The 57,671-nt window shown below is 35.6% G+C and carries 52 protein-coding genes (1 of these 52 running past the window's edge); 36 read left to right on the top strand and 16 right to left on the bottom strand.

Features of this window, described 5'->3' with window-relative positions; translation table 11 throughout:
• Both BCR21_RS14550 and BCR21_RS14545 read left to right on the top strand, forming a co-directional pair.
• Positions 1-374 carry the 3' end of a WxLIP family cell surface protein gene (locus tag BCR21_RS14550; RefSeq protein WP_069647186.1) on the top strand. Its footprint begins 733 nt before the window's first position, so the window shows 374 of its 1,107 coding nt (coding positions 734-1,107); its start codon lies off the left edge, out of view; the stop codon is at positions 372-374.
• 34 nt (positions 375-408) lie between these two features.
• Entirely contained in the window at positions 409-2,757 is a 2,349-nt protein-coding gene (locus BCR21_RS14545; protein ID WP_069647185.1) for a hypothetical protein, read from the top strand.
• Positions 2,758-2,844: 87 nt separating this feature from the next.
• Here BCR21_RS14545 and BCR21_RS14540 read toward each other — a convergent pair whose 3' ends face one another.
• Positions 2,845-3,852, bottom strand: coding sequence for a LacI family DNA-binding transcriptional regulator (locus BCR21_RS14540; protein WP_069647184.1), 1,008 nt, complete (start codon positions 3,850-3,852; stop codon positions 2,845-2,847).
• Between the two features lie 212 nt (positions 3,853-4,064).
• On the opposite strand from BCR21_RS14540, the gene rpe reads away from it, so the two are divergent.
• The 5 genes from rpe (at position 4,065) to BCR21_RS14515 (ending at position 8,544) form a co-directional block, all read left to right on the top strand.
• On the top strand, positions 4,065-4,712 hold the full coding sequence (rpe, locus tag BCR21_RS14535; protein ID WP_069647183.1) for a ribulose-phosphate 3-epimerase: 648 nt from the start codon (positions 4,065-4,067) through the stop codon (positions 4,710-4,712).
• Between the two features lie 55 nt (positions 4,713-4,767).
• Complete coding sequence (gene rpiB / locus BCR21_RS14530) at positions 4,768-5,205, top strand: ribose 5-phosphate isomerase B (RefSeq protein ID WP_069647182.1); 438 nt, start codon at positions 4,768-4,770, stop codon at positions 5,203-5,205.
• Between the two features lie 126 nt (positions 5,206-5,331).
• Positions 5,332-6,258, top strand: a complete 927-nt coding sequence (locus BCR21_RS14525; protein WP_069647181.1) for a sugar phosphate isomerase/epimerase family protein — start codon at positions 5,332-5,334, stop codon at positions 6,256-6,258.
• Positions 6,259-6,310: 52 nt separating this feature from the next.
• The gene (locus BCR21_RS14520) at positions 6,311-7,684 is read left to right on the top strand and encodes a PTS transporter subunit EIIC (protein WP_069647180.1); all 1,374 of its coding nucleotides are present in this window, start codon (positions 6,311-6,313) and stop codon (positions 7,682-7,684) included.
• 122 nt (positions 7,685-7,806) lie between these two features.
• Positions 7,807-8,544, top strand: coding sequence for a DeoR/GlpR family DNA-binding transcription regulator (locus BCR21_RS14515; protein WP_069647179.1), 738 nt, complete (start codon positions 7,807-7,809; stop codon positions 8,542-8,544).
• Positions 8,545-8,634: 90 nt separating this feature from the next.
• Here BCR21_RS14515 and BCR21_RS14510 read toward each other — a convergent pair whose 3' ends face one another.
• Genes BCR21_RS14510 through BCR21_RS14500 form a run of 3 tightly spaced genes read right to left on the bottom strand, consistent with a single transcriptional unit; the run spans position 8,635 to position 10,675 of the window.
• Positions 8,635-9,405: an ABC transporter permease gene (locus BCR21_RS14510; RefSeq protein WP_069647178.1), complete on the bottom strand. Its 771-nt coding sequence runs from the start codon at positions 9,403-9,405 to the stop codon at positions 8,635-8,637.
• The gene (locus BCR21_RS14505) at positions 9,398-10,333 is read right to left on the bottom strand and encodes an ABC transporter ATP-binding protein (protein ID WP_069647177.1); all 936 of its coding nucleotides are present in this window, start codon (positions 10,331-10,333) and stop codon (positions 9,398-9,400) included. The genes BCR21_RS14510 and BCR21_RS14505 overlap by 8 nt, the downstream gene beginning before the upstream one ends.
• Positions 10,334-10,348: 15 nt before the next feature.
• Complete coding sequence (locus tag BCR21_RS14500; RefSeq protein WP_069647176.1) at positions 10,349-10,675, bottom strand: ArsR/SmtB family transcription factor; 327 nt, start codon at positions 10,673-10,675, stop codon at positions 10,349-10,351.
• A 238-nt stretch (positions 10,676-10,913) separates the two neighbouring features.
• On the opposite strand from BCR21_RS14500, the gene truA reads away from it, so the two are divergent.
• Positions 10,914-11,657, top strand: a complete 744-nt coding sequence (truA, locus tag BCR21_RS14495; RefSeq protein ID WP_069647175.1) for a tRNA pseudouridine(38-40) synthase TruA — start codon at positions 10,914-10,916, stop codon at positions 11,655-11,657.
• An 88-nt stretch (positions 11,658-11,745) separates the two neighbouring features.
• Here the strand turns inward: truA and BCR21_RS14490 are convergent, their stop codons facing one another.
• Complete coding sequence (locus tag BCR21_RS14490) at positions 11,746-12,654, bottom strand: ROK family protein (RefSeq protein ID WP_069647174.1); 909 nt, start codon at positions 12,652-12,654, stop codon at positions 11,746-11,748.
• A gap of 44 nt (positions 12,655-12,698) precedes the next feature.
• The gene (locus BCR21_RS14485) at positions 12,699-13,571 is read right to left on the bottom strand and encodes an alpha/beta hydrolase (protein ID WP_069647173.1); all 873 of its coding nucleotides are present in this window, start codon (positions 13,569-13,571) and stop codon (positions 12,699-12,701) included.
• A gap of 246 nt (positions 13,572-13,817) precedes the next feature.
• Here BCR21_RS14485 and BCR21_RS14480 point away from each other — a divergent pair, with 246 nt between their 5' ends.
• Together BCR21_RS14480 and BCR21_RS14475 are read left to right on the top strand one after the other, a co-directional pair.
• Entirely contained in the window at positions 13,818-14,420 is a 603-nt protein-coding gene (locus tag BCR21_RS14480; protein ID WP_069647172.1) for a helix-turn-helix domain-containing protein, read from the top strand.
• 137 nt (positions 14,421-14,557) lie between these two features.
• Positions 14,558-15,235 carry a DUF998 domain-containing protein gene (locus BCR21_RS14475; RefSeq protein ID WP_069647171.1) on the top strand — a complete coding sequence of 226 codons (678 nt, stop codon included), beginning with the start codon at positions 14,558-14,560 and terminating at the stop codon, positions 15,233-15,235.
• A 118-nt stretch (positions 15,236-15,353) separates the two neighbouring features.
• Here the strand turns inward: BCR21_RS14475 and BCR21_RS14470 are convergent, their stop codons facing one another.
• The gene (locus BCR21_RS14470) at positions 15,354-16,220 is read right to left on the bottom strand and encodes a LysR family transcriptional regulator (protein ID WP_069647170.1); all 867 of its coding nucleotides are present in this window, start codon (positions 16,218-16,220) and stop codon (positions 15,354-15,356) included.
• Positions 16,221-16,343: 123 nt separating this feature from the next.
• Here BCR21_RS14470 and BCR21_RS14465 point away from each other — a divergent pair, with 123 nt between their 5' ends.
• Positions 16,344-16,928: a sugar O-acetyltransferase gene (locus BCR21_RS14465; protein WP_139125670.1), complete on the top strand. Its 585-nt coding sequence runs from the start codon at positions 16,344-16,346 to the stop codon at positions 16,926-16,928.
• Positions 16,929-17,311: 383 nt separating this feature from the next.
• Positions 17,312-18,277: an immunoglobulin-like domain-containing protein gene (locus BCR21_RS14460; protein WP_069647169.1), complete on the top strand. Its 966-nt coding sequence runs from the start codon at positions 17,312-17,314 to the stop codon at positions 18,275-18,277.
• Between the two features lie 68 nt (positions 18,278-18,345).
• Here the strand turns inward: BCR21_RS14460 and BCR21_RS14455 are convergent, their stop codons facing one another.
• On the bottom strand, positions 18,346-19,806 hold the full coding sequence (locus BCR21_RS14455; protein ID WP_069647168.1) for a helix-turn-helix domain-containing protein: 1,461 nt from the start codon (positions 19,804-19,806) through the stop codon (positions 18,346-18,348).
• A gap of 696 nt (positions 19,807-20,502) precedes the next feature.
• On the opposite strand from BCR21_RS14455, the gene BCR21_RS14450 reads away from it, so the two are divergent.
• The 6 genes from BCR21_RS14450 to BCR21_RS14425 all read left to right on the top strand — a co-directional run bounded on the left by BCR21_RS14450 (position 20,503) and on the right by BCR21_RS14425 (position 26,385).
• Positions 20,503-21,408, top strand: a complete 906-nt coding sequence (locus BCR21_RS14450) for a phosphatase PAP2 family protein (protein WP_069647167.1) — start codon at positions 20,503-20,505, stop codon at positions 21,406-21,408.
• Positions 21,409-21,619: 211 nt separating this feature from the next.
• Positions 21,620-22,543: a phosphatase PAP2 family protein gene (locus tag BCR21_RS14445; RefSeq protein ID WP_069647166.1), complete on the top strand. Its 924-nt coding sequence runs from the start codon at positions 21,620-21,622 to the stop codon at positions 22,541-22,543.
• A 205-nt stretch (positions 22,544-22,748) separates the two neighbouring features.
• A complete protein-coding gene (locus BCR21_RS14440) occupies positions 22,749-24,062 on the top strand; it encodes an NCS2 family permease (RefSeq protein WP_069647165.1) in 1,314 nt (437 codons plus the stop codon).
• A gap of 142 nt (positions 24,063-24,204) precedes the next feature.
• Complete coding sequence (locus tag BCR21_RS14435) at positions 24,205-24,573, top strand: MarR family winged helix-turn-helix transcriptional regulator (RefSeq protein ID WP_069647164.1); 369 nt, start codon at positions 24,205-24,207, stop codon at positions 24,571-24,573.
• An 87-nt stretch (positions 24,574-24,660) separates the two neighbouring features.
• Positions 24,661-25,764 (top strand): NADH-dependent flavin oxidoreductase, encoded by a 1,104-nt coding sequence (locus tag BCR21_RS14430; RefSeq protein ID WP_069647163.1) that lies wholly within the window; start codon positions 24,661-24,663, stop codon positions 25,762-25,764.
• A 156-nt stretch (positions 25,765-25,920) separates the two neighbouring features.
• Positions 25,921-26,385 carry a GNAT family N-acetyltransferase gene (locus tag BCR21_RS14425; RefSeq protein ID WP_084013334.1) on the top strand — a complete coding sequence of 155 codons (465 nt, stop codon included), beginning with the start codon at positions 25,921-25,923 and terminating at the stop codon, positions 26,383-26,385.
• A gap of 95 nt (positions 26,386-26,480) precedes the next feature.
• Here the strand turns inward: BCR21_RS14425 and BCR21_RS14420 are convergent, their stop codons facing one another.
• Both BCR21_RS14420 and BCR21_RS14415 read right to left on the bottom strand, forming a co-directional pair.
• Positions 26,481-27,506, bottom strand: coding sequence for a YdcF family protein (locus BCR21_RS14420; protein WP_069647162.1), 1,026 nt, complete (start codon positions 27,504-27,506; stop codon positions 26,481-26,483).
• A gap of 103 nt (positions 27,507-27,609) precedes the next feature.
• Positions 27,610-28,206, bottom strand: coding sequence for a lipoprotein BA_5634 family protein (locus BCR21_RS14415; RefSeq protein WP_069647161.1), 597 nt, complete (start codon positions 28,204-28,206; stop codon positions 27,610-27,612).
• Between the two features lie 206 nt (positions 28,207-28,412).
• On the opposite strand from BCR21_RS14415, the gene BCR21_RS14410 reads away from it, so the two are divergent.
• Positions 28,413-29,603 carry an AbrB/MazE/SpoVT family DNA-binding domain-containing protein gene (locus tag BCR21_RS14410; RefSeq protein ID WP_069647160.1) on the top strand — a complete coding sequence of 397 codons (1,191 nt, stop codon included), beginning with the start codon at positions 28,413-28,415 and terminating at the stop codon, positions 29,601-29,603.
• 71 nt (positions 29,604-29,674) lie between these two features.
• On the opposite strand, the gene BCR21_RS14405 is transcribed toward BCR21_RS14410, so the two are convergent.
• Positions 29,675-30,532: a sce7725 family protein gene (locus BCR21_RS14405; protein ID WP_069647159.1), complete on the bottom strand. Its 858-nt coding sequence runs from the start codon at positions 30,530-30,532 to the stop codon at positions 29,675-29,677.
• Positions 30,532-31,203 carry a hypothetical protein gene (locus tag BCR21_RS14400; protein WP_069647158.1) on the bottom strand — a complete coding sequence of 224 codons (672 nt, stop codon included), beginning with the start codon at positions 31,201-31,203 and terminating at the stop codon, positions 30,532-30,534. The genes BCR21_RS14405 and BCR21_RS14400 overlap by 1 nt, the downstream gene beginning before the upstream one ends.
• Positions 31,204-31,568: 365 nt before the next feature.
• Between BCR21_RS14400 and BCR21_RS14395 the strand changes: the two genes are divergently transcribed.
• From BCR21_RS14395 to BCR21_RS14370, 6 genes are all read left to right on the top strand, one after another.
• Positions 31,569-36,041 carry a bacterial Ig-like domain-containing protein gene (locus BCR21_RS14395; protein WP_069647157.1) on the top strand — a complete coding sequence of 1,491 codons (4,473 nt, stop codon included), beginning with the start codon at positions 31,569-31,571 and terminating at the stop codon, positions 36,039-36,041.
• Between the two features lie 102 nt (positions 36,042-36,143).
• Positions 36,144-36,749: a bacterial Ig-like domain-containing protein gene (locus BCR21_RS14390; RefSeq protein WP_069647156.1), complete on the top strand. Its 606-nt coding sequence runs from the start codon at positions 36,144-36,146 to the stop codon at positions 36,747-36,749.
• Positions 36,750-38,201 carry a helix-turn-helix domain-containing protein gene (locus BCR21_RS14385; protein WP_069647155.1) on the top strand — a complete coding sequence of 484 codons (1,452 nt, stop codon included), beginning with the start codon at positions 36,750-36,752 and terminating at the stop codon, positions 38,199-38,201.
• A 206-nt stretch (positions 38,202-38,407) separates the two neighbouring features.
• Positions 38,408-39,997 carry a DUF4178 domain-containing protein gene (locus BCR21_RS14380; protein WP_069647154.1) on the top strand — a complete coding sequence of 530 codons (1,590 nt, stop codon included), beginning with the start codon at positions 38,408-38,410 and terminating at the stop codon, positions 39,995-39,997.
• Positions 39,987-40,361 carry an adenosylmethionine decarboxylase gene (gene speD, locus BCR21_RS14375; RefSeq protein ID WP_167351794.1) on the top strand — a complete coding sequence of 125 codons (375 nt, stop codon included), beginning with the start codon at positions 39,987-39,989 and terminating at the stop codon, positions 40,359-40,361. The genes BCR21_RS14380 and speD overlap by 11 nt, the downstream gene beginning before the upstream one ends.
• A gap of 62 nt (positions 40,362-40,423) precedes the next feature.
• Complete coding sequence (locus BCR21_RS14370) at positions 40,424-41,962, top strand: polyamine aminopropyltransferase (RefSeq protein WP_069647411.1); 1,539 nt, start codon at positions 40,424-40,426, stop codon at positions 41,960-41,962.
• 295 nt (positions 41,963-42,257) lie between these two features.
• On the opposite strand, the gene BCR21_RS14365 is transcribed toward BCR21_RS14370, so the two are convergent.
• The gene (locus tag BCR21_RS14365; protein WP_069647153.1) at positions 42,258-42,845 is read right to left on the bottom strand and encodes a helix-hairpin-helix domain-containing protein; all 588 of its coding nucleotides are present in this window, start codon (positions 42,843-42,845) and stop codon (positions 42,258-42,260) included.
• Between the two features lie 341 nt (positions 42,846-43,186).
• On the opposite strand from BCR21_RS14365, the gene BCR21_RS14360 reads away from it, so the two are divergent.
• The 3 genes from BCR21_RS14360 (at position 43,187) to BCR21_RS14350 (ending at position 45,304) form a co-directional block, all read left to right on the top strand.
• The gene (locus BCR21_RS14360; protein WP_069647152.1) at positions 43,187-43,846 is read left to right on the top strand and encodes a hypothetical protein; all 660 of its coding nucleotides are present in this window, start codon (positions 43,187-43,189) and stop codon (positions 43,844-43,846) included.
• 97 nt (positions 43,847-43,943) lie between these two features.
• A complete protein-coding gene (locus BCR21_RS14355; RefSeq protein ID WP_069647151.1) occupies positions 43,944-44,696 on the top strand; it encodes a tyrosine-protein phosphatase in 753 nt (250 codons plus the stop codon).
• A gap of 53 nt (positions 44,697-44,749) precedes the next feature.
• Positions 44,750-45,304 carry an FUSC family protein gene (locus BCR21_RS14350; RefSeq protein ID WP_276204497.1) on the top strand — a complete coding sequence of 185 codons (555 nt, stop codon included), beginning with the start codon at positions 44,750-44,752 and terminating at the stop codon, positions 45,302-45,304.
• A gap of 69 nt (positions 45,305-45,373) precedes the next feature.
• On the opposite strand, the gene BCR21_RS14345 is transcribed toward BCR21_RS14350, so the two are convergent.
• On the bottom strand, positions 45,374-46,000 hold the full coding sequence (locus BCR21_RS14345; RefSeq protein WP_069647149.1) for a DJ-1/PfpI family protein: 627 nt from the start codon (positions 45,998-46,000) through the stop codon (positions 45,374-45,376).
• An 81-nt stretch (positions 46,001-46,081) separates the two neighbouring features.
• Positions 46,082-47,011 carry a helix-turn-helix transcriptional regulator gene (locus BCR21_RS14340; RefSeq protein ID WP_069647148.1) on the bottom strand — a complete coding sequence of 310 codons (930 nt, stop codon included), beginning with the start codon at positions 47,009-47,011 and terminating at the stop codon, positions 46,082-46,084.
• A 405-nt stretch (positions 47,012-47,416) separates the two neighbouring features.
• Between BCR21_RS14340 and BCR21_RS14335 the strand changes: the two genes are divergently transcribed.
• The 5 genes from BCR21_RS14335 (at position 47,417) to BCR21_RS14315 (ending at position 52,565) form a co-directional block, all read left to right on the top strand.
• A complete protein-coding gene (locus BCR21_RS14335; RefSeq protein ID WP_069647147.1) occupies positions 47,417-48,964 on the top strand; it encodes an ABC-F family ATP-binding cassette domain-containing protein in 1,548 nt (515 codons plus the stop codon).
• 11 nt (positions 48,965-48,975) lie between these two features.
• Positions 48,976-49,356 carry an FAD-dependent oxidoreductase gene (locus tag BCR21_RS14330; protein ID WP_069647146.1) on the top strand — a complete coding sequence of 127 codons (381 nt, stop codon included), beginning with the start codon at positions 48,976-48,978 and terminating at the stop codon, positions 49,354-49,356.
• Positions 49,357-49,415: 59 nt separating this feature from the next.
• Positions 49,416-50,243 (top strand): GNAT family N-acetyltransferase, encoded by an 828-nt coding sequence (locus BCR21_RS14325; RefSeq protein ID WP_069647145.1) that lies wholly within the window; start codon positions 49,416-49,418, stop codon positions 50,241-50,243.
• A gap of 203 nt (positions 50,244-50,446) precedes the next feature.
• Complete coding sequence (locus tag BCR21_RS14320) at positions 50,447-51,265, top strand: helix-turn-helix domain-containing protein (RefSeq protein WP_069647144.1); 819 nt, start codon at positions 50,447-50,449, stop codon at positions 51,263-51,265.
• 187 nt (positions 51,266-51,452) lie between these two features.
• A complete protein-coding gene (locus BCR21_RS14315) occupies positions 51,453-52,565 on the top strand; it encodes an acyltransferase family protein (RefSeq protein WP_084013331.1) in 1,113 nt (370 codons plus the stop codon).
• 68 nt (positions 52,566-52,633) lie between these two features.
• Here BCR21_RS14315 and fabI read toward each other — a convergent pair whose 3' ends face one another.
• Positions 52,634-53,386, bottom strand: coding sequence for an enoyl-ACP reductase FabI (fabI, locus tag BCR21_RS14310; RefSeq protein WP_069647143.1), 753 nt, complete (start codon positions 53,384-53,386; stop codon positions 52,634-52,636).
• Positions 53,387-53,688: 302 nt separating this feature from the next.
• On the opposite strand from fabI, the gene fabF reads away from it, so the two are divergent.
• From fabF to BCR21_RS14295, 3 genes are all read left to right on the top strand, one after another.
• Entirely contained in the window at positions 53,689-54,927 is a 1,239-nt protein-coding gene (gene fabF / locus BCR21_RS14305; RefSeq protein WP_069647142.1) for a beta-ketoacyl-ACP synthase II, read from the top strand.
• A gap of 2 nt (positions 54,928-54,929) precedes the next feature.
• Entirely contained in the window at positions 54,930-55,364 is a 435-nt protein-coding gene (gene fabZ, locus BCR21_RS14300; protein WP_069647141.1) for a 3-hydroxyacyl-ACP dehydratase FabZ, read from the top strand.
• A gap of 765 nt (positions 55,365-56,129) precedes the next feature.
• Positions 56,130-57,236 carry a tyrosine-type recombinase/integrase gene (locus BCR21_RS14295; protein WP_069647140.1) on the top strand — a complete coding sequence of 369 codons (1,107 nt, stop codon included), beginning with the start codon at positions 56,130-56,132 and terminating at the stop codon, positions 57,234-57,236.
• Positions 57,237-57,671: the final 435 nt, after the last annotated feature.

The raw sequence follows: 57,671 nt of genomic DNA, 5'->3' as shown, positions 1-57,671 counted from the left end.
ATTCAAACTTCTACTTCCCGATCATGATGGATAATCAACCGTTAAAAGCAGGCAAGTATACCCTACGCCTGAGCGCAAAGGATAAAACAGAAGCGTGGAAATTTGAACAAGATTTTGACATATCACCAGAAGATACGAAAAAGCTTAACAAAGAAGCGGTAGATTTAGTCGAAGAGCCGACGGACTGGCTGAAAATCGGGCTGATGATCGGCGGAGGTGTTCTGGCACTCCTTGTGGTAGTAGCATTCTTTATCTATCGTCATAAGAAGAAAAAGAAAGAAGCCGAACGTCAAAAAAGATTGCGTAAAAAGAAACAAAAACAAAAAAGGGATCGTCTAGCCAATGAAAAGAAAACTAAAAAAAGACCCCAATGATTTGGAGATAAAGCAAAGAGGAGGTGAGAGGAAAATGAAAAAGAAAAGAATCTTTTTGTTAAGTGGACTTACATTACTCATGGGACTAGCTGTTTATTCTGCTGTATTTACGAGTAAAATCGCAGCGGAGGAAAAAATACAAGGCCCTGCTACTGTGCAGCCGAAAAGTACGTCAACCCCTACTACGATGAGTGGACCAAGTCTGTTTGCGATGAATAGTATTTTGGGAAATAGTAAGTTCAACCAATTGAGCGAAACTGATACCATTCCCGAGGGATATTATTTTTCTGCGAGACCCAATAGAAAGACTAAATATTATAGAGTGAATAAAAAGACTAAAGCAAAATTAGAAGAGTTTAAACACCAGAAGGCAACATGGACTGGTGCTGATCCTAATTATTTTTATCTTCAAAACGGAGAAGGAGCTTATTTTGCTAATGTTGGTGAATATCAGGGGAAAACAGTGGACCTTATGATGAGCCTAGAAGATAATTTTACTTGTATGGTTGGCTACAGTCATCTTGGTGTACAAATGGCATATAATTTTGGCTCACTTCAGTCTATAAAAAATATTAGGACGAATATTAAAGCTATTACAACGGTTACCTATTCTTATTTTGATAATGCAACAGGGGAACCGCTTGTTATCAAAGGCTTGTTTAGTAAATATATTGGTGGTGTTAATAATAAAGCTATTTATGATGTTAGTCAGGGAGATGGCTTGTTTGTTACTGATAAAGCATTAATAAACTATGATACGGCGCTAGAAACCGCAACGAAAACATATATCACAGAGGGAACAACTGCAGATGGGCAAAAAGATCCTAATCGTTATGTGACTGACACATTTACCGCTAGTACGTATAAAATATTTACTAATGGAAACTACCGAGAGGAATATTCTTCAGGGCTGATCTATGCTACCGATCCAGTGGCGAGAATCAAAACGCCGCCTCATTCACTAACTGGTTCACTTGAAGAAGATGGTTCTAAGCATAAAACGTCATTTTCAGTTACGATCAACCAAGAAATTCCTGATCGAATGCCTAACTTTAGTAAATATGGAAGTTTTGAGTATATAATACCAGAAAATGACTTTTACAAAGTAACATCCTTTAGTGCAGCCAATGCTTTAGATGGAAGTGATATAAGTAGTAATTTTACTTTATCAGGTAATAAGCTACAGATAAAACCAAGCTTCATGAGTCCAGATGCATTTTATGGGAAAAATTATGAAATCACGTTGAACTATAGCCTAGATACAACAAAGGATTACTTTAGCTTCTATAAAGATGGGTATTTGGACATACCAGTTGAGCCAATTACCCAAACAACGGATTTGGATGGGAGTCAATTGTCAAATACGGTAACCTCAAGAATCAAATGGGATTATGAACTAGGCATTGAAGCGAATGATGTGGAGTATAGTCAGGGAGAAATCAAAAGACTGAACAAAGATCCTGAGGCGTTTAAAGAAAAAATTCTGAAAGATTCCGAAGCCAAAGGAACGAACTTGAATTTAAACACGGATATTCCTGTGACAATAAAAGAAGACCCTGTTGTCGACTCTAAAGTAGGGACTTATCCGATAACATTAACTACAAACGACGGTGATATTACATTTACGAAAAAGATCAATGTAAAAGTTAAGGCTGTACCTCCTGTAGTCACTATTCCAGAAGCGGGTACTAGAGTTGTTAGCAGTAAAGGAATGCCTTATTCCTTTAGCGGAACCGTGTCAGATGAAGACAGTGAAGACATGTCACTTTTTGTCACTGTTGATGATGGATCACCAACGACAATCTGGGAGAAACAGGTAAATACAGAGCTTAATCAACCAATCGATTTTACCTACGAAATTCCAGGTGCCCAATTGCTGGATCTAGGAGACCATAGCGTGAAAGTTTACGCGAAAGATACAGAAGGCAATCAATCTGAAGTGGCTCAATTTACCTTAGACGTCCGTGGTTATTTAGCATTTAAAGATATGCCACCGGCCACGTTAGATTTTGACCAAGCGAAGATTGGTTCAAAAGGTTCTTATTCTAAGCTGAATAAGGTTGTAGACTTTAGTGTAGAAGACTATCGCGGAAGTAATACAAGTTGGAAATTAGTTGGCTCACTTACCTCAGAATTAAAAGATAATTCCACAAACGCAACAATCAAAGATGGAATTATTTATCGTGATGATAAAGGAAATGAAACACCTTTTACCACAGATGCGACTGTGAATCTAAGTACAGGTAAAGCAACTGCAAGCAAAGTCCTTTTCCCAATCAAATGGGGGACAGATGATAAAGGAATCTTTATCAAAACACCGCCAGATGTGAAAAAAGGAACGTATACAGGCGGCATTGAAATGAGTTTAGTCGATGCGCCGTAAAGCAACTAAAAAAAGTTCTTAACGACCTGAACAAAAAGTTGAAGACAGAAAATCTTAGTACAGATTTTCCGTCTTCAACTTTTTTGATTAGGGTGTACTCGATTCTCTTAAAACGAGTGAGACAGGCACAACGATTTGTCTACCTAGCTCCCCTTTATTATTGATCAACTCTAGCAATGTTTCCACTGCATGATTGGCGATTAAATCCGTATTTTGTTTCACCGATGACAGGGTAGGAGTGGTGTATTTCCCCGATGGAGTATCATCAAAGCCAATCAATTTTATTTTTTGTGGTACCGCAATATGATTTTTTTTCAAGCGAAGCATTAATTCTAAAGCAATTAAATCATTGATTGAAAAAATACCATCTGTCTCCGGATTTTTTTTGAGAAAATTCAGGAGATCATGCTCAAAATCTTCACTTTCAATATCAATAGAAAGTAAATGCTGTTTTGGATTGAAGGAGATACTATTTTTCTTTAAAGCATCTTTAAATCCTTTCAACCGTTCTTTGGCACTGGTCGATTTTTGATTATGCATCGCAATAACAGGATGTTGACAGCCTTCGCGAATCAATTCTTCTGCACTTTCAAACGCTCCTTGATAATGATTGGAGGAGATAAAAACAGTGTCTTCCTTCTTTTTCGGCTCCCGATCGATACAGATATAAGGGATTTTCTTTTCAGCACTAGATGAATCAAATTGAAACGCCTCAGCTCCTGAGATTACGATCAACCCATCGACGCCTTTTCCTTCTAAAATACGTAAATAAGCCAGCTCTTTTTCTGAACTTCTAGAAGTATTGCAGATGATGGTTGAATAGCCCTTAGCAAATAAAATTTCTTCTAATTGTTGCACCACATCAGAAAAGAAATAGTTACTGATATCCGGCACCAATATGCCAATTGTGAATGATTTATTCATTCGTAAGTTTTTAGCACTGTAATTCATTTTGTAGCCTGTTTCTTCAATGACCTTCAGCACTTTTTTTCTTGTTTCTTCAGAAAAGCGCCCATTATCATTGATGACTCTAGAAACAGTTGCCACGGAAACACCAGCTATTTCAGCGATGTCTTTGATCGAATAGTTTTTCATAGATAGTTTCCTCTTGAGTAATCGTTCTCTTTTTTCTTTGATATTTACTAGTATTTTCGCATAAAAAACAACTGAATACAAATTTTTAAGGTAAATTATGGTTGACAGGTCAAAATATTGGTGATATATTATCCGTAAATAAAGGTAAACGATTACTCAATTATTTTTTTTAGGATTTGGGTAATCGATATCTCAAGAAGGAGGGAATCGATATGACTAAATTATTATGCCCATCCATGATGTGTGCTGATTTTTCTAATCTAAAAAAGGCTACGCAAGAGCTTGATCAAGCTGGAATCGATATTTTTCATATGGATTTTATGGATGGTCGTTTTGTGCCGAACTTTGGCATGGGTCTACAAGATTTTGAATTAGTCCGTTCTGTTACGGATAAATTAGTCGATGTTCATTTAATGATTCAAGAACCAAGTAAGTATGTGGAGAAATTTGCAGATCTTGGGGCAGATATTATCTATATTCATCCAGAAGCAGATCAACAGCCAGCCCGAACATTGGATATGATTCGGCAAAAAGGAAAAAAAGCAGGAATTGCAATTAATCCAGGTACATCAGTTGAAATGATTCAAGGGTTGCTGCCATTAGTAGATTATGTGATGGTAATGACGGTCAATCCAGGATTTGCGGGTCAAAAATATTTGGAGTATACAGATCCAAAGATAGAAAAGTTAGTAGCATTATCAAAAGAGTATAAGTTTGAAGTGATGGTCGATGGGGCAATTTCTCCAGAGAAAGTTGAGCAACTGAGCAAAGTAGGTGTGACGGGCTTCGTATTAGGAACATCGGCTTTATTTGGAAAAACAGGCACATACAAAGAAATACTTATGAAATTAAGAGTCTAAGACAATCGGTCGATTGGATCTATTCTAGCATTTAAAAAATAGGAGGAATCATTTTATGAAATTAGCAATTGGCAGCGATCATGTTGGCTTTGAGTTAAAACCAATCATTATCGACTATATAAAAGAGTTAGGACATGAGATCGAAGATTTTGGCGCAGACTCATCAGAGCGAACGGATTATCCTCAATATGGTAAGAAAGTAGCAGAAGAGGTCGCTTCAGGAAATTTTGATGGAGGAATTTTGATTTGCGGAACAGGAGTTGGTATCTCGATTTCTGCTAATAAAGTAAAGGGAATCCGAGCGGTGGTTTGTAGTGAACCTTATTCAGCTAAGCTTTCTAAAGAACATAATAATACCAATATCTTGGCATTTGGTTCTCGCGTTGTTGGCAGTGAACTAGCTAAAATGATTGTAAAAGAATGGCTGGATGCAACATTTGAGGGTGGAAGACATGCTAAAAGAGTAGAGATGATTCGTCAGATGGAGAATTAATCGGGTCGAATTTTAGCTACTTTTGAATAATTTTGGATAAAAATGGAATAAAATGAAAAATAATGGTTGATAATGAAAAAAAGAGATGCTATTATGGGGGTGTAGAAAAGAAGAGGAGGAACAAAAATGAAGTTAGCAACAAGAATCAATTCATTTTTACCGAAGTTCAATAATGATGTAGAAGAAGTCTTACAAGAATTTAGTCGTCTTGGACTTACTCATGTGGACTTTAATTATCCAGAACATGTGGAAAATATTTCAGCTGAAAAGATGAAAGAGGTTTTACAAAAAAACAAGTTACAAGCAAATGGTGTGGCACTACGTTTCAGAAGTGAATTCATCAATGGAGAATTAGGAAATGCTGATCAGAATATTTCAAAAAACGCAGTACAATTATGCAAAGAAGCATGCGATTATTGTCGTGACGTAGGTGGAGAAGTCGTTACGATCTGGTTAGGTTTTGATGGTTTTGATTACTCATTTCAAATCGACTATGAAAAAGTTTGGAACCAGATCAAAGCGTGTATGATCGAAATCACAGATTATGCGCCGGACCTTAAAATCAGTATTGAGTATAAACCTTTCCAACCAAGAGCTTATGCTTTTCTAGATAGTTTTGGGGTAGCATTATCGATGGTTCATGAAGTGGGTCGCGATAATCTAGGAATTACCTTAGACTATTGCCATATGTTAATGAAACATGAAAATCCAGCTTATGGGGCAAGTATTTTAGGCAGTCGGAAAAAGTTGTTTGGGGTTCATTTAAATGATGGTTATGGGCTAAATGATGATGGATTGATGATCGGTACAAGTACGTTGATCAAGACAATCGAATTTATCTACTATACAAAGTTACACAATTACGAGCATGCATTTTATTTTGATACATTCCCGATCATTGAGGATCCTGTAGAAGAGTGCGAAAGAAATATCAACATGATCAAAAAGATCGACTCAATAATCGATCGATTAGGGATGGACTATATTGCAGATGTGGTTAAACAAAATAGTGCAGTGAAAGTCAGTGATTTAGTATTAGAAATCTTAGCTTAAGATTTCTAATACTGTGTTTCAACAATAAAAAGAATATGGGGAGTGGATGACGATGGATTTCAAATTAGCAGCAAAAGAAATTTTAGAAAATGTTGGCGGTCCTGATAATGTGGCGAATATGACCCATTGTGCTACACGATTGAGATTAACTCTGAAAGATCCTTCTAAGGCAAATGATGAGGCCGTGAAAGAAATCGATGGTGTGGTCAATATTGTCAATAAAGCAGGACAATATCAAATCTTGATTGGTACAGAAGTTCCGAAATTATATGATGAATTTGAAGCATTAGTTACCGGTGAAGATGGAAATGTTCAAGTGAATAATAGTGGAGAACACTCTGGCACTATTATCAGCAATATCTTTTCAGCGATTTCAGCTATTTTTGCGCCATTATTACCTGCATTAGCTGGTTCAGGGATTTTACGAGGGTTACTGATTTTAGCCGTACAAACGGGTCTTTTATCAGAAACTAGTGGAACATACAGTATTTTAAATGTTGCCTCAATGAGTGTCTTTTATTTTTTACCCGTATTGTTAGCGTTTACTTCTGCTAGAAGATTTGGAGCGAGTCCTTATCTATCTGCTTTGATCGGTGTAGCTTTATTAAATCCAGAATTTATTGCCTTGATGGGAGATACTGGGAATGGCGCAACGACTAGCTTTTTGAAAATACCTGTAGTTTTGATGAATTATAATTCGACGGTTGTTCCAATTATTCTTTCGATCTGGGCTTTTTCTTATCTTTATAAGTTTTTAGATAGAAAAGTTCCTGAGACATTGAAATTAGTTGTAGTTCCTTTAATTTCTTTAGCAGTGATGATTCCGTTGACCATTATTGTGATCGGTCCGATCGGTGTTTATAGCGGGGAAGCTGTTGCGCAAGTTGTAAATTGGTTGATCGAACGTAGCAGTATTTTGACAGGAATATTGATTGGTGGCGGTTGGAGTGTTCTGGTAAGTTTAGGGATTCACTGGGCAGTTAATCCAATCATGATCAATAATGTTTCGACTTATGGCTTTGATTATATTGTCCCGTTTACCTTTGCTTGTAACTTCGCCGTTATTGGTACGACGATCGGTGTGTATTTTAAAGCAAGAAATAAAAAATTGCGTAGTTTTGCAGTAACTGGCTTAGTAACAATCGCTCTTTCAGCAATTATTGAACCGACTCTATTTGGATTATTAGTGGAAAATAAAAAATTATTTTTAGCACAAATCATTGGTGGAGCTGTAGGTGGTGCGTATTTAGGACTGATGAAAGTCGTGACAAATGCCTTTGTTTTTGGTAGTGTGACAACTTTTCCAGCTTTTGTGACAGATAATGCCTCAAACTTTATTCAAGCAATGATCGGGCTTGCTATATCACTCGCTACGTCAGCCGTTTTAGCGTATATGTTTACAGATAAAGAAGAAACATTATCTTAAAAACTAAAAATAACTTCTTTCAAATTCGTTGATTTCGTTACTATTTATCCAGATTTATGGTATTTTAAGAATGGGTATTCTTCTTGAACGTATTAGTAATGAAAAAATGAAAGGAGTTTCTTATGATTCCATACATTAGACAAGAGAAAATTATTGAGATTCTAGAAAGTAGAGAGTTGATCAGAATCGAGGAATTACAAAAGTTAATACCGGAAGTATCGATTTCTACTCTTAGACGTGATTTAAAAGAATTAGAAGGTTTAAATAAGGTACAGACTTTGTCAGGAGGAGCTGTTAAGATTTCTTCAAGTGTGTCAGAGCTTCCGATGTCAATGAAAGCTAGTTTGCAAACCAAAGAAAAACTCTATATAGCGGAACTTGCTGCCCGTGAAGTTGTTGATGGAGAAACGGTTTACTTAGATTCAGGTTCAACATGTACGGTATTGTTAAAGGAACTACTTAAAAAGAAGATACGAATCATTACTACCAATACAGATGTTCTTAGATTGACAGGTGAATTTGAGGCGGAAATCACGATTTTAGGTGGAACGTATGATCCGACAATTTCATCACTAAGCGGTCCGCTAGCTGAAGCGAACATAAAAAAATATGTTTTTGATAAGGCATTTCTAGGTGCAAATGGTATTGATTTAAAATTCGGTGTAACAACGCCTAACTTAGTTGAAGCAATCAAAAAAAAGACTGTAATAGAACATGCCAAAAAAGCATTTTTATTATGTGATAGTTCTAAATTTCATAAGACATCTGCAGTGAAATCTTTTGATTTAAATGAAGTTGTTTTGATTACGGATAAGTTCGATTCAGATTTAAGCAAAGAAATGACAATCATTTCTAAATAAAGAGATAAATAATGAAGCACGTCTATATTTTTTTATAGATGTGCTTCATTATATTCCAATATTATTCAAAAATACGCATATCAATCAGAATCAACTTCTCAAGCCGCGTCCTCTATCAATCAGATACCAGCAAACAGTATAAAGTACTGCGATAAAAAGTATCAGAATAATCATAGACAGCATGATTGGCACATCGATCGTACCAAGAAAACCATATCTAAATCCTGAAATCATATATACGATCGGATTGATTTTTGAAATAGCTTGCCAGATCGGCGGCAACATTGAAATCGCATAAAATACTCCGCCAAGATAAGTTAATGGCTGTAAAACGAACGTCGGTACAATTGATACATCGTCAAAAGATTGTGCAAAAATCCCGTTTAGCAAACCTGCCAATGAAAATAAAATAGCAGTCATAAGAAGGGTAATAATAACAATGGACCATGAAAAAACGTGAAGTGGTACAAAAAATAAAGAAATAATAGTGACTAATGTGCCGACTAGAACACTTCTACCAAGTCCTCCAATGACAAATCCCCAGATAATGATATGTGTAGGCACTGGGGCAACTAGTAACTCTTCAATATTCTTTTGGAATTTTTGTGAAAAGAACGAGGAAGAGACATTAGCATAAGAACTAGTGATGACCGACATCATGATTAGTCCAGGCACGATAAATTCCATATAGGAGAATCCGTCCATTTGACCGATTCGTCCACCAATCAGGTTTCCGAATATCACAAAATATAATGATGTGGTAATAACAGGTGGTACCAAGGTTTGAACCCAAATCCGCAAATAGCGGTTAGTTTCTTTTACTGCAAGGCTTCTTAAGGCCGTGAAATATAGCTTAAACATTTTTTTCCCCCACTTGACGTTTTTCTTCAGTAATTTTTAGGAACAGTTCTTCTAATCGATTCGATTTGTTACGAAGGGAAAGAACTTTAATCCCTTGTTTAGTAAGCTGGTCAAATAATTCGTTGATTCCTTGATCACGTTCAACTTCGACAACAAGTGTCCGCTTATCTTCAAAACTATGTGTATATCCTATAATTTCAGGTTTCTTATCAAAATCCTCTAAATCAAAAATAAATGTTTCAAACTGTAGTTTAGCTAGAAGAGTTTTCATGCTGGTATTTTCAATCAGTTCCCCTGACTGAATGATCCCAATATTGCGGCAGAGCATTTCTGCTTCTTCAAGATAATGGGTTGTTAGGATGATCGTTGTTCCGTTTTCGTTCAACTCTCTCAAAAAATCCCACATTTCCCGTCTTAATTCAATATCCACACCGGCTGTAGGTTCATCTAAGATGAGCAGTTTTGGCTCGTGCATCAAGGCGCGGGCAATCATTAACCTGCGTTTCATCCCACCGGAAAGCATCCGTGCACGTACATTGCGTTTCTCCCATAGATTGGATTGCTTTAAGTATTTTTCACTCCGTTTTAAGGCTTCTTTTCTTGAAACGCCATAGTATCCAGCTTGGTTGACAACGATTTGTTCAACTGTTTCAAATGGATTAAAGTTGAATTCTTGTGGAACTAATCCAATTTGTTGTTTTGCGAGAACTAAATCTTTATCAAGATCGTAGCCAAAAACATTTACTTTCCCAGAAGTTTTGTTGACAAGGGATGTGATGATGCCGATTGTCGTTGATTTTCCAGCACCATTGGGGCCTAATAAGGCATAAAAATCGCCTTCTTCTACGATTAAATTGATTCCTTTTAGTGCCTCAACGCCCGTTGCGTATACTTTTTTTAAGTCTGTTATCTCAAGTGCATAAGTCATTTACTAACGATCTCCTTAGTTGGTCTGATTTATTGGTTTATCCTTATTTTGGCAAAGGCAATCTGTACCGCTATCCGAAAGTAATTGCGCCATGGAGTCCATGAATTCTCTTACGAACTCTTCTTTTAACGTGTAGTAGTGCCATTGCTTTTGCTTATTGACCGAAACGATCCCTGCTGTTTCCAATACTTTCATATGATGAGAAAGAGTGGGCTGAGTAAAGTCAAAGTGCTTTAAAACATCGCATGCACACATACTGCTGAAAGAAAGAAGATCAATTATTTTCATTCTATTTGGATCAGCCATAGCTTTTAGGACCAAAGATAATCTTTCGTAATTCATGCGTACCCCTCCTTTATATAGATGGTTGCCTATGTTTAATATAGATCAGTATCAATGTTGTGTCAATAGAACGGCTAAAAAAAGGAAGGTTTGCGAAAGGATTTTTAAAATGCTTCATCCTAGAGTATACTAGGAAGGATAAAACGATATAAATTTAATTGAAACACCTGTCTAAGCGGGGTGTTTTCAACAGAGCTATCAATGAACGCACATAAATGTGTTATACGAGGAGAATGATATGAGAAATATTAAACTAACAATTGAGTATGAAGGAACCAGATACTCAGGATGGCAACGATTGGGTGATTCAGATAAAACGATTCAAGGGAAAATTGAAAATATCTTAACACAAATGACGCGTTCAAAAATTGAAATCATTGGTTCTGGACGAACGGATGCTGGCACACATGCAAGAGGCCAGATTGCTAATTTCAAAACGGATAGCAAAATGGACTTATCAGAGATGATCGAATTTCTAAATCGTTATCTTCCACAAGATATCGTTGTAAAAAAAGCAGAAGAAGTACCGGAAAGATTTCATGCTCGATATAATGCCAAAGGGAAAAAATATAGTTATTATATCTGGAACGATCTGATTCCTTCGGCCTTTGAGCGAAATTATAGTTTCCATTATTCTGAAAAACTTGATTTTGAGTTAATGAATAAGGCTTGTCGTAAACTGACGGGAACCCATGATTTTATTGGTTTTTCTTCTCTTAAAAAGACGAAAAAATCTACTACTCGGACAATCAATGAAATATCGATTCAAAAAGAGGGGAACCTTATCCATTTTACTTTTGTTGGAGATGGCTTCTTGCATAAAATGATTAGGATCCTTATGGGAACACTCTTAGAAATCGGCTCTGGAACAATGAAATTAGAAGCTATCGATGAAGTATTTGAACGTAAAGTCAGAAGTGATGCTGGAATGACTGTGCCAGCACAAGGATTGTTTTTAGATGAGGTTTATTATCGGGATTAAGAGTAGAAGATTAGTCATAATTTCCGTTTGATAGTTAAATAACCTGAGGCATAACTTACAGAGTTATACCTTAGGTTATTTAGTTTTTTTATTCAATATTTGTATCATCAAGCTCAACAAATAATTGATATAAAGCTCCTAATAAATTAGAAGAATTACGGAAAGCACAAGCTTCAATAGCAAGTGGTGCAAATGTTTGTCCCAGCATTATTTCTTCTTGTCTAATATTGGAATATTGTATTTGAATCATTTCAATTAAGTGATCTTGCGCACTGATTCCACCGCCAATCACGATTTTTTCTAGATCCAATAAGACTTGCATATCAATCAAAAGAATCGCAATATCACGGCAGTAATTTTCAAATAAAGCAGTCAAATCGACTGATGATCGTTCAGATATTGTTCTAAAAACAGCTTCATGATCGTCTTTTGAAACGTTTAGAAGAGTCGTAGCTTCGTTCATGAATTTTACAGCTGAGCCATAAAAACCAAAAATTTGTGGTTGTTTTGGGTTCGGAGATTGACGAATCAGAAAGCTTAGTTCGCCAGCTTGGAAATTAGGACCTTGATGCAAATGATTATCCAAAATCAACCCACCACCGATGCCAGTTCCTAAAACAACTGCAGCCCCGTTTTCAATACCTTTAAGATTACCGATCCACCACTCAGCTAAAGCTGCTGCTTTTCCATCATTTATCACGGCAAAGGGTAAATCAGTAAGGCTAGCAATCCAATCTTTCATCGGAAAATCATAGAGAAATAATAAGGCACCACCTGTGTGGATGTAGCCTGTACTTGAATCGACTCTCCCAGGACAGCTCATGGCAATCCCTTTGATGTGCCCTTTTTGTGTGTTTAACTCTGAAATGATCATTTCTTTGAACGTTTCCAAAGTTTTTGGGGTTGGTTGCCGCCATGTTTGGATAAAGTTGCCAGCCCGATCAATCAAGCCAAATTTGATGTAAGTTCCACCAATATCAATACTTAAATAGTCCATCCTTCAATCCTCCCGATTACCTAAAAATAGCATTTACTATCATCTTAAAGAAAACGTTTGAAAAAGGCAATCTCTTCATCATTGCACTTTTTAGCAATGTCCGTTTTTTGATTGAGGTGAAAAACATGACCAAGATCAGAATTATCTGGATTGCTGTAAAGATGATACTCGGATTCAATTCCTTTTTCTTTCAACAAATCTGCTAACGGCGGAGCAATATCTTTTAGAAAATCTTGAGTTGCGGTCGCAACAAAAGCTGGTGGGAATTCAGCAGTGATGTAATTTTCAACCGGAAATTGACTTTTAAGCGTCGGCGTCACTGTTTCGCCAAAATAAAATGGGAATTCTTGATTGATAGCACCACTTTGACCAATAAAATAGGCACCGCAATTCATAGCAACGGCTTTAAAATGGACTGTCGCAAGCTTAAACGGAAACGTCTGCGCATAAGTCAAATTACTAGTCATCGTGGCATATTGTTCGACTAATTGACCGCCAGCGCTGTCACCGATTAAAAATAGTTGATCTAGATCAATATGATACTCTTTCCCGTGTTTAATCAACCAATTCATCAAAGCATTCGTATCTTCTAATGGGGCTGGATATTGATGCTTTGGGGCTAAACGGTAATTGAAGTTCACCACAGTAAATCCTTGTGTTGCTAAATACATCGTATAAAAACGATAAAGCTCTTTGTCTCCATAAAAGAACCCGCCACCATGAATATTGATGATCGTTGGAAGACACTTGTCGGTACCTTTGGGATAATAGAGGTCAAATGTATTTTCAATGCCATAAGGTCCGTAAGACAAGTCCTTGAATATTTCCAGAGTATCTGGTTCGGTCAAACCGGCATCACGTTTTTCATCATTTTCACGCATTTGAATCCGCATTGTCGGGATATCGATAGTTGCCATAGTTGTTGCCTCCTAATGAAGTATGTTCATATTTTTAACGCTACTTGTATTATAAATGCAAGCGGTTACTATTGGAAGTGGAAAAAGGCTATTATTTAAAATAGTAGGAATGATCTTTTTAAAAATTTTATTGCTATAATAAGCGTATAGAATACTATGTTTGTAAATTCAACCAAAAGTTGAGAGCTGATATCGGTGATTCAACGAATAGCTGTTTGCTCAAATCTAATTTAGGAGGTTATGCTTGTGGTGGAGATAGGAAACAAAATAAAAGAATTGAGAGAAGCCAAAAAAATGACTCAAAAGGAATTAGCAGAGTTTCTAAACGTCACACCTCAGGCGGTTTCAAAATGGGAACGAAATAAAAGTTATCCTGATCTAGATACGCTGGTAAAGCTCAGTCAATATTTCCAAATTTCAACGGATAAGATTTTAGGAAATACGAAGCGCTCTTTTTTTGATTCTCTCTTTTCGAAAAAAGAAGGAAGAAAAAGTATGAAAAATGAATACAAAATGAAGAATGAACCAACTTTAACAGAACACAAAAAGATCTTGATTTTTGGCATTACCGGAATGATGTCAGATTATGAATTGTATACAGGTTTATTGGTGACAAAAATGAATAATCTAGCAAAAATTCAAAAGATAAATGTAGTAGTGGAAGCATTTAGCATTTCAAAGATTGATGAAAAGGGCAAAGAGGCCGATAATATTTTATTATGTCCAGAACTTCGCTATACAGAAAAGGAAATCAGAAATAAATTTCCCAAAATACCTGTAAAAGTTATTGCAAAGAAAGAGTATGCTACGCTAGATGGTGAGCAGATATTGAAGGATATATTATCGTAAATTCTACTTAATCAGCAAAGCTTTTGGGAAGTATCTATCATTTTTTATGCTACATAATTATGATTATTAAATTATCGTGTAATTGCGTATAATTGGAATGAAAGAACTACCAGAAGCATTAAATTAGGAGGATCAAAATGAATGTTCTTAAAAAATATGGATATTATTTTCTGTTGTTAGGTGCAATAAGCGATTTTTTAACACCTTACATTCTAGGTATCTTTTATCCGAAAATGAATCAAATGACGATGGTGATCAGCGTATTCGGTGATGTAGACAGTCCAGTCAGGCAAGCATTTTTGATTTGGTCTGTAGTATCCGGATTATTATTCGTTTTGGCAATTCCAGCTTTATATCAAACATTTAGCACTACTTCGCAAAAATTGGCTACCTTACTGGCATTAGCGATTGGATTTTATGGTGTGGGAGATTGTATTTTCACTGGACTGTTCAGCATCAATACAGAACAAGCAAACTGGAATTTATCTACTTGGATCCATAATATTGGCTCGGGTTTGGGGTATGCAGGATTTTTTCTTTTCCCGCTGTTTTTGTATTTTCTTTATCAAAAGCAAGAGAAAACAACCTATAGCAAACTGTATTTGATGTTGTTTCTGATCAGTATTTTTTTTGCAGGAATATATGGTTTGGCGCGGATTCCCGCAATCAACCAGTTGCCTGTATTGAATCAACTTGGTTTTTGTCAGCGAGTAAGTTTCATATTTAATTATTTACCGATAATGATATTTGCCGTAGACCAAATCAAAAACTTGGAGAAAGTTAAGCGCTCAAATAGAAAAAATTTCCGCTCTTAAAACTTGATAGGATCATTGTTTTGGAGTAGATCAAAAAATGGATGTTAGTTGGATTGTAGAGAAAAAAAGAGCTTCATTCGTGAATTTGATCGAATGAAGTTCTTTTTGATTCTCTATTTTAAACCGATTTAAGTAGTTTTAATAGTTCATTAGAAGCATTAGAAAATACTTGGTTTTTTTTCCATACAATGTTGATAGTAGCCGTTAATGGCGGTGAAAAAGGGATAAAGGTTAAGTTGGTTTCGGTAGTATTAATAATTCCATCGATGCAAAGAGCACTTGCTACATTCTGTTTTACTAATAAAGAAGCATTGTACAACAAATTATAAGTTCCGATCACATTGAAATTATCAATATTTCCACCAAGCCATTCTGCTAGTTGATTGTCGACGAGTGATTGACTTGAGATCAATAACGGAGTATGTTGGATATCTTTTGGTGTAACGGTTTTTAGTGAGTGTAACGGGCTGGTATTATTCACTAATATTCCCCAGAGATCAGTTAGCGGCAGGCGTAAATACTCATATTTTTGCTTTTCCACAGGATCAAGCACTAAACCAAAATCTAATAACCCTTTATCAATCTTCCCAAGTACATCATCAGCATTACCACTATATAGGTGAACTTTAATATCAGGATGTTTGCTCCTTAATTCGTGTAAATGAGTAGCAATGAATTCAAAAGCTTGTGTTTCTCCGCCACCTATTGAGATTTCTCCACTGATCATTTCATCTTTTATTAAGTTAGTTGTTGTTGTTTCAACTAAAGCAAGAATTTCTTTCCCTCTATTTTCTAAATAAATACCAGCTTCAGTTAAGGTGATAAATCGATTTCCACGTTCAAATAAACGTATTCCTAATTCTTCTTCTAACTCTTTTAACTGTTTTGAAAGAGTTGGTTGTGAAATATGAAGTACCTCTGCGGCTTTACTGATTGTTTTTTCCCTAGCTACTGTTAAAAAGTAGTTTATGATACGAAGGTCCATACGATTTCTCCTTTCTATAGATGTAAGTTATATCTGTGCATAGTATATAGGTATTAGTTAAGTATAATACATTCAAGTAGAATAAGAATAGTAAAGATGACTATTTTATTGGGAGGGATTTAGGTGTCAAACGAGGATTTGCAAAAAAAACTAATGGGTGAAACTATATTGAAAGATTCTGAGCTATTTAAAGAAATTCACTTAATTAAACAAAATAATGAACGTCTGTTAATGGAACTTAATACGCAGTATCATACAAAAGAGAAAGTTTTAGAGTACATGGAAAAAATTACTGGGAAAAGCTTAGATAAATCTGTCACGATTTCACAGCCATTCTATAGTGATTTTGGAAAACATATTACTTTTGGAAAAAATATTTTTATTAATCAGAATGTAACTTTTGTGGATTTGGGTGGCATTACGATTGAAGATGACGTATTGATTGGGCCGAGTTCAAGATTGATTACAGTGAATCATTTGATTGATCCAAAAGCAAGACGAGGATTGAACGTGGCGCCAATTCTTGTTAAAAAGAATGCTTGGATCGGGGCAAATGCAACAATTTTACCAGGCATTACAGTGGGTGAAAATGCAATCGTAGCAGCTGATTCAACGGTCACTAGAAATGTTCCAGACAATGTTATTGTGGCGGGAAGTCCTGCTAAAGAAATTCGCAAAATTTTGGAAGATACTGAAAGTGATGCATAGATAAAATGTGATTATGCTAAAAGAGTAGCCGCGAAAAAGTATAGCGATTGATGACAAAGTAGTCGTTATTAAAGGTGCTTGATCAGATAATGTTGCATCTGTAATCGATCAGCCTGAAAGCGTAAAGGTAGTAGGTCTAACTAGCCAACCTTGGTAAGTAAAAAAGAACATAAGGATAGACTGTTTTATTGAGTCAATTACTTTATTATTGACTCTTTTTTGTTGTGAAAAAATTCAATGCTTATAATTTTACTTTTTTTACAAAACGAAAGGAACTTTCTGAAATTTAATATAAAATTTTCATCACAATTCGTATTATCCTTCTAAGTGTAAATAGTTGAATTTGAATTCAACAAAAATTTATCATTAGGAGGTTTTAGTTTATGAAGATGAAATCAGTTAAATTGTTGAGCGTAATGGGATTAGTAGCTGGAATGGGACTATTAGTAAGTACTATTAGCGGCAGTCAGTCAACGAATGCTTCTATGGACGCTTCTACACAAACAGTAGATTGTGAAAAACCGATGATTTTATTTCCTAATACCTTTGAATTAACGATGGACCAAGTAAAAGAGTTTGATCCCTTAAATGGTGTAAAGGGCTACGATAACTATGATGGAAATATAACAAATAAAATTAAAGTGGAAGGGCCTAGCGTTATTGCTGAGCCTGGAACCTATACATTTACTTATACATTAAAGGACAGCAGCGGAAATGTAGATAAAAAGGTCAGAACGTACACAGTGGTGGAAAATCAGCCAAAACAATCAGTTACTGAGCAAAAAACAACTGAGCCAATAGCTGAAGTTATGGAAGAAAACAATCAGTTCCAACCAATCGAAGTGGCCGAAAGTGAAGTAGGACAAGTTACAACTGAATCGCAAGAAACAGTCACAGAACTTGAAACAACAGCTGTACCACAAGAGCCTAGCAGTTCAGTTGTCAGCACTCAAGAATCAATTGCTCCGGCAACAATCAGCTTCTTAGGACAAACCATTTCATTTATTCAATGTAATGGTGCACCAGAAGCGCCTAATGTAGGGGCTGGAACTTGGACAGGTACAGGTGCTGTAAACGATCAATTACCAACCCATTTTATCGGACACAATCCTGGCGATTTTGCAGGTGTTATGAATATAACGATTGGAACACCAATAACTGTAGTTGATGGAAATGGAAATGCTAAGACATACGTTGTTTATGAAGTATTGGATGTAGCGGATGATGGTATCAACGCAAACGATCCATCCGATGACACTTGGGCAAGAGTGATAGAAGATGGCGGAGAACGGATTTCACTTCAAACCTGTATTACAGATACTGTAAATCGGATCGTATTGGCAAGGTAGTTATATAAAAAAAGGCTATTTATTTCAACGATATTTTCTGAAATAAATAGCCTTTTTAGTGTTTATCATCAAGAATTATCATAAGCGTACATTAGAATATTTCTAAGATCCAAAGAAAGGGTGCTTCTTGAAACAGGAAAAATCGTGCTGTCTGGTGAAATCTCATGATCAGCAAGTAATGCTCGCTCACATAGAATAACGTGAGACCAGGATTTAGCATAGACTGGTAATTCATCTATAGCATAATACATTCGATCGTCAATAAATTTATCAGAATGATTGATCCACTTCTCCAAGTGCTCTCGATATAAAATATGTGAGAATTCATCTTCTGCAACGACGAAAAAGATTTGTTTTTGCTGGTTTTTCTGTAAGAGTGTAGTCGAAACTTGTGAGGTGAACTTATCAATGATCGTATCCGTAAAATCTAGATCCGAATCAATATATTGTTTTTGCCACTCTTCAAGTATTTTTCGGACCGATAGAATCAAGGATAATTGTTCATCATTTAAGTAATAATGCTGTTCAACTAAAAAGGATTGAATATTTTGCCACGTAGAAAGTACAAGATTAATAAATGGCTTTTCAAACAAGATATTGTCGACTAAATTAACAGAAAAGTATTTTTCAAAATCACGTATAAGTGCACGGATTTCCGGTGAATTCTCAATAATTGTGTGACGTTCATAATCATGATCCATTTTTACGATTAAATAATTGGGCGTATTCAAGGAAATTAGTCGATAGGCAGCGGTAAGATAACCGATTTCATCATCAGAAAAAGTTGTCTCTACTTCACTTGGAAAAAAATGAACGATCGTCTTTTTTAGCTCCTTAAAAATGACGCTTTGACGAATCACGTTCAATTCATTTTCTGGATACTTTAGCGGATGGTCAGATGAGCGAGTCAATGACAAATAAACGTTCACTACTAAGAAGATGTACTCTCGCTTATTGATTTTTATATTGTTGGAAAAACGTTCTAACAGTTCATCAACAAATTGCTCTGCTATTTGCCAAAGCTCAGCTTTTGACCACAATTCTTTGAAATTGACCCTCATCAATATCGACAACACAACACTGCGATAACGTAATTCATCATGAATAAAATGGTTATTCTCATCCATGATTTTAGCATGCTTAAAGAAATCTTCCACATTCTTTTTTATTTGAAATGCTTTTGCGACAGAGACAAATTCATTTTCAACGATGGATAAATAATCAGTATCGCCAGATAAATATCTTAAACAAACGTTTAAAAATTTCGATTCTTCATAGATTTTAATAACCAAGGTATACCGAGTCAAATCACTTAAAAATACGGCAGATATCTTTTGACTAGTGCTAGTTGAATAAAGAATCCAATCGTCAAAATAAACTAAGATTTTGTCGAAATCGCGTTTGATGGTGTTGGGTGTCACATTTAATCGCTTGGCGGTATCTTTGATGGAAAGTTCCCGCATTTCAAATAGAAATTCAACTAGTTTTACCCTTCTCATAATATCTTTTTCGATATACTCTTCGATCATGTGTTCACTCCTCCAAAGGCTGTGGTTTCAAAATGAAAATAGTTCTAGATTATTTACAAATTTCCGGCTGTTTTTTTCAAAAAATTAGAATCTCTTCACTATTATCTTAATTCTATTTCGCTGTATTTACAAGGAAGTTCCTTAAAACGTGTAGCTGAAAACCAAAGAAATTAGAGGAGGAAGGTAAAGATATGTTTTTTTGAGTGCTAAAAGAAATATATCGGGATTAATGTCTTTTTATTTATAGTGAAACTAACAAAATGTATGATATTTGATATTAAGAAGTGATAAACTATTACTTGTGAGTGAATAAGAATGTTTAGCTTCGCGGGCTAGCTCCTCGGGAAAAAGATAAATTAAGAATGAGGCAAAAAGCACCTCAGTCGTAATTTTCTATTTTCCTGTCAGAGCTAAACGAGCCCGCTACGCTTTTAATGTTATCTAGCTTCAAGAGCTAGCCTTTCGGGAAAAAGATAAAAAATAAATGAGGCAAAAAGCACCTCAGTTATTTTTTCCTATTTTCCTGTCAAGGCTGACCAAGCTCTTTCAGCTTTTAATGTTATCTAGTTTCGCGGGCTAGCTCTTCGGGAAAAAGATAAATTAAGAATGAGGCAAAAAGCACCTCAGTCGTAATTTTCTATTTTCCTGTCAGAGCTAAACGAGCCCGCTACGCTTTTAAATTTAGGAGGAATAAAAATGTTAAAAAGAATGTCAGATAGTAGAAGAATTGCAATTGTTATCTCAATTTTTGTGGTTTTACTAGGGATTGGTACGTTTGGAGATTTGGCTATTTCCAATGCTGTGATGAGTCAAAATTCGTATATTGCGACCTTTTTGCAAAATTATGCCTGTTTTCCAGTAGGTGTTGTGATTATGATGAGTGGAGAAATTATTATTCATTATGCGGTTCGATCGAGCCAACCGTTGATTGCAAAAGTGTTGATCGTTGTTGCGGGGGTAGGGCTATCTTTGTATGGGATATGGTATTACTTAAAATTTGCTATCCAATATACATTATCATCAATCCAAAATGTAGAACACAATCGTCCGATCGGACAAGCAAATAATGATGGAGGCGTTAATCCTACGTTACCAACGTTTATCAATATCATTATTTGTATCGTGGTTTTTGCCATAGCAACATTGATTGTTCAAAAATGGCTAAGTCGTAAAACGTCGGAAGAGCTTGACCGTTTGATGCGAGTAGCTATTTTAGGCGTTGCAGTGGCGTTTGTTTATCTAATGTGTGTAGAGGAAATCAAAATTTTGTGGGGGCGTGTTCGGCCGTATGAATTAAATGCTGTTCAAGATAATTTTACGCCTTGGTACAAAATGAATGGGCCAACTGGACATAAATCATTTCCATCAGGTCACTCTTGTGAAAGTATGTTTGCTATTTTCTTCCCTTTATATGCTAGTCCAAAAAATAGGAAGCTTCGTAAACATTTATTGATTTTTGGTGTAGCTTGGGGCGCAATTACAGCAATCAGCAGAGTGCTTCTAGGGTGTCATTTCTTTAGTGATGCAACGATGGGGGCATTTATCATTATTTTCCTTGTCTTCGTTGGGACGAGATGTGCACAGTTGAAGTTGGTAGACTAAAAAAGAAGTGCAAAAGCAGATCAGTGTGACGTTAAGGAATAAAATCAACTAATCTCTAGAACAAAATTTAACGAATTTTGTTCTAGAGATTTTTTTATAGTCTAAAATAGGCGGTCAAAAAATTTACTTATTGTTAACGGAATCTATACGAAGAACATACAAGAACATAACACTTCTCATTTACAATTTAGTGTAGAGAGGAGGTTCATTAATGAACTTTATAAAAGAAAAAAGAGAACTAGTCATACTTGTAAGTTTAGGGATTTTGTTGTTGATCGGTGGGATATGGGATAAACAAATCAGTCAGGGAGTGATGAATCAAGGATCATTATTCGGCACTTTTTTTCAAAATTATGGATTGATTTTTCCAGGAATCATTATTTTTATGTCTACTCAAATATTTATTTATTATGCTAAAGAAAGCAATTTATCACACTTCGGTAAGGGGAGTATCTATTTTATCGCTATTATTGCGGGTTTATATCAAATTTGGCAAATGATCAAAATCATGCTTTTTTATACGGTCACTTCATTGAATAATAGTCAAAATAATCAACCAATAGGAGCTGCAAATAACGACGGTGGTGGAGCAATGAGTTTTCCAAATTGGTTCTTTCCAGCACTGGTTATTCTTTCTTTGCTTACTTTTGTGGTAGGGTCTATGCTGTGTAATCGATGGCTAAAAGGAAAAAATCAAGGGGAGTTAAATAAATTGGTTTTGGTTGGTTTAGGCGCAATAGTGGCGGTCTATGCTAGTAATACCATCGTAGATGTGATGAAAAGTCTTTGGGGCAGATTTCGTCCTTATGAATTGCAAAATAGCTGGGCGGATTATACAAATTGGTGGCGTATCAATGGAGCCAATGGTCATAAGTCATTTCCTTCAGGACATTCAGAACAAGCTTGGTTAGCCTTATACTTACCACTTTTTGTTGACCCTTTGAAGAAAAATAAACGGCAGAGAATTGTGATTTTGACAAGTGTATTCGGCTGTTTTGTCGCTTGGTCAAGGGTTCGAATCGGGGCGCATTTTTTGAGTGATGTAGCGGTTGGTTCTGCGATTGCTATTTTCGTGATTTATGTGGTTTCTCGTCTTTTAAATCAACGATTGGATGGAGAAGCTTTATCGGAATAATTTAGTTATTAATACTGAAATGACGGGTTTTCTTAGTGAAGAAAGCTTGTCATTTTTTGTTTGGGTTAACAGTTTTAGATAAATTGCAGTTAGTAAGCTTTGTATTTACTTATTCTATTCTTTATTATATGATTGAACACGTTGTTTAAGTAATACATCGCAATTTTACGAACAGTTTATTGTTCGGATTTTAGGAGGATATCAAGTGAAAGAAAAAATTATTTCCTATTTTGAGATCGACAAATTAAATACGACTGTGAAGCGTGAATTTCTAGCTGGGTTTACGACATTTATTTCAATGGCGTATATTCTATTTGTTAATCCAACTGTTTTAGGGGCTTCAGGAATGGATGAAGGTGCAGTTTTCACTGCAACAGCTTTAGCCAGTGCATTAGGCTGTATATTGATGGGGATTTTTGCTAAGTATCCGATTGCAACGGCGCCAGCACTGGGAATCAATGCCTTTTTTGCTTATTCTGTTTGTGTTGGGATGGGTGTTCCTTGGGAAACAGCTTTAGCAGGTGTTTTTGTCGCATCTCTAATTTTTATTTTGATCACGATTTTTAAGTTACGTGAATTGATCATTGATGCTATACCAGCAGATTTAAAATTTGCTATCTCTGGCGGGATCGGTCTGTTCATCGCTTTTCTAGGTCTAAGTGAAGGTGGGATCATTGTTTCTAACGAATCGACACTAGTTGCTTTAGGACCACTGAACGTTGGTTCGACTTGGCTGACTATTTTTGGTCTAGTGATTACAGCGATCATGATGGTACGTCGTGTTCCTGGCGGTATTTTTATTGGGATGACTGCAACGACTATTTTGGGATTAGTAACTGGTTTGATTGACGTACCCACTAAAATCATTTCAGGTGCTCCTAGTCTTAAGCCAACTTTTTTAGTTGCTTTAAAACATGTGGGAGATATCAATTCTCTACAGCTATGGGTTGTAGTGTTAACCTTTTTATTAGTGACCTTCTTTGATACGGCTGGAACATTAGTTGGTTTGGCGAATCAAGCAGGTTTTATGAAAGACAATAAAATGCCTCGAGTTGGAAAAGCACTCGCTGCAGATTCAACAGCAATGTTAGCGGGATCATTGTTAGGAACTTCTCCTGTTGGTGCGTATGTAGAATCTTCTGCTGGGATCGCAGTTGGTGGACGTTCTGGACTAACTGCTGTGACGACGGGTCTGTTCTTCATCGTTGGGCTATTTTTCTCGCCATTACTTTCAGTAGTAACGTCTCAAGTAACGGCCCCAGCGCTAATTGTTGTGGGTGTTTTAATGGCTCAATCGCTTAGCCAAATCAAATGGAAAGAAATGGAAATCGCAATTCCTTCTTTCTTGATTCTTTTAGGAATGCCTTTGACATACAGTATTTCTGACGGAATTGCACTTGGATTTATTTTCTATCCAATCACAATGATCGCTGCAAAACGAGGCAAAGAAGTGTCACCGATCATGTACGCTTTATTCTTTGTTTTTGTAGGATTTATGTGGATTTTGAATGCTAGTTAAGTGACGAGTACAATAAAAAAAGTCGTGCGACTACGGTCCATGGCTTTTCTTTTATTGGTAAGGTTCTTAAAATTTTGACTTTTTTACTAAAAACAAGCAAACTATAACTAGTTGAAAAGAATAATCAGGGAGGGATGATCAAATGGAAGCACCTCTTATATCACAATGGCTGGATTATACAAAAAAACAGTCCATAGTTGAAAAAAAATTAGAAGAAATGTTAAAGAAAAATAATCAACTTACAACAAGTGAGTATTATGCTTTATATCAACTCAAACAAAATGGACGCTGTATGAGGTTGAATGATTTAGGGAATCATCTATGTTTGAGTCAAAGTGCATTGTCCCGTCTGATCAATAGATTGGAAGATAGAAATCCTTCAGTGATTGAAAGAAGGATTTGTGCGGATGATAAACGTGGCGTATACGTAGATTTGACCAATGATGGAGCAAATCTAGTGTCGTCTGTTGAGCAAGAAGTAAATGCTATTTTGAAAGAATACTTTATTTAAAAGACTAAAGAGTTGCTTTTTAGTCTTTTATTCTTTATTATGTAATTAGTTGCATGCGCATGCATGTATAGTAGAGGAGGAAGATTGATGAATAACGTAGATACAGGTTTGACCTTTAAAAGAGGATTACATTTAAAAAATAGACTTGTTGTTGCACCAATGACAACCAAAATGTCTTTTTTTGATGGTGTTATAACGAATGATGAAATTGAGTATTATGCATTACGTTCAGGCGAAGTAGGTGCATTTATCACGGCAGCTGCTAATGTTCATGAAGGGGGCAAAGGCTGGGACGGAGAATTAGGTGTGTATGATGACCGTTTTATTCCAGGACTGGCTAAATTGGCCGCAGCGATTAAGAAGAATCATACAAAAGCGATTCTTCAAATTTTCCATGCTGGAAGAATGACAGATTCTAAAGTATTACATGGGGTTCAACCTGTTGCGCCAAGTGCGGTTGCAGCTGAAAGACCCGATGCGCAAACGCCAAGAGAATTAACAGAAACAGAAATTTTTGAAATTTTGGAAAGTTTTAAACAGGCGACAGAAAGAGCCATAAAAGCAGGTTTTGATGGCGTAGAAATTCATGGGGCGAATACGTATTTAAGTCAACAATTCTTCTCGCCGCATTCTAATCGACGTACCGATGATTGGGGTGGCACACTAGAAAAAAGGTTTAAATTTATCAATGATTTGGTTGATGGTGTTACAGAAGTTGTCGATCAGTCAGGTGTGAAGGATTTTGTCGTGGGCTATCGTTTTTCACCCGAAGAATATGAAGAGCCTGGTATTCGGTTGAGTGATACGCTATTCTTAGTAGACCAACTGTCTAATAAGCCTTTAGATTACTTACATTTATCAATCGGTAATTATAGAAATCATTCAGTTAGTGAGTCGTATAAAGAAAAACCAATCCTAGCGTATATAAAAGAAACGATCAACGGTCGTCTTCCACTGATCGGTGTAGGCGATATCAGAAATGGAGCAGATGCAAAAGAGGTTTTAGCGACTGCTGACTTAGCTGCTGTCGGACGGGCTATTTTAATTGATCCACATTGGGCGCAAAAAGTGCTAGATGATCAAGATCATTTGATTAGAACTGAACTTTCTCACTATGATCGAAATGAATTACGAATCAGCAATGGTGTTTGGAGCTTCTTAGAAGGCATGATGCCAGAGCGACTTAAATAAAAGAATACGAATGAAAAACTAGAAATAGTAGATAAAGTTGTAATGACTTATCTGACTTTTCTGGTTTTTTATTTATATTTATTTTAAACTATAGAAATAGGTACGATTGAATCAAAGCGGGAAGGGAAATAAAGCTTTAAAAAATGGAGGAACATAATGACAATTAAAATACAACGAGTTGCAACAACAAATTCAGATTTACTAAATTTAATCCAGGAATTAAATGATTTTTTCAATGAAGAATGGGGCACAGAGGTAGCGCAAAGCTATCAAAATCATCATAATCTGGCGGAAATGGCTTGTGCAGTTGTCGCGTATGAGGAGGGAAAAGCTGTTGGTTGCGGCTGTTGGAAGCTTCTAGATGAACAAACACCAGAAATTAAACGAATGTATGTAAAACAAACAAACCGCGGTAATGGCGCTGCTGGAAAAATCATGCAGGCGTTGGAAAGCGATATGCTGGAAAAAGGGTACCAACAAGCGGTTCTGGAAACCGGTAAAGAAATGGTAGGCGCTATTCGCTTTTATGAAAGACATGGATATCGAATCATTCCAAATTATGGGGAGTTTGTTGGAGATGAGTTGTGTATTTGTATGAAAAAAATACTCGAAAAGGCTTAAGTAAGGCGCAAATTCTCTATATAGCAAATAACAGCGAAGAAAAAAAGTAGCTCCTTTGAAAATAAGTGAGCTACTTTTTTGGATAGTATTCGTATTTATATCGGTAATAGACTAAGAATCACGAAGGCTAAGCAGGCTAAAATCATAGACAATGTAAACCATTTATATTGCGTCAATAAGGCAATATATTCTCGAATAAGTGCAGTCGGAAGAAAATACAGAGCAGTTGGAGCACCAATTCCCTCAGCTTTTAAGTGCGCTTTTCGTGCGTATAAAGCGCCTCGTAACACATGGTAATTATTTGTTGAGAATAAAATGATAGGAGCAGAGTCTTTACTTTTCCAGTCTTGAAAAATAACCTTTTTTGAAAAAACCATATTTTCAAAAGTTGTCGTCGATTGATCTTCCACTAGAATGTGAGTTTCCGGGATGTCCTGTGATAGTAAGTATTTTTTCATAGCAAATGCTTCTGAAACAGGCTCATCTGAACCTTGTCCGCCGCTAACAACAATTTTAGCATTTGGATTTTTATGATAATACTCAATCGCTTTATCTAATCGACTTTTAAGCAATGGAGGAACTTCTTCACTTCTGATACCAGAACCTAAAGTAATGATATAGTCTACCTTTTTTTTGATCGGGATCATTTGGTACATCCATGAATAAAATAAATAGCAAGCAAATAGAAAAGAAAAAAGTAAATCACTTAATAAGGCAAAAATCAAAATTGAAAATAGCCACGTAGGAACTTTACCAGCTCCTACAGACAATAAATAGAAAAAAGCAGGTACGGTGATGAGTAAATTGATCCCCAATAATGCGGAAAGCTTGGCTGTAACGCTGCGACCTTCTCTTGTCTGCATCGTATGCGTATTAAAAATGAAGAAAGCGCAAATGCCCAAAAAAATGAGTGGAAATAATGCATAGACAATAATAATGACGAATGTGGAAATGTTTGTAGAAATTTCCCCGATCTTAAACAACCCCATCATCAATAAAGTCAACGTAAGGAACAAGCCGCCAAAAGCAAAAATCATCCCGCCAAAGAAGCTTCGACGTTCCTTTAGTAAAACTAAGATACCAATAATAATAAAAACACAAGATACAATAACCAGTGGCATTATATTTAACTCCCTTTCACCAAATAAATAGGATGAAACAAAAGCAGCTACTTTTGTTTCATCTCTTATGCAAATTTAATGAGAGTAGAGCTGATTGTAAAGTTTACGCTCCACTCTCATTATATAGTTGATTCATTTCGACTTTATTATAATTGATTAGGACCTTTGATGCATCTGATTTGACTTTTAAGACGCCTAAACTAATAGGTGAACCAGTAAAGGCATTGTATTGCTTATCTGGAAGGATTAACAAATTATTGACATGAGCAGAGGACTCACCTAACGTAACGTACTCATTAATAGGAGATGGAAAGGCTTTGTATGCTTCGTCAGTGACCATAGATGTACTTTCTTTTGAAAACGAGGATACTTCATTCGGAGAAATTTTTTTAACAGGTTCAAATTTATAATTATCTTTTGAACCTGTTACTTTTTTGAAGCCATTAAACACAATTATTTTTTTTGCATCTGTTACGTTCAAAGCAAGGGTTTTTGTCGGTTCGACCCATTTACCCTCAACAACTACATGTTTCTCGATATCTTTTTTTTGTGCGTTGATGGAATTATTGACTTTTGTTCCATCCTTGTCTAAAAGAATGATTCCGTATACTGGTTTATGTTTAAAATTATTATAAAGAAAGAGTCCTCCTATCGATAGAACAATTAAACTTAAAATAGAAATAAAAAATTTTTTTAACATGAAAAATCTCCTTTTATCATTATTTAACGTTAGTATATAAAAAAAAGAAAAGATCAAACATCGATTAACGAACATTAAAACGAACAATAGTGAAAGGTAATAAAATCTTTTATACAGGGGACTTTTCTAATTTTGTATATATAACTTGCTTTTATATCAAAGCAATCTATACTATTTATGAGATGTTAAATTCAGGGGGAATGGGTATGGAAGAGAAAAAACTTAGTATCACACTGCCAGAAAAGATAGTAGAAGAGTTTCATTTAGAAAATGAAGATGACGTGACTGTAAGTATTAAAGATCAAAAAATAGTGATTGAACCCAAAAAGAAAATAGCAGGCAACCAGACGCTTTCGCTAAGATGGTTTTTGATCCCAACAACTGTGATCAGTATTCTATTTTTAGCTTACTTATTTTATACTAACAAAAGTCAAATTGCGTTGGTAGGTGCGTATTCAATTGCGAATTTTGTCCTTTCGTTGGGTGTATTAAGTGGGGTTTTCAGTTTTTTACTCTTTTTTATTAAAGGAAAAAGAAATCAAGTTACAACGCAATCGAAAGATATTTATTGGCGGAATTTCCCAACGATCTTACTTTCATTTATTGTTATTTTAGTTTTTGCATTGTTAGTTTTTTTCAAAGTGATCGGGTTGGTTTTTATTGGTGCAACGTTTGATCGTTATACCGCGACCTTATTATTTTTTGTGTTTGTTGGATTCGTCAATTATTTTATGATTTATTCAGCATTGTCGATCACACCGGCGAAATTGACTAATTTACTGATTTTTGTGATTATCGGCGGCGTTTTGTTGGCCATGATCACAAATAAAGATTACCAATGGTGGCAATTTAACTTTAGCTTTTTAGGAACGATCGAGGCAAAAAGCCGCTGGCAATTTAATTTAACGTTGATGTTTTCCTCATTACTGATGGTGGCATTGATCGATGGGCTGTTTGTAGAGTTGCAAAAAGCGATTCCGCATAGTAAACGACTAACGATTTTGCGTATTCTTTTAACCTTAACAGCGCTAGATCTCGGAGCTGTGGGATTATTTCCTTATACAGAAACAGGCCCGTTTCAAGGCGTCCATAATCAAGTCGCTGGTTATTTAGTTTATTTGATCGTGATTTTGATTGTTGGAATCAAGTGGCTATTACCTAATGTAACCAAAGAATTTTTGTCGATTTCTTATATGATTGCAGCAACATTAGTTGTAGTCGTGGTGTTATTTCAATGGACAAGTTATCTTTCGCTCACGGCATTTGAGTTGTTATCTTTCATGTTGGCATTTAGCTGGATCGTTTTACTGCTTCAAAATCTGCAGAAAATGGCGCAAAATATCAATAATACATTTCAGGCGAAAGTTAAACTGGATCCTGAAAAACAAGAAGAATAATAAAAGTAAAATAAGGGTAGAGCAAGGCTTTTTAGTTTTGCTCTACCCTTATTTTATTATACAAGCGATTTTTATTTGTCTAGATAACGTGACATTAGTTCCATATGATGCATGACAGCCGCTTTTCTCATAACGCCCATACCAGGGAATTTATCGTTTGAAACAGCCGCAAGCAGCAACTCAATCCCTAAAGTGAGATTCTCACCACACAATTTATTTTTCCACTCGCTGATCTCATCCATGAGTTCAAAAAATTTATCTTTTTGTGTGGGAGCCTCTTCAGTTGAAAGGAAATGATGGATTCGCAACGAATCGTTCTCAAAATAAACAAGATGCAAACTCAGGATTTTTGACGGATAACTGTGTTCATAGTAAATTCGGCTATCGATAGAAAAATCACTAAATCCAACAAAACCGCTTTTTTTAAAGGTCAAATGAGTATCTGAAAAAAATTCATCTGGGCATTCTTGATAAAAACTCGTTTTAGGTAATCTGGTAAAAACATCTTGTGACAGAATTTTTTCGCCTTTGATTTTTTGTAGTAAACGGAATTCTTTTGGTATCAAAACTTTCGTCTGATTGGCTTGCCAATCACTTTGTAATGCAGGTGTTGAATCACCAATCACAAATAAGTGAGGTTCTTCGCTCAAGGTTTCGATAGGTTGCTCCACGATCACTGCTTTTTCCAAAGATAACGCGTTTAGATAAAGGACTCCTTCTTTAGTCAGAAAGTCACCTGTTTGAGGGTTTTGGATAAGGTAAAATGGTTGGTTTTCTCTTTGGAATAAGTCAATAAATTTTTTTAATGCATTAGAATTTTTGACTGGTTCAATGATTGGCAGGATGTGTGTAGATAAGCGATTTTTTTCTACTAAGGTTGTCAAAGCGAGTAAATCAAACTGCTTACCACGAAAATAAGGATAATACATTATTTCCCCTCCAACAGACGCTGTTCCAATTCGAAATAAGTCTCACGTGTGGCATCTAATTCATTTTTTAAGGCCTCGATTGCTTGATCACAAATATCATCAGCGAAGCGATCATAAAAATTCACTCCACCACCAAACAAGTCATAATCCGGTTGTCTTTTTTTCAACTCTTTGTATAGCTGATCCGTCGAAAATACCCGTAACCCGCGGGATGTCTGCTTGGCTTTACCGACTTCGCGAGCTTGGGCTGTGATCAAACGAAAAAGCAATTCTTGCTCATTGACCAAAAGCTCTTGTCTTTGCGGTTTCTTTTCTATTGTAAAGTAGCCCGGTAACATTTGCTCTTCCTCCGAAAGGTATTGATGATAAACCATAACTCCGATATGACTAGGAATTTCTTCTTTGATTTTTTCAAAAAGAGCAACGGGTAAGACAAAATAATTATAGTTTCCAATAAAAGAAAGTTTTGCTTTTGAACGGAAATCAGCTTTACTAGCCTTTAATTCATAGCAACGCCATTCAAATTGTTTCTCAGCGGTCAAACGGCAACTCAGCGTATCAACAATGCCTTGTTCGGCGGGCATCGTTACCTCTTCTACCACGATATCTCCATTTTCTCGACAATAATAATATAGAACTTCTTCCATTTGGGTCGTTAATGATGTTTTCATTCTTGACTCCTTTTTCTTTTCTTCTACTATAAAACGTATGTTCGTAAAAATAAAGCTTTTTTTTGTTTTGGTTATAAATAAAAATTCATATTAATTTATTAATTAGTAATATGTTAGCTCGAAAATCAATATAATTATTTATAAATATGGATTAAATATTCGTAAATAGTCCGATTTTTAGTGAAGTAGATCATCAACATCTGGAACGGATTTACGTGTGTTTATTGAATAATATAGCTTTTTCACTAATTATAACAGCGTATATGTTTTTATTTTTCGTTAAAATATAAAAAAATAATCATAATAAAGTTTAAAAAAGTATATTATATAATTGTATTAAAATATTAAGAATAAGGAGTTCGTTCATGAAAAAAAGAAAATTACATATATTGATGCTTGCAGTATTACTCACTCAAAGCTTCGGATCGACTGTAAGTGCATTTGCAATAACTACGAATAATATAGATGACCTTTCCCAACACAAAGATTCTACTGACACATCGTCAGAGATAAATTCTGAAACTAATTTGGAGAATGAGGCATTAGAATCATCAACAGAAAATCAAAATACTGAGACTAGCGGAACGAGTGAAACAGCAGCTAGTAATCTGCCGACTGAAGCAGAGAACAATACGGCCGCTGAAATCAACGCAGATTCCATTACAGACAATACACAAATTCCTAAAACGAAAAACGCAGATACAAATGTCACGATTGAAGATGAGATATTGGCAAACATGACGCTTACCAATATGGATGGTGTTGAATACAGTCAAAGTACGTTAAACAGATTATTGAATACAACACCGGTAACAGCAAAATTGAACTTTGTGATCGAAGACAAAGATTATGCACCAGGTTCAGTGTATACGCTGCTATTACCTGATCATCTAGGCTATTCAGATATTAGCGGTGAAGTAGCGAATGTTGGGGCGCATTGGGCAGTCGATGCCAAAAACAAAACATTGACGATTACGTTTAATCAACGAGTCACTGAAACACGATTTAGTTTAGAGTTAAAAAGTTATGTATACGCAGATACAACCCCTTTAGTTACGATTGAAACACCAGGTCAAACAACGAATCGGTATAACTTTGACTTGTATGAAGACGTCGCTCCTATCAAATATGAAGAAACGACTAGCCAATACGGACTCAAAGGGAATGTTTATTATAACTTGGATAGAACATTATCTGGCAAGCAGACATTAGAATTAGTGATGTCAGAAACACCTGGAGCAAAATTTTATAATACCTCTAAAGAAGAAATTGGTGTTTTCTCATATGATGTAGATATCAACGGTAATGTGATTCCAGATTCCAAACAACTCTTAGAAAAAGATAAGGATTATACAATCGATGAAGACACTACATACAGAGGAGCAGTCACGATTACAACTATGGAGCAACAAAAAGCATATGCCTTATCTGTTGATCGTGCCTTAGCGTTAGAGAGTGTTTCCAATTATTCTTACAGTTTTTACAATCAATATCCGACGACTAAATTAGGATCAGTTAGTTTAAATCGTTCCTCTGCCCAATATGGCGGGCTTGAATTTACCGCAAAAACAAGCAAAGATCAAAAATCTTTAAAAGAAATGAGTTTAGGCTCGTTACAAAGTGCTAGTTTCCAAGAAAAAGGAAATTATTATATCTATATTTACAATCTACCTACACATACCAAAGTAGGTGAACAAATCATTTTGGAAAGTAAAAATGGACAAAAAATCACGGACGCTCAACTTTCTGCTTATAACGTAGAGTACAAAGCAGTTCCAATCACGGATTATTTTGAGGTGAAAAAAGAAGAGAATAAATTGATTTTAACCGCAACGAAAGATAGTGTGTTAAGAATAAGAGCGGATAAGCTGATTATTCCTTTTGAACAGAAAGATATTGATATTGCGCTTAGTACACCAGTTGTCAATGGTGGAAAAGAAATAATGCTAGTATCGGACCAGTACCTTCAACCAATCTCCATTATCAATCCAAACAATGTAGAAACGGCTTGGGGGAACTATGATAAAAACGGAGCTTATATGGGAGATACAACAATAGCGATCGAAGGAAGCGATAAAAATCCTGTAAAGAACGCGACAATCAAAATTGAACACCCAAACTATTTACAGTTAAGAGCACCTAAAGGGGAGTACGACTATTACAAACTAGACAAAGATTACACGATAACGGCAGTTGAAGGCGGCTCTCTTATTAAATTTACAACGCCAGTCACACGTTCTTTCAATTTAGATCTAGGTTTCAACTATGTACCAGATAGTCTAGAAAAAAGTAAAAGTATCCCTGTTGATACACTTGCTGTGACGTTAAGTGCAGATGACTATGAGGCAGTGGAAACAACCGTTAGAACAGGTAGAAAACAGTACTCTGAGCGTACGCTTCAAGCTAGCAAAAATCAATTTTTAGTAAACGCAAGAAATGATTCTTTCGATTCCTTGAGCGTAACAACGAAAATTCCAACTGGTGTAGATGTAGCTTTTGATATTTATGATGTTTCAAATGACCAAGTGGAATCAATTTATCCCCAGTATTGGGATCGTGGGTACTACTTTGATAAACCTTTAGCACCGACTAGCGCAGCGTATCCAAAAATTACATTTGATGAAGCGACGAACAGTTATACATTCGATTTTGGTAAAACCTCAAAACGTTACATTATTGAATACAAATACGCAAATGGCTGGATCGATACCAAAACAATCAATGTGACTGGAAGTGCTGCTGAACCATTATACGGAAATCAGATAATGTCAACGAGTGTTTCTGTAAACAATGAAGGAACAGAGATCTTATCTGCCAGTCAAACAAGCCATGAATCATTAAAAAATGTAACGAAAAATGAAGTGAAAACCAAAAATATCAATAACGGAACCCGCAAAGTCAAAAATCCAACTTTTGATATTTCGACTAAAGGAACAACGAACGCTGGAATCGACTTAAATTCGATCATAGTAACGAATGTCCCTCAAGATGCGTACACAGTTAAACAAACAGCAAACGGTGCTCAAATTGTTTTTGATAATTATACGCTAACGGAAGATATTACGATTACCTACAATACAATTTCTAAAAATGCTGGACAAATTTCTACTGAAACGACTATTAGTGCGGATAATTTAGCACAAATGGCAGAAACGCGCAGAAAGGTTGCGACAACACCTCTTGTTTTGAGATTCTCTGATGGTGATGCAGAAGGAGTCGTTTATTTGGCTCAAGCGAAATTTCACACGTATAATGAAAAAGATCAAGCAATAAATATTCCAAATGTTCCATTTGAACTGATCGACAATGTGACCCATAATAAAACAGGGTTTACGACAGATGAGGATGGCGAATATAAATTTGACGCAATCATGTCTGGAGAATACACGCTAAAAGCAAACGATATACCAGCAGGTTATACGATCGATGAAAAATACATGAATGGCAAAGAAATCAAATTGACGAAAGATGCGAATTCAATTGAAATTCCACTTAAAGAAAAAGTAGATCAAACAAGTGTCAGTGCAAAAGATTCAATCATCTATGTAGGAACAAATTGGCAACCAGAAGATAACTTTACAGAAGCAACTGATCAAGATGGAAACCCAATTATGTTTGATCAAATTACGGTAAGTGGAACGGTAGACACTACAAAAGTAGGAGATTATGAGATTACCTATCACAATCAAGGCAAAGAAGCGAAAGCGATCGTTTCTGTGGTTGCTAATCAGGAGACATTAGCAGTTAAAGACTCAACGCTTTATGTAGGTGATGCATGGCAGGCTTCAGATAATTTTGTTTCAGCAACGGATGAAAATGGAAAAACTATTCCGTTTGAAGAGATAACGTCTTCTGGAACGGCTGATACAACAAAACCAGGGAGCTATAATGTAACTTATCATTACGGAAATCAAACCGAAGTGGCTAAAATCACTGTATTACCCAATCAAACCACAGTTCGTGGAAAAGATTCAACCATTTTTGTCGGTACAAATTGGACACCAGCCGATAATTTTGTTGAAGCAACAGATAAAACAGGAAAACCTGTTGCCTTTGATCAAATTACTGTAACTGGATCTGTCGATACAAGTAAAGTTGGCGATTATGAAGTCACCTACGAAAATCAAGGGCAAAAAGATTCGATAATGGTTCATGTTGTAACGACACAAGAAACGCTTGCTGTTAGAGACTCTACCATCTATGTAGGAGATACTTGGGAAGCTGCAGATAACTTTGTATCAGCGACAGACAAAATGGGTAAAAATAGCCCAATTCAAAACATAAAAGTAACGGGCACTGTAGATACAACAAAAGCTGGCGTTTATGAAGTTGTTTATGAAACGAGCACGTTAAAAGAAACAGCAAAAATAACAGTAAAAGCTGACCAATCAACATTAGTCGTAAAAGACTCAACTATTTATGTCGGTGATGACTGGAAGAGTGCAGATAACTTCGTGTCAGCAACTGACCGCGACGGTAAAGCTATTTCTTTTGAAGAAGTAGAAGTCGCAGGAACCGTTGAGACTAAAGAAAAAGGCAAACATGAAGTATCTTATACGGTTAAAACAACGAAAAAAACTGAGCCAAATAAAGCCAAAAAAACTGTAGAAGCAGAGAAAAAACTGACTGCCACAGCAAAAATAACAGTACTGGAAAAAAATGCACCTAAACCAAACGAAACAAATAAGAATCAAACCCATATTGCGAAACCAGACAAACAAGGGAATTACCCTAAAACAGGTGAAACAGTCAATCATTATTTCAGTTTGATTGGACTCTTAGCGGTATCGATCACCATAGTTGGGATGATCCGATTAAGAAAAAGAAGAACAGATTAACTGAATGATACGTAAGAATGGGGCTGGGACAGAAGGAAGGTTACAATTGCTTCTGTTCGGGCCTTTATTCGATTGATCCAACCTTTGGAGGCGCAGGAATAAGTGAAAAATAAACCATTGATAATAGGGACAACCTTACTAGTTTCATCCGCACTTTTTACTCATTTTGAAACGTTTTATGGAGAAGAAGCAACAACACCCGGGAAATATAAACTGACCTACGAGGTAGATGGGAAAGTTGAAACAGCTGTAATTGAAGTAAAAGAGAATCAGACGGAGCTACTCTTGAAAGATATCGTCATCAAGCAAAACGAGAAATGGTCTCCGTTAGACAATGTAGTTTCACTAAAAGATAAAGCTGGTGAACCGCTGAATATAAACCAAGTGACGATTAAAAATAACGTCAATACACAAGAAACTGGCGTTTATTTTGTAAAGTTTTCCTATAAAAACTACGAATCTATTGCTAAAGTATCCGTCAATCAATTTAGCCGTTCTAAACATAAAAAAAGAGTAATGAATCACTATTCCCCAAGTGACTCTCAAACAAAAATCATGCTGAACGATGACCTGTTGCAAAATGAACCAACTAAACCAAAGGGAAACTTAGAAACTTCTGGCGGAGCAGATCTGCCAGGTTCCTCGAGTTTTGGTAATATGTTGAGTTTTCTATCAGGATCACTTCTGTATGGAACAAGGAGAGTATAAATGGATTTCTTGTTATTAGACGATCGAACGAATTTAAAACTATCCATTATCCGAAAATTAGAGCAGCACTATTCGTTTTCTGAACGTAAAGATAGTTTATGTGCGCAATTAGATATTTCCCAATACCTTCTAGAACGGAGTGTTTTAGAGATAAATGAGGACTTGAAAAGGTTTGAGCTGATCGATGAAATGGAATTGATCGAGCAAAATAACGAGATCATCCTTTTTCAAGGTTCTCATGTATCATCAAGTATTGTAGAGGAGAGATATTTAAAGCATTCGTTAGAATTTACATTGTTGCAAACGATCTTTTTTAACCAATTTTCTTCGATCAAAAAATACGGGGAAAAACATGGTATGAGCCGCACAGTTGTTTATAAAATTGTTGACAGAATCCGGAAAGAGTTAATGCAGTATGATATAAAATTAACCAAAACATTTCAATTAGTTGGAGATGAAATGAAGATTCGCCAGTATTTTAACATGCTCTATTATCGAATCTATAAGGATTCAGACGAGTTATATAATCAATCGGATGTCTTATTAGTGAATGAGCTACTTTCTGCTATGAAACTGCATTGTAAAGAAGTAAAAACGTATTATCTGTTTAAGCATTACTTGTTTGTTATGCTAGAAAGAGTAAATAAAAAGCATAGCTATTATTTGCCTAGTCATTTTCAATCAGTCGATTTTGATAAAAAGAACGCGGTATATCAAATGCTGGAACAATGGGTGAAGCAGACTTTAAATGGAACAAACCGAGAAAAAGAAGCCGAAATAAGTGGTATTCTTAGCAAATTATCGATGTATCAAAGCGAATTTTGCGACCTTAAAAATGAGGTGGTCGAAAAGTATCAACAGCAGTTGGCACAACAAATTCGCCTATATCCACAGCTAACACTAACAGGACCTGATTTTTGGAATAATGTGAATAGAACGATCTATCAGCACAAATTCGTTACGCCTTTGATTGATCTTACGTTACGTGTGATGGACTTGGAATTTTTTCACGAGCGTTATCCAATCGTCTTTGAAGTCTGCCATACATTTATTTATCACTTGGACAAAGATGAATTTAAATTTAGTAAGAAATCACTTTTTTTCAATTTATTGCTCGTACTTTCTCAACAATACGATCAGGAAAATGAGAATAATACGATTAATATCCATGTGAACTTCACACAAGGCGAAAAATATAACCAATTTATCAAAGCGCAAATCAAGATTTTCGATTCTTTTAGCATAAACTTTCAGCCAGTCGTACGTCCAGATACAGATTTAATCGTCTCTGACTATCTTCCCCAGATAACTTTTTCAGCACGTAGTCTGATCTGGCTGGCTCCGCCTAGAGCAAGCGACTGGCGGAATTTCGGTAATGAAATCGTACAAATCAATAAGAATTTACAATTGAATAAGAGTAGAAAAGAAGAGAGTGAAATGAAACTTTTATAGTTTTATTTCACTCTTTTTTTAGTTGAAAATACTTAGTACACTGTCAATGGGAATGGAGAAGTCCAAAACCAAGCTTATCTTTTCGATCATACTAAAATGCTAGAATGACAAAAGACACAATGGCTTCTTATGTAGATTACGTATTTTGCTCATACTACTCTTATGATAAACTAAAGAGGGGTGGATAAAATAAAAGGAGAATTATAATGAACTATGACATGTTGTTGGGAGAAGAAGTAACAGTTGAAGCTATACTGTACAAAATTAATGGAATCATTGAGTTTCAGCAGGGAAACTATTGTTGGCGGGAATTCAAGTTGGTTGGGGAAAATCAGAACATTAAGTGGCTGAGTATTGACAAAGATAACCCAGACGAGAGCTATAGTTTGTTTCAATCTGCAGCTATTTTTTTTAGTTTGAGTACTCCTGAGTATGAAGGGGAAAAATATGTATTAGCAGAATCCGGATCTGCAACAGTTATCGCTGTGGAAGGTGAGGTGGATGCTGAACTTAATGAACGAATGACTTTTAAAGAGTTTCATTCTAAGACTGATGATAAGAAACTCTTAAGCTATGAAAAATGGTCAGATGAAACAGAATATAGTAGTGGAAAAATGATTCTGGCTTCACAAATAGAGTATCATGGCGCAATCAAAGAAAATAATCAGTCTCAAAAAAGAAAAGTTGAGCTATCCACGCTGAATAAAATAAAAAAAGGCCAAGAAATAACAATTGGAAAAACAATTTATAGAGTAGTTGGTTGGGCAAATTACCGACAAGGAAGCTATTCTTGGATTGAATACCGTTTATTGCCAAGGGCTAGTAATAAAGAAAGTTGGCTAGTTGTTGAGCCACAAGGTAATGAATACGTACTCAGCCTTTTCAAGAAAGTCGGAAACAAGCAAGTTACACTTAATACGACAGGGTCTCAAGCAATATATAAGAATAAAACGTATAATATTGCTGAAACTGGGACTGCAGTTGTGACACGTTCTTCTGGAGATGTTGATTTTGATCCTAATGAAAAAGTGAGTTTCTCGGATTTTACGAATCAAAAGAACGAAATTTTATCAAAAGAAAAATGGTCAGACGGGGTAGAATATTCTTATGGCCGAATTATTAATGATGTTGAATTTGAGTTACTAGAGTTTGTTAGTCCACCATTTTGGAAGAATGAGAAAGTTAAAAAAACGATGATGATTAGTTGTATTGCATTGATTATGGTATTTTTCTTTGCTTTATCAGAAGGGCTGATCCATTTTCCTCAGGCAACGATAGAAAAACAAGTGAGAGAATCAAGAATGTACGAAGAAGTGACGAATGTTACGTTTAAAGATTCTAGTAAAACTAAATCAAAAATTTATAAAAGTGATTTATCTGTGGATCAGACCTGTGAAAATTTAATAGAACTTGATCCTGAACGTATTTTATATGTCACAACGGACAAAGAGAATATTGAACAAGGGGAAAAAATGATTCAAACGAAAAAGGAAACTGTTTTGATTTATATAGGAGAAAATCAAGAGACATATATTCAGATTTTTCCTAATAAAGATTATCAAAATAGTTACAGTTCTTATAACGCGGGCAATCATGGCCGACTTCGTTCATTTTATGTAAATAGCAGAAACTGGGGAAATAACAAAGCGACAACTAATCAACCTGAACCTTATTCAGATGGATCAATCGAACGATCGATTGATGCGTCTCATTACAGTGGAAGTGTTGCCTCTGCAAGACAAAATAGTATCAATGCACGAAAAAAAGATGGTGGGGGTACCGGTTTTGGCAAATAATTCAAAACAACACGATTTTAGCGGTACTCACGTTTTTGCTGAATTTTATGGTGTAAACATTCCGTTATTCAATCAGAATGAGCTAGAAAATATTATTAGCCAGGCTTGTCTAGCAGGGGATGCCCATGTAATCAAACAAGAGGCAGCTGAATTTGCAAATGGCGGTTATACGTTGTTTGCGTTATTGAAAGAATCCCATTTAGCTATTCATACTTATCCAGAGCATCAGTCCATTTTTATTGACGTATTTACATGTGGGAAAGCAGACTCAAAGAAAGTGGTAGAAAAATTAGCGGAGTATTATCAACCGTCCTCCCTCGATCTTCAAACAGTTAAGCGAGGTATAAGAAATGAAAATGATTAATTTTACTCTTGGCTTTAACAGTTATTTAAAAAGGGTTCATAAAATGGGAGGGGTATAGGTTGTTGGAAGAATATAAATTTAGAAAAACAGACTTTAAGATACGTCCGCTACTGTTTACTACACTGATTATTTCTGGTTGTTCAATGATTTATGAGTTGATCATAGGTAGTTTGGGTTCATATTTATTGGGAAATAGTGTGGTCCAATTTTCATTGACCATCGGGATTTATTTATTTGCTATGGGGGTTGGAAGTTACGGATCAAAATTTATTCATCATTATTTATTTGATTATTTTGCTAGTTTAGAAATCATTGTTGGATTATTAGGTAGTTTTTCAAGTATCATTCTTTTTCTATGTTATATCTATACGGATGTCTATTCAATTGTGATGTATGGTTTAACCTTTGGGATTGGTTTTTTTGTTGGCTTAGAGATTCCTTTACTAGTAAGAATCATAGAACAGCATGATAAAGTGTTAAAAGATGAGCTAGCTAATCTTTTTGCCTTTGATTATATTGGCGGTTTGTTAGGTTCATTAGCGTTCCCTTTATTGTTACTACCTATATTTGGTTATATCACGGTTGCATTTATTTCGGGGATTTTGAATATTCTGGCAGCAAGTGTGATTGTTTTTAAATATAATGAACACTTGAAATGGAAAAAAAGTCTTAAAACGATTATCGTTGCATCGCTTATTGTAATTGTTTCTTTTATATTCTTTGGCAATCGTTTGACTAATTTTCTGGAAGGTGGACTATATGAAGATCAAGTGATTTTTTCGAAACAAACCTTGTACCAAAAAATTGTTGTAACTAAACACAAAGATGACCTACGCTTGTTTTTAGATGGGAATACGCAGTTTTCTTCAATGGATGAAAAAAGATATCATGAAGCACTGGTTCATATTCCATTGGGATTAATCGATAAGCCAAAAAATATTTTATTGCTTGGAGCAGGCGATGGATTAGCTGCACGGGAATTATTAAAATATTCTTCTGTAGAAAAAATCACGCTCGTTGATTTAGATGAAGAAATGGTTGAACTTTGTCGAACAAATCCAGCAATTTCAAAATTAAACGAGCATTCGATGGACAATAAAAAAGTTGAGTTAGTTTATGAAGATGCCTTTACTTTTTTAGAGAAAAATAAAGAGCAATATCAGATCGTGATTGCTGATTTACCTGATCCTAATAATGAATCATTGAATAAATTATATACAACAAGCTTTTATCGCCTGATCAACAAACGTTTATCGGACGATGGGATCATGGTAACACAATCAAACAGTCCGCTGTTTACAGGCAATGCGTTTTGGTGTATCAATAAAACTCTCAAAGAAGAATTTCCTCATGTTGTACCATATCATCTCTATGTTCCTTCTTTTGGAGATTGGGGATACAATTTAGCATCAAATAGAAAAATAGAGCCAACCAAAATTAAACTTAATCAGTTGGAATTGTCTTATTTAAATGAGCAAATGTTGCCAGTATTGTTTAGTTTTGGTGAAGATGAAAAGAAAGATTTAGCTAAATTAGAAATCAATACATTGTTTAAACCAAAATTATTTGAATACTATGATAGTGATACCAGCAAGTTGTAAGTGATGGAATTATACTCAAGCCTCAGATGTTTTTAGATTAAAATAACTATTTATCTGATGACAGAAAATATATCGAGTTAGATTTTACAACTAGTTTTGCTGATTGTATCATTTGTTGTTTATTATCTATTTTCCAAGATTTCAGATGCGCAAAAAAGATTTTTTCGTATGTTATTGTTTGCTGAACTTGATTTAAAATCATAAAAAAGTACTGGATCGGCACTTTACAAAGTGTCGATCCAGTACTTTTTTTACGATTAGATGAAAAAACTAAAATAATCTTGAGTACAAAATTCTATTGAATCACAAAAGAAGTAATTTCAGAAATCAGTGCATCTTTTTGATTGCTTTTAAATCGTATAATAATTGAAAAATAAATTTTAGCACCTGCTTTAGTTGTGATGATCCCATGAGCTGCCCCTTCTTTTCCATGAGTTAAAATAGATTGAATATCGAGGGAGCCAATCTCTATTTTTTCTTTGAGTAGCATTGCGATAAACGTATTTTTATCTTCAATGGCTTTCTTATTAGGAATGATACAACGAAATGAGTCAGATAGCATAGATTCTAGTAAATATTGATTCCCAGAAGCTGCAGCAACAATGTAATCGCGAATCATTCTACGTTTTGGGGCATTGTCGCAATTCAAAGAACAAAGGACTGTAAAATCAGACTTTGGCAATGATGTATCCTTTGGGGAATCTTGAAAGAATAACTTGTGCTCAGCCAAAGATTTTTCTAAAATGCTGATTGCTTTAGGTCCTACACCATGTAGTTTTGAAAGATTAGCTCTGTCTAGCAAGCTAATTTGTTCAAGCGTTGTAATACCAATCGAATGAAGTGCATTAGTAGCAGGTTTGCCGATGCTGGGTAATTTGGTCATATTTGCCTCCGGATGGAATTTATTCTTTGTCCCTATTATATATCTAGTAAGATTTGATTGAAAATAAATAAGAAACACAAAATCGGTATCAAAAAGAGTCTGGTATCTTAAAAATATTTTTTTTCCAATTAAGTCGTATGAACAGACAACATCGAAGAAAAAATTAAAAATAATCAGAGGTAAAATAGGGTTAACAAAAGAAAGGGAGGACAATAATTACACCGGAAAAGATTAAATAGAAACCAATACACTATAAAGAGTCAAAAAACGTTTTACCCAAGCAATACAAACAGGAAAATTGCTTTGATCCATCTTATAAAAATATAGAAGAGGTGCAAATTATGAACAAGATTAAATTAACAGGATTAGTGTTAGCTTCAGCGGCTGTTTTATTCAGTTTGGGCGCATGTTCTAAACAAGAAGGAAAAATTATCAACGAGGACTTGGTAAGTTCATCAGAAACAGCTGATGGTTCGATTAAAGAAGATACATACGCTTTAAGTGAAGACGGTGAGTTTAAGCAAATTGAATTCGGAAATAAGGACGCACTTGTTATTGATAAAGCAACCTTTGACACGGATTGGTCAGATGATAGCTGGTCGGGAGTTAAATTATCAATCGATAAAGCGAAAATTGTAGAAGTTGAAAAATACAAAGATAACGAAGACCATGAATACAAAGGACTATTAGCCTTGGACTTTAAACTTCACAACAATGAAGACAACAAAGATCTTCATATCCATCCAGGAAAAGCAACCTTAGTGCTGGAAAATGGTGAAGAAATCGACGGAGAACATTTCTCTGATTACTGGGATGATTTCTTTGCAAAGGGTGAAGAAAAAGATGGGCATGTCTTTTTCAAATTTGAAGAAATGGACAAAATCGACGAAATCAAAGAAATCCACTTAACATTTGATGGAACATATGGTGGAAAAGACAAGGATCTAGGTACTGTTGATCATGAATATGATGTGAATTTACCACTCACTCTAAAAAAATAAATACTCGTTTATCCCTGTCGACTCTGGTTGAATCAAACCAAATAAATTCTTTGACAGGGATTTTTTAGCAAATTAGGTTAATTATTGGAGGAATAATATGAACACGATTACGAATTTTAGAGATATTGGTAGCAAGTGTGCTTTTAATGATAAAAAAGTGAATAAGCAACAATTGTTTCGAAGTGGCAGTTTAACTGAATTAACTCAAACAGAACAACTTTTTTTAACGAAAGATTGTAAACTAAAAGTGATTGTTGATTTTCGCAGTGAAGAGGAGAAAAAAAGTCAGCCTGACACCGTTATGGAGAGGGTCAAATATGTCCCGATCAATGTATTGGCTGATAGTATGGACGAGAATGGCAGTATCGAAAGTATGATGACAGCAACGATTCCAGCAGATGAAATGATGGAGGCTATCTATAAAAATCTCGTTTTGTTGGATTCAGCACAGAAAGGCTATCAAACATTTTTAGAGCTATTGCTTGAGATACAAGGAGAGCCATTGGTTTTTCACTGTTCTGCTGGAAAAGATCGAACGGGTTTTGCGTCAGCGTTAGTTTTAAGCGTGTTAGGGGTATCGAAAGAGGCTATTTACCAAGATTATTTACTAACGAATAAAATGCGTAGAGAGGCTAATAACAAGCTACAGGAACAATTAGAAACATCCTATCAACTTTCTGATGTACAAATGGATCAACTCAAGCAGATGTTAGAAGTGAAAAAAACATATTTAGACACAGCTTTTGCAACAATCGATCAAGAATATGGCAGTTTTCATACATATGTAACGCAAGTGTTAAATTTTTCAGATGAAAAAATCGCTCAGTTACGTAAGATTTATCTTAAGTGAGTTGTTAAATGTCTAAAGCGGAATAGAGATAAAATTTAGAAGGTGAAAGTAACGTGAGATTTACCAAAATACATATTGAACAGAGAACAATTAAAATGGCAGCTGTTGTGTTTATGTGCATTGCCTTTTATACCGTTGTTGGGAATCCCGACAATACAAGTTTAATGATGATTTCGTCAAGTACAGCAGCTTTTGGAATTTACCCGAAAACAGTTGATGTCTGGATCTTTGCAAGGTATCGTATGCTCGGTACTGCAATCGGTTGTTTTTTTGGCACGGTTTATTTGTTGATCCAAAATCATTTAACGGATGAAGGATTATCCAGACTTATTTTTATCCCATTACTCATTTTTCTTACTGTAACGATTTCTGGTGGTGTGAAAAGTCCGATTACAGTGAGAGGCTCTGTAATGACATTGATCACAATGACGCTCGTTGCACCTGTAAATGATAAAAACTATGTTTTACAGCGAATACTTGCAACACTTGTCGGGACATTAATGGCTGTTTTGGTGAATTTCTTATTTGAACCTAAAAAATCACATATTTTGAAAGACTTAAGAAAGAGTGTAAATGTTGATAAAAGAAATAAAACGGATGAGTTATAACAAAAGAAGGATAGGAGTCGACTCATAGAGTTTACTTTCTATCCTTTTATCTTTAGTTTGGTTGATTAGTTATTGAGTAGAGGTCATTAATTCGGTGTAGTATTTAGGATCACCTGTTGCATGATAATTATACCAAGCTTCGAGCATTGGTTTTGATAAAACGTCTAAGTAATCCATGATTTGCTTAGCCCATAATAAGGAACCAGCCGAACTTGCTGTAATCAAATGGCGGTCAGCTACCGATAAAGTATTTTGATAGAAAGTGTTACCTGTGTAGTGACTAGAAAAAGTAGTTAGAAATTCTTTTGAATTACTTGTATGCAGACGGCTATTCAGTAAGCCTAAGTCAGCAAGGGCAAGTGTTGCACCACAAATGGCAGCGACTAGGATTCCAGCATTTAGATAATCTTCTGCTTTGTGCAAAATCGTTTGATGTTTTGCTTCGTTCCAAGTATTTGCTCCAGGCAATAATAATGCTGCTAGGGCACGTTCATTGATCTCATCAATAGAACAATCTGGAATGATCGTTAAACCTCCTAATGTGCGGATAGGCTCTTTTGTAAGGCTGACTGTCTGAATAGAATAAACCGGAGTTGTTTGATTATAACTAGCTGCTGTGTTGATTGCCGCTGTGATATAGCCTAGTTCCCAGTCTGCCATAGTATCTAAAATATAAACATAAACAATTGATTTCATTTGAAACATCCTTTCTTTACACCGTTGCTACTTTATAAAGTGCGGTGGTTTAAATGTATTGTAACAATAAAACAGTGACAACTATCTGTCACTGTTTGGGTAATTGTTTTGTAAGGTTGCTTCTAAATGAGTTTTTATTTTTTCAGCAAATGAAGCAGGAGCTAAGACCTTGATCTGATCACCAAAACCTAAGAGCAGAGAAAATAACATAAAGTTGTTTTCTCTCATTTTTAGTTCAATTGTCCGCGTTGTGGGCGACTCATTGAGCGTTTCGCCTTGAAAATATTCTTCTATAAGGATTTGGCTTTCTTTTTGGTATTCAATAATTATGGATTGTACATCCGTGTGTTGCTGTTCGACGTGTTTTTGCATTAAATCAGCTACATCATAGTCGTTTTGCCACTGTTCAGATTGAACATTTAAGTTTCTGAGTCGGATGATTTTATACATACGGCATTCTTGTTTTTCCTGATTATAGCCTAAAAGGTACCACGCATACCATTTATAAAAGACATGAAGTGCATCGATGGTGACATGACTTTTTTCTTTTTTGAGATTGATATAATCGAAAGAAACAGCCTTTTTTTCTTGAACGGCATTTTTTAATAGCGCGATATTTTCTATTACAGAACTATTTTCATTTACGACTGAAAAATCGATTTCTAATAGTGTCTGATCATCTGGAAGAGCATAGACCGCTTTGATTTTTTCATAAGTATCATTGACTTTTTTAGTGCCGTAGACACTTTTTAAACTTTCTAAAGCAAGTAACAGATAATCAGCATTGGTCTGGTCAATTATTTTATTACTGACTTGATAGTCTGGATTGATGGCGTAACCGCCATTTACACCGACCTCAGCATAGATTGGGACACCTGCTAAAGAAAGTGTATCGATATCTCGAATGATTGTTCGGCGTGAAACGTTGAATTCTTTTGCAAGTCTGGTTGCACTAACACGGTCACGATTAAGAATGTAAAATAAGATTCCTAGTAAGCGTTCGATTTTCATAATGAGACTCCTTTGTTTTTTCTTAGTGTATAGTGTTCTTAAATGAATAGCAACAACGATAATTTAGCCTTATTTTATCTGGATTTGACTATTTTTTTCCAAAATGGTAGAGTAACACCTGAGGAAGGTGTTTCAAATGTACGTATTATTTATTTCAACTCTTAGCTCCCTACAACTTATTTTTGATGAAGTGTTGTATGGAGCTTAATCGAAAAGCTTAAGAGCTTTTCTTATTCATCAGTAAATTTAGTATACTAAAGAAATAGCAGATTTTTGCTATGCTTTTTGTATGCTCATTTACTGAAGGATATATAGATTAAAAAGGCCCTAGACATTTTGTCTATGGGTCTTTTTTGTATGTTCTTTAGTAAAAATCAGGGAAACTACACGAAAGAGGAAAATATAATGGAATTATTACAAGTCAAAGATTTAACTTATGCAGTACCAGATAAACAGCTTTATGAAAACAGCTCATTTACCCTAAGAAGCAATGAACATATGGGCATCGTCGGTAAAAATGGTGCAGGTAAAAGTACCTTATTAAAGATGCTTTTAGGCACTGTTTTGCCAGATGCGGGTGCGATCTCATGGAATCCTGCGGCTACTTTAGGCTATTTAGACCAGTATGTAGATATGGATCAATCACTTACGATCAATGAATTTTTAACCTCAGCCTATCAAGACTTATTTAACACAGAAAAAGAGATGTTGAAACTTTACGAAAAATATGGTGAGACAGGCGATGATCAATTATTAACAAGAGCTGCAACCTATCAAGAACAATTAGAAATCAAAGGATTTTATCAAGTCGAAAACGATATCAATAAAGCAATAACAGGGCTTGGTATCAGTGATGGTGATGCCGATCAAACACTAAGCTCATTAAATCGTGGGGATCAAATAAAAGTCATTTTAGCTAAACTTTTATTGGAAAAACCATCTGTTTTGATCTTAGATGAACCAACGAACTATTTAGATCAAGAACATATCGAATGGCTGACAGAGTATTTAAATGCTTTCGAGAATGCTTTTATCATCGTTTCTCACGATACAGATTTTTTAAGTAACATCGCTACATGTATCTGTGATATCGATTTTGGTTCGATCAAAAAATACCACAGTAATTACACCGATTTCTTAAAACAAAAAGCGCATTTATCAGAAGCTTACCAAAGTCAATTTGAAGCGCAACAACGAAAAATAAAAGAAACCGAAGCCTTTATACAAAAAAATATTGCGGGGATCAAAACCAAAATGGCCCAAGGTAGAAGAAAACATTTAGAAAAGATGGATCGCCTGAAAGAGCCTGAGAAGAAAATCAAATCGAATTTCTCTTTTAAATTAATGCCTCAAAGTTCGCCAAATGTCATGATGATCGATGAATTGAGCGTTGGCTACAAAGAATCATTGCTTACTGTGCGCGACCTACAAGTAAAAAAAGGAGAGAAAATAGTGATCACTGGCGCAGACGGTTTAGGTAAATCTACATTAGTGAAAACACTCCTATCAATAGTACCGGCGATTTCTGGAAAAGCTCAATTTTCACCTCAAGTTGTTGTGGGCTACCATTCACAAGAAATCGAATGGGAAAAGACAGAATGGACACCGATCGAAGCGTTAGCAAACAAATACACGAAGCTGACCTATGAAGATGTACGCCGAGAACTAGCTAAATGTGGTTTGAAACGAGAAATTGCTTCAAAAAATCTTTACATGTTGAGTGGTGGGGAACAATCAAAAGTGAAGTTGTGCGATTTAACGATGCAACCAAGTAATTTCTTGATCTTAGACGAACCAACCAATCATTTAGATGTCGATTCAAGAAAAGCGCTACAAGAGGCGTTAAAATCGTTTAGAGGCAGTGTCTTGTTGATTTCAAATGATGAACAGTTTTATTCTCCTGTAGCAGATCATGTTTATGTTGTTGCTGATAAACATCTTATTAAGCAATGAGGTGAGCTGAGATGAGTTTTACAGGATTTAAAGAATGTCATTTGTACCAGCTTTCATCGGGGGAACAAGAAATACAGGAAGTATCAGAAAATCAGTTGGATGAACGCATTTTGATTATGGGTAGTGGCGTATTGGAATGTCTGATTGCAATCGATTTAGCTGAGCGAGGTAAAGAAGTCGTGCTTGTAGAAAAATCAGATGAGCTACTTTTAGAGTGTCTAGCATCTCCAAAAAGAGCGGAACTTATGCGGAAGCTGGAACAACTTGTTGTGACGATTTTCTTGGAAACACCTTATATCGAAGTTTTGAAGAATCAAGTTTATCTCCGTAATCAAGAAGGTTTTGAAACCTATTTCAAAATGGATAACATTATTGTTTCTAAAAAACGATGAATCGTTTAAAATTTGTTTATAGTTAAATAGACAGAGTAAAAAGCTAAAGGAGAACCATTATGTTTATAACGATAGACAAAGCCGATTTTCAACAAGTTGTAGAAACATGGAATCAAGGGTTCAGCGACTACCTGTTACCGATCCATGTAGACCAAAAGGCATTAGACCATAGAATCCAGTCGCTAAACCTTTCAAAAAAACTCTCCGCTGTTTTTTCTGTGGATGGAGAATTTGCAGGGATCATTCTTTTAGGGATCGAAACCTTTCAGCAAACCAAAGTGATGTGGGTTGGCGGCATGGCTGTGATTCCAAAATATCGTAGAAGCAAAGTTGCGTCCAAATTAATGGACTACGCAGAAAACGTGGCAAAGGAAAATCATTGCGATCAATTGATTCTTGAAGTGATTGCAGCCAACGAGCGTGCAAGGAAATTATACGAAGCGAAAGGCTTTCACACTGTGAATGAGCTGGCAGTTGGGACAATCATGTTACCAACTACGTCTAAAGCTCAAAGGAGTATTCACTTTAAACTAGCTTCAGTAAAAGAATTAGCGTTGCTTGAAAAACAATGGACACCGTGGCAGAACCGCTGTATTTTTTCAGATAAAAATTATGATATTTATCAAGAAGAAACAAAAATTGGCGCAATTAGTTTTAACTTAGCAGAAGAATCTGGTGATAAGGCTCTGATTCTTAAACAATTTCATGTACCTGAGCAAAAAAATAAAAATGTAATAACGGATATTTTACTTACGTTAAAGGAACAAGAAAATGTTGATAGTGTTAAAGTAGCTAATTTTGATATGGAGATTCCTGAATACAAGGAGTTGGAAAAAATCGGTATTACATTGCAGTTGACACAATTTCAATTAGCAAAAAAGTTGTAGGAAGAATAATCGTCACTCAAATATAGAAGAAAATCTCTGCCGCATTTATTGATAAAATGAATGTAGTGGAGATTTTTTTACCGCGCTAAACATGATTAAATCAATAAGCAACGTAGTGTTGCGCAGGTCTTTATTGTATAATGAATGAAAGCAACATATTTGTGCGACAAAAACGATGGACGTTAAGAATGGAGTGACTTATAGTGACTGTAGAAATTGGTAAACAAATCAAAAAATTCCGTCAGGAACAACAAATCTCACAACAGGAATTAGCTGACTATTTAAATATCTCACGCCAAACAATTTCTAAATGGGAGCTAGGAAAAAGTCTTCCAGATTTAGAAAATGTCATTAGGCTTTCTGACTATTTCAACATCAGTGTAGATATTCTTTTAGGACGTAAAAAGCCTAGTTTCTTTAGAGGATTGTTTGATGGGAAAGAAAGAAGGCAAAGTCATATGGATCAAAACCAAGAAAAAAAGAATAATGCTGCATTTTACAGTGCTTATGTACAAGATATTCAGCCGCTGTTTCTAGAAGGCCAACGAGTGAACACATTTATAAAGATTGAAGAAATAATTTTTCCTCAAGCGACTTTTTCCAAAATGATGGGCTATGCTAACTGTTTATGTAGCTTTAGTGGTGAACGTGTTTCTATTGATCAGATTGGGAAATTTAAACTGGCTATAAATATCCCTGTGGAACAGCCAATAACCACATTTTCTCTAAGCGATATATCGGAAATAAATCTAAAATTTGGTAAGTATTTTCGGAATGTAGGCGGTAATTTTGTGACATTGATCGATATCCTAACGAAAGACCAAAGCTATTATTTATGGGTAGAATCTTTAAAAGTTGCGCATCAGATCAGGCACCATGAAAAATTTAGTACAATTCAGATCAACGTAGATAAAGCATTCCAAGAATCTTTAGATCTGCCAAATGAGGAAGAAGCTGTTGAGGCAATTCGCAGCAATGCAGAAACCATCCCACTATTCTATGGAAGTAACCGATCATTGTAATATATTAAGGTACTATAATCTTATTAGGGCTATTAGACGAGGGAGAGAACGATAGAAGTTGTTCTCTTTTTTGCTATTAAAATGCTCCTTCAGCAGAGGGATAACCTTAAGCAGTACTAAAAAATCAGTCTCAGTACCGATAAATTATAAAATATGCTTTGTTATACTTAAATATAGGAAAACGAAGTTGGTTGGAAGTTATTGGGGTGGGGTGAAAAAAATCAAAAGAGCAGCAAAAGAAAAGCAGATGGATAGCAAGGGAATTGATTTGGTCAAATACATAGCCGCGATTTTAGTTATTTGTTTCCATTGTGAAAGTATTTTTCAAGATCCGGCAATCAATCATTTATTTAAGAATGTTTTATGTCGATTTGCGGTTCCATATTTTTTGATTTCAACGAGTTATTTTGTTAGAAGAGGACAGAGTCAGTCGTCCGATTACACAAAGCAGTATATCAAATCGCTAGCGAAATCTTATTTTTTTTGGAGCCTGATTTATTTACCTATTGGGTTCATGTGGATTCAGCAAAATTATTCACTGACCCCCACGTTGTATCCAGTAGCTTTAGTGGCCGGTTTGTTTTATACAGGAACGTACTATCATCTTTGGTACATACCAGCGGCGATTTTCGGAATCATTTGTGTTCAGTGGTTACTAAAACAAGCAGGATATATCGCGTTGTTCAGTCTGGCAACTCTGATGTACGGATTCGGTACCTTAGAAACCTATTATGCATATATAGGTAATGATCAATTGAAGGTGTTTTTTGATCAGTATATGGGCTTATTTATTACAACACGCAATGGTTTGTTTTTCGCCTTGATCTTTGTGGCGATGGGATTCTTTTTATGGGATCATCGAGAAAAAATTATCAGCTCTCAGAAGTATATGGGCGTACTTGTAGTCTTCACTGGGCTTCTTTTAATAGGTGAAGGAATCATCGTGTATTCAAATGTTGGGATTGATAAGAATTTTATGTGGATGCTCATTCCATTTACTAGCTGCCTTTTTTGTTGGAGTTTGTTTGTAAATGTGGAGGAGAAAATAGATGTAAAACGGTTGAGAGATTTAGGAAAATACTATTTTTTCATCCATCCGCTATGTATTTTGTGGACAGCTAATTTGGTGAATAGCTATGATTTTTTTGCCAATAGTTGGTTACAGCTGATCGTAACGCTGATTGCGACACATTTACTAAGCTCACTTGTGATCACATTAACACAGCAACTGCCGTATTATTATTTCGATCTACAACTGACGCTGCAAGTAAATCGTGGTTATTTGCAAAAACTTATTTAGAAATTAGGATTTACATGAAAAGATGAGGCTGAGATAAACTTCTTTAGTTGTATCTCAGCTTCATTTTTTTAAGTAAGGTGAACCCCTTTATCTACATAAATAATATCTCCTACGATACCAGCTGCTAGTTCACTGACTAAAAATGCACAAGTATTACCAACTTCTTCAATCGTAACACCTGCTTTGTCTGGTGTACGGCCTTCTGAAATTTTGATCAATTGATCATAATCTTTTACACCCGTTACGGCGAGTGTTTTGATTGCGCCTGCTGAAATCCCGTTCACACGGATTTTGTCTGCTGCAAATTCATAAGCTAGATATTTTACGGCTGTCTCTAAAGATGCTTTGGCAATCCCCATCATATTGTAATTTGGGATCGCTCTTTCAGAACCAAGATACGTCATTGTCACAATGCCTGAGCCAGGATTTAACATTGGTTTAGCATAATGTGCAACAGCTAAAAGTGAGTAACTGCTGATATCTTGAGCCAATAAGAAACCTGAGCGGCTAATGTCACTAACATTTCCATCTAATTCTTCTTTGTTAGCAAAAGCAATGGCATGTACTAATCCATCGATCTTATCGTATTTTTCTTGGATTGTTTGGAAAGCTTGAGCGATCGACTCGTCAGAGGCCACATCACATTCAACAAGCAAATCTGTTGGTTCAGCTAATTTTAACAATTGTTTTTTCATGCGTTCATTTTGGTACGTGTAAATAATATCAGCGCCTTGCTCTTTTAATGCCTTGGCACAACCCCAAGCAATACTTCGTTTGTTTGCGACGCCCATCACGACGACTTTTTTATTTTTTAGAAACATATGGTTTTTCCCCTTTTAAAATTATTTTTAGTGTGTGAAAAGGTCTCACATCTTAACAAAATCGAACGATTTGATTTTATTTAAGTTGACGGATAAAATTGCAACTGGTATTATCTGTGTTGAGAATGATAAAAAAATTCTCTAACGAATAAACAACACCTGTACAGACATTTTATCGGATGTCTGAATTATTAACTAAAATACTTTGAAAGTCAAACTATTTTACTTAAATTTAAACAAAAAAGTGTTGTTTAAGCAAGTTTTTTTTAATTTGATAGTCAAAACAATAGTGGAGGTGCACGATGAAACGAGTTGTAATAACTGGAATGGGAGCAGTGACTCCTTTGGGAAATACGGTAAAAGAGTATTGGCAAAATCTAGTCAATGGAAAATTAGGAATCGCTAAAATCACTAAGTTTGATTCTGAAGATACAGGTGTGGCACTTGCGGGTGAGGTGAAAGACTTTGATCCAAGTGAAGTTCTTGATCGTAAAGAGCAAAAGCGAATGGATTTATTTTCACAATATGGTTTAGTCGCTGCGATGGAAGCATGGAATATGAGTGGTCTGACAAAAGAAACGATCGATCCAAAACGTTTTGGTGTGATCGTGGGCAGTGGTATTGGTGGCATGACGACGTTACAAGATCAAGTCAGAGTCATGGATAAAAAAGGGGCTAAACGAGTGACACCGTTCTTTGTACCAATGGTGATCGCAAATATGGCTTCAGGGAATATCTCTATCAAATTAGGGGCAAAAGGACCTTCTCAAACAATCGTCACAGCCTGTGCGTCCGCGACCAATGCAATCGGTGAAGCGTTCCGTACAATCAAATATGGCTTAGCAGATATGATGATCACGGGTGGAACAGAAGCGACGATTTGTGAAATCGGAATTGCTGGTTTTGCAGCGTTGAGTGCGTTGAATACAACAGAGGATCCAACAAGAGCATCAATTCCGTTTGATAAAGAAAGACATGGTTTTGTGATGGGCGAAGGTGCAGGCATGTTGATGTTAGAAGAACTGGAGCACGCTCAAAAACGTGGTGCGACAATTTTAGGTGAAATCGTAGGTTATGGTAGTAATTGTGATGCTAGCCATATGACAGCGCCGTTAAAAGATGGTAGTGGAGCGGCAGATGCGATCGAATTAGCTTTAGCTGAAGCTGAGATCAAGGCGACTGATGTCGGTTATGTCAATGCTCATGGCACCTCAACACCAGCCAATGATGCAGCTGAAACGGCAGCTTTGAAACGTGTATTTGGCGAACGCGCCTATGATATTCCAATTTCAAGCACGAAAAGTATGACAGGTCACCTTTTAGGAGCGGCAGGAGGAATTGAAGCAATTGCTTGTGTGAAGACGTTACAAGAAGGCATTGCGCATCCGACAGTAGGCTATGAAGTAGCAGATCCAGAATGTGATTTAGATTATGTAACAGATGGTTCACGCCCCGTACAAGCAGAATATGCAATTAGTAATTCGTTTGGCTTTGGCGGTCATAATGGCGTTATTTGTATGAAAAAATGGGAGGAAAACTAACAATGACAAGATTAATGAATGCAACAGAAATTATGGAAATGATTCCAAACCGTTACCCAATTTGCTTTATCGACTATGTGGATGAAATCATCACGGATAAAAAAATTATTGCGACAAAAAATGTGACGATCAATGAAGAATTCTTCCAAGGTCATTTCCCTGGAAACCCAACAATGCCAGGTGTTTTGATTATTGAAGCATTAGCACAAGTTGGTTCGATCTTGATTTTGAAAATGGATCAATTTAAAGGCGAAACAGCGTATATCGGAGGAATCAACAAAGCGAAATTCCGTCAAAAAGTAGTTCCAGGAGATGTATTAAAATTACACTTTGAAATCGTAAAAATCAGAGATTTTGTAGGAATCGGGAAAGCGACTGCTTTTGTTGAAGATAAAAAAGTTTGTGAATGTGAATTGACTTTTATCGTCGGTAGATAATCAAACGAATAGTAAAAGAGCTTGGGACTTACGTCCTAAGAACTATAAAATAAAAGACCGAAAATCTTAAAAAGGATTTTCGGTCTTTTACTTTTATATTATTGGGAAAATCATGTTTATTTATCCTGACCAAAGAACCGATAGAAACGTAAACAATTCTTCAGATAACCTAAAGCTGGTTGGACATCAATTTTTCGTTGAGGGTAAATTTTCTCCGTCTCTTTTTCTAAAACAACTGTTGAATCGTAGTGTTAGAGTATTTCCAGTTTAGATTCTTTTAAATCCCACGATTTTTTATTAAAGAAAAATGAGGATATAACACAAGCAAATCATATTTTTTTGTTTATTTAAGAACTTCTTACACCTTCATTTCTATTGGATAAACAAAGGGTATTGCAAAAAAAACTCAAATTAGGGGAAAAAATGAAATATATAATGAAATAGAAATGTTATAAATGAATAAAAGAACGTTTCTCGTTTTTAAGCAAAACGAGAAACGTTCTTTTGTTTATTTATTTAATATGTCGTTTTTATCTACTTATTATTTCGCTACAAGAGTAATTCTAATAGATATAAATTAAAATTACAAGGTTTTTTTGTGATAAATTTTAATTTTTCCTTTTTTGAAACAATATTTATCTAAAAAATGACAATTTTTTAATAGCGTTGCTTCTATTGTAAAACAACATCATTAGGTGGAGAAAATAGCTCGTTTTTTTTAGCCGTCAATTCCGCCGTCAATAAAATTTGAAAGGATGAGTTATTTTGGCAAGAGGCGAAAATATTTACAAAAGAAAAGATGGTCGCTGGGAAGGACGATACCCTAAAGCACGAAAAGCAGATGGTTCCATCTATTATGGCTATATTTATGGACGATCTTATCGAACAGTTCGTGAACAACTTCTGGAAAAAAGACTATTTCATTCTCTTGAACAAAGGTCTTATCAAGAGCGATTTCAAGGAACTTTTGAGACTTGGTCAATTATTTGGCTGAACCAATTAATGAAAGAAAACATCAAAGAAAGCACGTATTCAAGCTACCAAAATAAACTGTCTTTACACATATTACCTATCATTGGTAAAACTCCCTTACATCGTGTGGATAAGAAGCAACTGGAACGGTTAGTCGATCAGCTAAAAGACAAACTGTCTCCAGCATCTATTCACATTGTCTTTCGATTAGTAAAAAGCTGTTTGAAAGGAGCCAGAGACAGGGGCTATCTCTATACAAACCCGGCGGAAGACATCTCTTTGCCAAAGGTTCAAAAAGAACAAGTCCCCGCATTAAATCGTCAACAACATACCAAAATTTTAAAAGAAAGTAAGAAAACAATCCACGGGCTCCCCATCGTTATTGCGCTAGAAACAGGCATGCGCATTGGCGAAATCAGTGCATTAAGATGGGAAGATGTCGATTTTGAACAACAAGTGATCCATGTACGTCGAACAAAACAACGTATTTTTGATTATGTAAATAAGTCATCCAAAACAAAATTGATTGAAACGGCGCCTAAAACACAACGGGGGAAACGGATTATTCCCATGACTCCTTGTTTAAATGAACAGCTTATTCAGGCAAAGAGTCAAGCAACGTCCTCATATGTCGTAGAATATCACGGGAAATCAATAGAGCCAAGAACGATTAGCTACCGATTTGAACGAATTAAAGCAAAAGTAGGGATAGTAAATGTCGGTTTTCATGCACTACGCCATACATTTGCGACTCGTTGTGTAGAATTAGGGATTAGCATCAGTACAGTGAGTGCTTTATTAGGGCATGCGTCTATCAAAATGACGTTGGACACGTATACCTATTCTTTTCTTGAGGATCAGCGTCAAGCAATGAGTAAATTCTCCCTTTTATCAGTGTAAATTTGCTAAAAAAATTGGAAAAGTGGGTTAAAGCTCTTTTCTCTCACAATTAAATAACGTTCGTTATTTAATTGTGAGAAGTACAAAATAAAATAGTAAGAACAACTAGCCAATCTATTTTTGATAGGCTTTTTTTTATAACCGTCACTTTCGCCGTCAAAGGGGAATTCAATCCCCTACCTATCAAATAAAAATAGAAGTCATTCTCGTTTTGCTTAAAAACGAGAATGACTTCTATTGATAATTACTACTACTAATTTTACTTTCATATTAAAAAAAGTGCAAAAGATAACCCTAAGAAATGAAACAACCAAATCAATTGTTAGGGACATAAATTAAGGAGGCAAGACAAATAATGTACAAACTAGGCATTTTAAAAGAAGAAAGACAACAAGATGCACATGTGAATGAGTTTTCTAACTCTTCCGCATTCAC

Origin of the sequence: Enterococcus ureasiticus, assembly GCF_001730285.1 — a bacterium.
In the GTDB taxonomy this organism is placed as follows: Bacteria; Bacillota; Bacilli; order Lactobacillales; family Enterococcaceae; genus Enterococcus_L; species Enterococcus_L ureasiticus.
This window is presented reverse-complemented; position numbering and strand designations above follow the sequence as displayed.

Bases quoted from the DNA above. Each gene is read 5' to 3' on its own strand.
- BCR21_RS14435 (WP_069647164.1), top strand. From the start codon at position 24,205: ATGGAAGCACCTCTTATATCACAATGGCTGGATTATACAAAAAAACAG.
- BCR21_RS14525 (WP_069647181.1), top strand. From the start codon at position 5,332: ATGAAGTTAGCAACAAGAATCAATTCATTTTTACCGAAGTTCAATAAT.
- BCR21_RS14515 (WP_069647179.1), top strand. From the start codon at position 7,807: ATGATTCCATACATTAGACAAGAGAAAATTATTGAGATTCTAGAAAGT.
- BCR21_RS14360 (WP_069647152.1), top strand. From the start codon at position 43,187: ATGAACAAGATTAAATTAACAGGATTAGTGTTAGCTTCAGCGGCTGTT.
- BCR21_RS14510 (WP_069647178.1), bottom strand. From the start codon at position 9,405: ATGTTTAAGCTATATTTCACGGCCTTAAGAAGCCTTGCAGTAAAAGAA.
- BCR21_RS14345 (WP_069647149.1), bottom strand. From the start codon at position 46,000: ATGAAATCAATTGTTTATGTTTATATTTTAGATACTATGGCAGACTGG.
- BCR21_RS14500 (WP_069647176.1), bottom strand. From the start codon at position 10,675: ATGAATTACGAAAGATTATCTTTGGTCCTAAAAGCTATGGCTGATCCA.
- BCR21_RS14485 (WP_069647173.1), bottom strand. From the start codon at position 13,571: ATGGCAACTATCGATATCCCGACAATGCGGATTCAAATGCGTGAAAAT.
- rpiB (WP_069647182.1), top strand. From the start codon at position 4,768: ATGAAATTAGCAATTGGCAGCGATCATGTTGGCTTTGAGTTAAAACCA.
- BCR21_RS14430 (WP_069647163.1), top strand. From the start codon at position 24,661: ATGAATAACGTAGATACAGGTTTGACCTTTAAAAGAGGATTACATTTA.
- BCR21_RS14450 (WP_069647167.1), top strand. From the start codon at position 20,503: ATGTTAAAAAGAATGTCAGATAGTAGAAGAATTGCAATTGTTATCTCA.
- BCR21_RS14490 (WP_069647174.1), bottom strand. From the start codon at position 12,654: ATGGACTATTTAAGTATTGATATTGGTGGAACTTACATCAAATTTGGC.
- rpe (WP_069647183.1), top strand. From the start codon at position 4,065: ATGACTAAATTATTATGCCCATCCATGATGTGTGCTGATTTTTCTAAT.
- BCR21_RS14330 (WP_069647146.1), top strand. From the start codon at position 48,976: ATGAGTTTTACAGGATTTAAAGAATGTCATTTGTACCAGCTTTCATCG.
- BCR21_RS14400 (WP_069647158.1), bottom strand. From the start codon at position 31,203: ATGAAAACATCATTAACGACCCAAATGGAAGAAGTTCTATATTATTAT.
- fabI (WP_069647143.1), bottom strand. From the start codon at position 53,386: ATGTTTCTAAAAAATAAAAAAGTCGTCGTGATGGGCGTCGCAAACAAA.
- BCR21_RS14475 (WP_069647171.1), top strand. From the start codon at position 14,558: ATGAATGTTCTTAAAAAATATGGATATTATTTTCTGTTGTTAGGTGCA.
- BCR21_RS14415 (WP_069647161.1), bottom strand. From the start codon at position 28,206: ATGTTAAAAAAATTTTTTATTTCTATTTTAAGTTTAATTGTTCTATCG.
- BCR21_RS14335 (WP_069647147.1), top strand. From the start codon at position 47,417: ATGGAATTATTACAAGTCAAAGATTTAACTTATGCAGTACCAGATAAA.
- BCR21_RS14420 (WP_069647162.1), bottom strand. From the start codon at position 27,506: ATGCCACTGGTTATTGTATCTTGTGTTTTTATTATTATTGGTATCTTA.
- BCR21_RS14470 (WP_069647170.1), bottom strand. From the start codon at position 16,220: ATGGACCTTCGTATCATAAACTACTTTTTAACAGTAGCTAGGGAAAAA.
- BCR21_RS14505 (WP_069647177.1), bottom strand. From the start codon at position 10,333: ATGACTTATGCACTTGAGATAACAGACTTAAAAAAAGTATACGCAACG.
- BCR21_RS14425 (WP_084013334.1), top strand. From the start codon at position 25,921: ATGACAATTAAAATACAACGAGTTGCAACAACAAATTCAGATTTACTA.
- BCR21_RS14395 (WP_069647157.1), top strand. From the start codon at position 31,569: ATGAAAAAAAGAAAATTACATATATTGATGCTTGCAGTATTACTCACT.
- BCR21_RS14455 (WP_069647168.1), bottom strand. From the start codon at position 19,806: ATGATCGAAGAGTATATCGAAAAAGATATTATGAGAAGGGTAAAACTA.
- fabF (WP_069647142.1), top strand. From the start codon at position 53,689: ATGAAACGAGTTGTAATAACTGGAATGGGAGCAGTGACTCCTTTGGGA.
- BCR21_RS14365 (WP_069647153.1), bottom strand. From the start codon at position 42,845: ATGACCAAATTACCCAGCATCGGCAAACCTGCTACTAATGCACTTCAT.
- BCR21_RS14355 (WP_069647151.1), top strand. From the start codon at position 43,944: ATGAACACGATTACGAATTTTAGAGATATTGGTAGCAAGTGTGCTTTT.
- BCR21_RS14445 (WP_069647166.1), top strand. From the start codon at position 21,620: ATGAACTTTATAAAAGAAAAAAGAGAACTAGTCATACTTGTAAGTTTA.
- BCR21_RS14410 (WP_069647160.1), top strand. From the start codon at position 28,413: ATGGAAGAGAAAAAACTTAGTATCACACTGCCAGAAAAGATAGTAGAA.
- BCR21_RS14340 (WP_069647148.1), bottom strand. From the start codon at position 47,011: ATGAAAATCGAACGCTTACTAGGAATCTTATTTTACATTCTTAATCGT.
- BCR21_RS14545 (WP_069647185.1), top strand. From the start codon at position 409: ATGAAAAAGAAAAGAATCTTTTTGTTAAGTGGACTTACATTACTCATG.
- BCR21_RS14385 (WP_069647155.1), top strand. From the start codon at position 36,750: ATGGATTTCTTGTTATTAGACGATCGAACGAATTTAAAACTATCCATT.
- BCR21_RS14460 (WP_069647169.1), top strand. From the start codon at position 17,312: ATGAAGATGAAATCAGTTAAATTGTTGAGCGTAATGGGATTAGTAGCT.
- BCR21_RS14380 (WP_069647154.1), top strand. From the start codon at position 38,408: ATGAACTATGACATGTTGTTGGGAGAAGAAGTAACAGTTGAAGCTATA.
- truA (WP_069647175.1), top strand. From the start codon at position 10,914: ATGAGAAATATTAAACTAACAATTGAGTATGAAGGAACCAGATACTCA.
- fabZ (WP_069647141.1), top strand. From the start codon at position 54,930: ATGACAAGATTAATGAATGCAACAGAAATTATGGAAATGATTCCAAAC.
- BCR21_RS14325 (WP_069647145.1), top strand. From the start codon at position 49,416: ATGTTTATAACGATAGACAAAGCCGATTTTCAACAAGTTGTAGAAACA.
- BCR21_RS14405 (WP_069647159.1), bottom strand. From the start codon at position 30,532: ATGTATTATCCTTATTTTCGTGGTAAGCAGTTTGATTTACTCGCTTTG.
- BCR21_RS14520 (WP_069647180.1), top strand. From the start codon at position 6,311: ATGGATTTCAAATTAGCAGCAAAAGAAATTTTAGAAAATGTTGGCGGT.
- BCR21_RS14540 (WP_069647184.1), bottom strand. From the start codon at position 3,852: ATGAAAAACTATTCGATCAAAGACATCGCTGAAATAGCTGGTGTTTCC.